Below are 57251 nucleotides of genomic sequence, written 5' to 3'. Positions count from 1 at the left end.
TACCATCATCTATTACACGCACCATCTTAGAAAATAATAAAGAAACCCAAGAAACATCTTCATCGCACTTTTGTTTAGAGCATCCATCTGGACAAGTACCGTTAGATTCGGCATTCTACATTAAGCGTTCTCCAATCGAAGAACGATGTTACGAACAAATTCATAAACCTGGTGCTTTAATCAGAATTAAAGCCCCCAGACAAATGGGTAAAACTTCTCTTTTGGCAAGAATTATCGAGCAAGCAAATTATCAAGGTGATTCTACCACCGTATTAGATTTCCAACTTGCAGCACAGGATATTTTCAGGAATTTAGATAAGTTCTTACGCTGGTTTTGTGCAAGTGTTAGTTTATCTTTAAATATCCCGAATAAACTTAATGATTATTGGGATTTAGCAGAAATTGTGGGCAGCAGCATGGCGTGTAAAGCCTATTTTGAGGAATATTTACTACCAACAATTAATAAGCCTCTAACCCTTGGTTTAGACGAAGTTGATAAAGTTTTTGAATATCCAGAAATTTATCGAGATTTTTTTGGACTGTTACGCGCTTTACACGAAGAAGGTAAACGTCGGGAGATTTGGAAAAAACTGAGATTGGTAATCGTACATTCTACAGAAATTTACGTGCCTCTTGATATTAATCAATCGCCGTTTAATGTAGGTTTATCTGTAGAATTGACCGAATTTAATAGTAAACAAACTTTAGATTTAGCCCAAAGGCATCAACTCGATTGGTCTAAAACCGACGTTGAAAAATTAATGGCATTAGTAGGCGGACATCCATTTTTAGTGCGTCTTACTCTTTATCATATAGCTAATATGGACGTTACTTTAACCCAGATTCTACAAAATGCTACGAGTTCATCGAGTATCTACGCAGACCATTTACGCCATCAAAGTATAATTCTTAAGCAACAACCGGAATTATTAGAGGCGATGAGAAATGTAGTTCACAATAATTTTGCCAAATTATCGACAGTAGATAAATTTAAGTTACACAGTATTGGTTTAGTAAAATTGTATGGAGATGATATAGAGGCAAGATGTAATCTATATCATGAGTATCTGCAAATTTATTTGTGAAAAAATCAATATTTTGCTGTTGGTAGCGATCGCACAACTGCATTTAAAGCTGGTTCAGATGTGCCGTACTGAGGGTGAGTTGCGATCGCGCTAATACGTTCTCCTGGTTTTAAATTACTTAAAGTAACTCCAAATCTACCTTTAGCGTCAGCAGTGACAGTTGCGAGCGATCGCTTTAAATCGCCGTAATCTTGGTTATTACCATCAGTAAGATAAATATCTATTTGCGAACCTGGATCGGCTACACCATCAATATTGACTTTGCTGTTAAGAATATAAAACTCTCTAGCTAGAAACTGCGGCGCGTTAATCGCTGCGTTACCTGTTTCCTTGCGTCGATTACGGGAATTGCGCGGTGGGTTGACTCCATCACCTTGTTGATAATCTTGAACGCTGACATTTTGTTGCGTGACAAGATCGATACTTAATCCTGTAAGGGCGTTAAAGCGATTGGCTTGGATAATGTTGCCCTTGCTTTCTGGGTAAGCTGCAACTACTACTCCTGCTCCGTTTTGGTTGCCAATTTGATTGCCAGTAACTTGATGATTGTCACCCATTAAGTAGATTGCGGCGCGATTAAATCTTTCACCGTTAAATTTGATATCGTTATTACGAATTTGCAAAGAGCCTTTAGGTTTGAAAAGAAATACAGCGCTACCAGCATTACCCTCAATCAAATTAGAAATTATTTCTGTATTTTGAATATTACCTTCCATGCGAATAGCATCAGGCATTCCTGCTAACCCATTGCGTTCGATGACATTGCCAGAAATGCGGAGATTAGTTGCTTGCTTGCCTGTAATAATGCCGCTACCATCATGATTGGTAATTAGATTATTGCGAATTGTCGTACCTACGGAATTAAATACAGATACGCCAAAAGCAGAACGCGGAAAGTCGTAAACAATCCCAATTACAGTAACTTTTTTAGTTGAATTGTCAACGCGGTAGGGAAAATTTCCTAACCAATTATTTTCAATAACCACACCTTGAGGCGGTTGATTTTGAGCTAAAGGTAGAGCAGGCTGTAAATATTGCTGGTGGCTAGTTTCGTTCGCTGTTAGCCAATCGGCAATGAAGATATCCGCAGGTGGAGTTGATGCAGTTGCACCAAATTTAGCACTAAAGCCATAGAGACTTATACCCCGAACCGTGATATTGTCTGCAACTACAGTTAGTCCGCGAAATATCTCTACATTTTCTGCTGGTGTAATTGCTATTACAGGTAAAGGAAGTTCTTTAACGAATGTGCGATTTAGCCTACCTGACTTGGTTGCGTAGCCTGGTTGAGTTTTGCCATCGACAATTACACCTGGACTAACTAAAGGCGGCAAAATACTATTTAAACGAATAGTAGTTTGCTTGGGCGGTAAATTGAAGTTAATCCGCGATGGGACGTTGGGATTGAGAGATTTTACCTGAGCTTTTTCTGCTGCACTTAAGCGATTTAGAGATAAAGTACCATTTACTAGCTCAATCGCTTCGCGCAGAGTTAGAAATGTGTCAGGAGTAATTGCACCATCAAGATCGCTATTTACTGTTACTTGTAAATGCAACTGTTTTGGTAATTCTTGGGCTGCAATGGGAATTGACGGTAATGAAAATAAGCCGACAAGCGCTAACAAATATAGCTGTTCTGATAAAAAGGCGATTTTCATAATATTTTGCGGTTTATTCATTGCGCTTCACCTCTTAACAGCAGGGGGAGAGATTCCGTTTTACTGACTCCGTTAAGCTTTTCGGTTAGATTTGTTAGTCGATTGGACGTAGTATCTGCTGGTACTGGCACAACAGGGGAAGAAGCAACAGAATCTAAGCTATTGCGCTTTAGTAATTGCTCAACTCTAGATGCTAATTGCTCGATGCGTAAATCTAAAAATACTTCTTCTCCAGAAAATTGCATCTCGTCAATAGATGCTACCGATTGATTTTGCCAAGGAGCGATCGCCAGAACTGCTTCACCTAACTTTTTAGCAACTGGCTTGACTTGAGATTCTTGTTGCTGAGGTGGAGTAACTTTTTGCAAGCCAAAACCATCAAATAGTTCGTTGAGCTTGACAGTCAAGCCGACATAAGGACCGCCCACTGAGCGCGAACCGCTAAAATCTTCATCATTAGCTTTGCCAAATCCATAGCCAGCCGACAAGCGCAAATTAGGAGTGAGATAATAACCTGCTTCAACGACAAAGCCTGTTTCGCTATAACCGCCTTGAGTAATAAACCGAGCTTCGCCTACTAAATCGACTTTATAACCAACGCGATAAGTAGTCCGCAATTGCGCGAGGTTGATTGTACTCGTACCAACTAAATCGTTTGCTAGGTAAGAAGTGCTATTACGAAAAGCATATTTGCCATAAAATTCCCATTGCCAATTTGGTGCATAAATCGCTTCTACAGCAAAGGTATGATCTTCAGAACCCGTACCACTGCCTAGCAAAAGAGTGTCAGGAATGGTAGCTGGATTTTTGCGATATTCGTAACGCAATAAAGCATTAAATTTATCGTTGTCGGGGTCGCGGTAAGCTAAACCTAGTTTGGCATTGATTGTATCGCCAAGTCCACTGAGGGTTTGATTTGCAGAATTAGCTTGCTGATAGCGGGCTAATGCTGTTAAAGCGGGGGAAATTTTCCCTGTAGCTGCAGCCGAGATAACTGTATTTGAGCCACCAGAAGAACTGCGATGCTCGTATCTAGCACTAGCTTGAAAATCGGGATTGTCTGTGTATTCTAGTCCAACGCTATAGCTATCGCCGGAACCAAAGCCTAGAGAAGAAGAACTTTGTCCGACTGCAAAAGGTTGAGCAAATTGAGTTCCAGCGCCAGTGCGTCCGAAGAAATCGCCAAATACGTGTTCGTAAGCAAAGGTTGCTCGCAATCCAGGAGAAATTACCCAACGATGATTTAAACCGATCGCACCTTGGGTAGTAATTTCATTTGCACCACCTAAAATTGAGTAGCGTCCGGTTAATGTGGTATTAGGTCCAAACTTGTGTTCGCCTGTAACGTCTAAGCTGGTGATAGAGTTACCGCTATACTGACCGCGCGTGTAGAATTGTTGTGCTAGCCGCACGTTAATACCAGGAGATACTTCCCAATTGAGTCCAAATAAGGTGCGATCGTTGTAGACAGCATCAACCTCAGAAGAGAGAGTTAGTTCGTTTTGGGCAAGGAAAGTTAAGTTATTAGTTATGGGTAAATTGAGGCGCGATCGCAATTGATCGGATGTGCTATTGAGGTTGCTTGTAGCAATGCGATCTTCTCTCTGGCGATGAATCCAGTCTACTGATAGATCGGCTTTGCCAATGCGTTGCTGTACTCCGGCGGTAATTGTAGTTAAAGAGTTATCAACTTTGCTACCAGGAATTGCCTCAGTACGTGGCGTAAATAGATCTTCAAAAGTAGTAATTGGTTGAGGTGCAATTCCACGATTATCTTCATGGTCGTACTGTACTCTGACATCGGTAGTAGGCGAAACTTTGCCTCTAACTTCTGCTCCATAACGAGTTTGTCCAGGAACAAAGCTAATTGTGGCATTATTAGCAAAGCCTGTTTCGGCAGAACGATAGTAAGCGCGACCTTGAATTCCTCTAGCAATTTCGCCTTCAGCTTCTATTCTGTAAGCGGAACCTGTAACAGTTCCCATCACATCAGAATCATTTTTGGAGTGGGCGTATTCAGCAATTAGTTGAGACTTAGGACTTATAGAAATTAGGGCATCAGCACCATAAAGTTCAAAGTCGCGCAGCCCTTCATCTTCTTTGATGTAAGTTGCACCAATCCAGCTTTCGCTCTGTTCTTGGCGGGAAATGTAATATTGCAAGCGTCCGCCATAAATAGAATTATTGCTGTTTTGGCTTTCGTATTGATAGTTGACAACCACGCGGCGCACCAAAACTTGCCCGAATCCATCTACATCTGTGCGTAACAGCGGCTTGCGGAATAATAAAGTACCGCGATCGTAGTCGATATCGTAATCAGTACCTCTAGATAGTTGTTGACGATTTAATACTGTACCAGGACGATTGAGTTCTTCAATTTCAATGAAGACATTCTCGCTACCTGGTACTAATAAGCGCCGAGATAGGAAATAATAACCACTCGTACCGTCAGGAGCGATCGCATCGCGCTGAAAACCTTGGACGTTGTTGCCGTAAAAACCTGTAACTTGCAAATTACCAAAGTTGTAGTTTGCTTTTAAGCCGTGCAGTTGGCGAGTAATAGCGGTAAATTGTTGCGATCTGCGGGCAAATTCATCAGTATCGTAGTCGCCCCACATCCCATAATCGATCCCAGCATTTTGTACTGGGGAGTTGCGCTCAAAGCGCAGATATAAGCTATCTTGCGAAGGTGTAGTTGCTTCAACTGTAGAGCTATCGCCGTAGACAGGATAGTTTTGTTCGCAAGACTGAGTATCGCGGAATAGACGATTAACTCCGTCGCAATCTTCGTTGAGAGCGCGATCGCTATTATAAGCACCTGTAAATAACCATTCGCCAACTCTACCTGTCGCAAAAACTGCCGATTTAAAATCTAGTTGAGCGCTGTTGTCGCCATCAGGTGGAAGAAAATCCCGAAAACTGCTGTAATAATTGGAGCCTCTACCACCGAAACGCAGATCGATGACACCTGTAACAATAGAAGGACGCAGATTTGTTTCAAACTGAACTTGGGTAAATGCTTCTAAATCCGAGCTTTTAGCCAGAATTCGCACAATTTGAGCGTTGGTAGTCGAGCGCAATTGAGCCGTAAATTGCCCTTGTCGTGCTTTTACCTGAAAGCCATCGCGATCGATATCTGCATCCGCCCCTACAAATTCTCCCGCCGTTGCTACTAATGTAATAACGGCATCTCGGTTAGAGCGGTTGCCTTTTTGGTCTACTAATTGACCTTCAATTGTAACTGTAGAACGTCCATCAGCAGGAACTCTGGTTTCTACAGTTTTGACAGTAAGTTGTGTGGGAACGCCACGTACTTGCACTTTGACTGAAGTAGCTTCTCCGACAACGCCCTTGGCTGTGACTTTGGCTGTGATGGTGTTTTCTCCTTGTCCGAGCGATACACCATACCATGTCTGCGTTACTACGTTTGTTTTAGAGTCTGTTTCGGTGCGTCCAATTAGGCTTGGATCTACTTTTACTCCTTCTACTCGCAGTTCTACTTGGCTGCCTGCGGCATATTGTAAAGTTACTGTAGTAGCAGGAGTATCTAATACAGTATTAGCTGTAGGAGTAAGAATTCTTACTTCTGTTGGCGCTAATGGTTTAACGTCTTCAGTATTTTCAGCCTCGTTAAGTGTTGTTGCTGGTGTTTCCGCAACTGGTGCAACTGGCGTAGGTGTTGCTGGTGTTTCTGCAACTGGCGCAGGTGTTGCTACTGGAGTAACTGGTGTTTGTGTAGTTGCTGCAGCTTGAGAAATCCGCAATGCTTGGCTCAATCTGGCAGTGCTTGATGCTGGCTGTAAATTGTCTGTACCAGCAGACAATGTTGGTGCTTGCACAACTTCAGCGTTGGCATTGCTAGCAAGCATGACTAAGCTGAGAGTTTCAACGGTGGTGGCTAATAGTAAAAAGGCGATCGCGGAGCGTATTTGCGTTTTCATTTTGGTTTCACCTCCCCGAAGGCGGGGGTGACAGCGAAATTCATTCGTACCAAACCACCAGGTTCTAAATGCACTAAGCGAGATTGGCTGTTGCGTTCGATAAAACGGCGATTGGGAGCAAGGGTGTAGCCAGGAAGGCTACTGAGGTCTAAAACTCCGGTACGATAACCGGAAATCACATTAGCAACGGAGAATAGTCCATTGGGATCGGTGGTGATGCGATTGCCGTCGTCCATGAAAATCACCGCATTAGGGACTCCAGGTTCGCCGGATTGTTGTTCGCCATCAAAGTTTTTATCGACAAATACTCGACCGATAATCGTGCCGCAGTCTGACAAAATGCCTGGTGTGAGGCGCAGGCGGTGAGTAGCCGGACCGTCTCTGACTATCTGGCTGTTGTCTTGGCGCTGGGCTTGGGCGATCGCGCTATTCAAACCTCTGCCTCTGACTGCATCTGGTGTAATTACGGCAGCATAAGCAATATTTAATACCGAGTTTAAATTTGTAGAGCTTCCAGGTAGAGTAACTCCATCGGCGCGGAATGTAACGGTCGAACCGTTGTGACTGGCGTTGATAGTAACTGGGTTGCCACCTAATTCGCCGCGAACCGATTTGGCAAGCAAATCAAATCCTAAAGGTAAAGTATCAACTGCTACTACATTGTTGATAGCACTGCTGGCTAAGTTTCTAATTGCCAAGCGGTAGATTACAGTGTCGCCAGGTTCGGCAGCAGCGCGATCGCCTGTTTTGACAATTTGCAGTTCTTGAGCCTGACAAATGGCTGTATCTAAGTCCAAAGCAGCTAGAACTAGCCCTACCCTCTCAGCATCGTCAACAGCGATCGTGCCGTTAACAGAAGTGCGGTTGTCGGTAGTATTAATTGGTCTGCTATCTAAAGAAGTAGCTGTATAAGCAATAAGATTGCCGTTGCGCTGACCGATAACGAGACGGACGCGGCGCTGATTATAAGTAGAATTTGCTGGGGGATTAATTAATAAAATGTAAGCTCTACCTGCATCCAACTGACCCTTTTCGGGGTCGAAGAGAAAACTATAAGTTCCTTGGTTGCCGCTGGTAAGAAAATAAGGATTGCTATTTTGAGTGTTGGGTGTAATTCCGGCAGGAATACTGTTATCTAGGTTGTTAGGTAGCTCAGTGACCGTAAGTTCTAGCGGTCGTCTAACTTCAGTTCCTGTAGGATCGCTAGGATCGATTTCGTAGATACCAACACTAAACCCCGTGTAGTCCGGTAAAGTCTCGCCCGCACAGCCTGTAACTTGTCCTAGCGGGTCTACTAAAGGAGAAACTTGGCTAGAGACTAATTCACTAAAGCCTTGAGTAGTTCTGCCAGTAGCGGGGTTAGTGTAGGAATAACTGACTTGGTTTACAATCGGGGCTGGAGGACGACCGCTAACTGGGTTTGCTTCTTGAGCAAGAACAGGTGTTGATTGCCAAACGCCGCCGACTAAAAGGGCTGTCGTTAGTAGCCCAAACCATTTAGTTGTATTAGTAGTGGAGGGTTTCATTGGCTTAATGCAGATAAAGATTGCAGTAAAAAATTCCTGTTTGAAGCTCGATTGCCAAGATAGCGATCGCAGTTGAGGAGGTGCTATTTAGCACCTCCTCAGACTTTTAACTAGCGCACGCGCACTTGGTAAGCTGCTGCTGCTGCTGCTTTGGGGTTAATAGCTTGGACAAATTTCCAACGAACGTGAGTATAGGCTTCGGCGGGTGCTGGTTGAGTGACAACTTTGCCGTCGGTAAGTTTGACTTTGACTGTGGGTTTGGCGACGAATGTTTTACCGTTGTCGATGCTGTAGGTAACGGTAGCGGTGTTATTAACAGTGTTAACAGAATTAAGAACGTAAACTGTCTGTTTGGGGATAGGTTGAGTAACAACTAAGTTTTTGACTGCGCGATCGCCATTGTTTTGACCTGTAACGGTATAGCGAATCACATCTCCTGGGTTGACTGTCACTTTGCCTTGCAAGGGTTGCCAGCTAACTTGTTGCTTGCCGCCCTCGGCTTGTTGCACGACTTTTTTGGCAGCAGTGAGGTTGAGTTGAACTTGGCGCTTGGCTTGAGGGTTTTGGGCAATTGCTGTTTGCGGCAGTAAGTTGGCAATAGCGGGCAATTGAGTTGAGACGGGACCAGATGCGAGCAGGGCTACTGCTCCTAAACCGATAAGGAAGGAACGTTTCATATTAAAAACCTCTTAAAAGTGGAAAAGCTTTAATGGATGAATGCGATCGCTTTGGAGGAAGGGGGACATCCCCTAGTAAAGATGTCCCAGGGAAAGCGTTTTAGTTGACTGTGCGACGGAAGGTAAAGGTGCGTGCTGCAACACCAGGTTCAATTGGTACAGATACCGTATTGACGTAGCGAGTAACGTCGGTTGCAGGTGTAGTACCTGTTTGATCGGTAGCGCTAACAGTGCCAGCAGTACCACTGAAGTAGGTAATAGTAGCGCCAGTACCGGAATCTACAGCAGAACCAACAACGTTGCTAGTATCGATACCCGTAGGTGTCGAGTAATCTTGACCCCAGTTGTTACCGTTGGGTGCGGCGGGTAAGACTGCTGTGTTGGTTACACCACTTTCTGTAATCGTGACGTTGCTGGCACGTAAGGTAACGTTGCTGCTACCAGATACCGCAGTTGAGATATTGCTATAGCTGATGCGGTACTCAATAATGTTGCCAGGTGCAGGTGTCTTAGCTGTCTGATCGAAGGTACCTTGATTACCAATCACAGCAGGTCCAGTTCCTTGCAGAATGCGCGATTCTTTGACCAGTCTCAAGAAGCCTGTATAAACGCGAGCGATTGTCGTGTTGGAAGATTCACCAGTATCGAGAACGCCGTTACCGTTGAGGTCTGTGAAGGCAAGAATTGGTGCTTGATAGCCATTGAGGTATCCAGCAGGGAGGTCTGTAGACAGCGCTGTACCACCAGGCAAATCAACTGTTGTGGTGTAATTTACCGATGTACCAACACTAATACTAGGAATTTGGATTGCTGTTCCTGATGTAAATACAAAGGAATCGGCAATATTATCAGCATTTGTGTCTCGATAGGTGTATACTGCCGAGCTACCGTTATAGGTGATAGTAACAGTACTGTTAAGGGGTAAAGTACCTGTTGCCGTACCATCATCGGGACGTAGCAAGACATTAGTTAGTGTTGTTGTGGGGGCGCTGAGAGTGTTGGTAAAGACTTCAGGGGCTGGATCTATCAATGCACCAGGAACCGTACCTGCGGGAATGTCTGTAGACTGGTTAGTGAAGTCGTCGTTGTTGTTGGTAGGACCAACTGCTGCTGGCGCTCCATTGGGACCGTTAAGCACTGTGCCTGTAGGCGCGAGGATTAAGATGTTGTCTTCACCACCTACGCCTGTACCTGTGTTAGTACCAGTGGGGTCGTTTTCATCAGTGGTTGGGTTAGCAACACCAGAACCGATAATAGGTTCGGGAATACCATCAGGAGATTGGGGATTATCTACACCTGTGTTTGGTCCGCGCGTACCGTTGTCGTTAAAGTTGCTAGGAGATTGGTCGCCTGATTCGTCATAGACAATCGTTGTACCACCGCCGACAGTTTCACCAAATAATTGTGCAAGGTTGGCAATTGTACCGCCGTTAGCAGCATTCAATCCATTGGTGGTAACTTGGAACGAGAAGCCTGTAACGGTTGTGCCTCTTGTGACTGGACCATTTGAGACAAAACCAACGCGAGTAATACCAGATGCAGGTCTAGTTGCTGTCCAAGCAGCAGCATTAGCATTAGTGGTGAGAGGAGTTACAGTATAGACTACTGTCCAGGCACCACCAGTAGGTGCTACAGGAGCAACGTTAGTAGATAATAAAGCTGTACCTGCGGGAATTGCATCGGAAACTAAGATGCGGTTGGCACTTATACCATCAACACTTACTGGCGTGCCTTCTAAGTCTGCTGGCACTAAACCAGCACTTGCACCTGTGGGAGCAGCACTTTCTACCCGCAAGCTCAAGTTATAAGTTTGCAGGTCGTCGTTGAATACGCCCGCAGTACCAGCATCGGAATAAGCACCTTGGGTTTTGAGAACGGTAGCGAAGGCTTGGGGTTGAGCGCCCACAAGGATTTGTTGGGTAGCACTAGCTTCGCGTTCGCCGTTGGTGGGAGCAGCGGTGTTAGGAGCAGCTTCACCTGCGATATCAGATGTACGAACGTCTCCATTTGTTACAGTGCTAGCAGTATATGGTTGGTTTTGGGTAGCAGCACTGTTGTCATTAGGTGCGGTGTCGCCTAAGCGGACTACGATGGGCGCACCAGAAGTAGCTGTAGCATCTACTACTACGGGTATGTGGACTCGAATCGAACCGCCAGGAGCGATCGCAGTGGTGGTGGCGGTAGTTAGATTTGCAGCAGGAGTTTCGTAAGTGCCGTTACCGTCAGCATCAATGTCATAGGTAATTGCGCCTGTTTGTGTAGCAGGTCCTGTAACTACAGGAGCCGGAATAAGTATATTTGTAGGATCGTTACCAACGTTGGTAATCGTATAGTCATAGGTCAGCCTATCGCCTGGGAGAACGGAACTGCCAGGTGTGGAATCGGTAACGCCTGATGCTACAGCCGTAATACCTGCAACTTCTGCTACGGTAATTTGAACGGTGTTGGAAGTGGCATCAATTACTTCTGTAGGATTATTGGGATCGTTATATGTTGCTGTGGCGGTGTTGCTAATACCTGTTCCGGCGGAGGTTCCAGCAGCAATTATTGGGGCTGCTAGTTGAAATGTTCCACCAACTAATAGGGCTGCTGCTATAAGTTTGTGGTAAACGGGATTTGTTAGAGTCTTTTTCATCGATCGCACCAGCTTGAGATGGTCTAAAGTAAAGGGTTTAGGGTAATTTGCAATGCAACTCTAGAAATTTTGCACAAGGCAATCTAGGACAACTGGAGAGTTATCTTGCCAGTGTCAAGGATTACTTTGCATATGAGTTGGTGGGAGAGAAAGCTAACAGCCCAACTATTGCAACAGATTGAATTTAAATAGCTACATTCGCTACAAAATCATCTTGCCCTGTTTGCTAAGAAAATGTGTCGAGGAAAATACCTGACTTTTCTACGTAGGCTAGGTTTAGGATCGGGGAAACTACTGATGTTTTTCTGTCTAAAGGTAGAGTGCAAGCAAAATTTTTATTACTAACTGTACTTGCAGATAATCTCAGTCGCTAGTTGCTGTCAGTATATTAATGGATGTAAAGCTAATCAATATATACTTTTATGTCAGTTGCTCCTTGGCGATCGCATATTGAACGCGCTTTAGAAAATCACCGTGAAATTACTTACGCCCGTTACTTTCAACTAGCAACAATTACACGAGAAAATCGTCCGGCTAATCGGACTGTAGTGTTTCGAGGCTTTGATGCAGAACGCGATCGCCTCAAAGTAGTAACCGATCTGCGTAGTGAGAAGGTGTGTCAGATTGCTCGTCAACCTTGGGCAGAGGCTTGTTGGTACTTTCCCCGAACTTGGGAACAATTTCGCATCACTGGGTTGTTGAGTTTGATACAAGCTGATAATGCAGACATGGGTTTGCAGCAAGCTCGTCAAGCTAGTTGGCAAGAACTTAGCGATGCTGCACGCAAGCAATTTGCCTGGTCGCCCGAACCTGGTAAACCTAAAACTGAGGAGGCGATCGCGCCACCGCAGCCAAGTCCAACTGAGCCATTACCTAATTTCTGCTTGTTGTTGTTGGAGCCTGTGCAAGTAGACTATTTACTGTTGCGTGGCGAACCGCAGCAGCGCTGGTTGTATTGTCGCGGGGATAATAATGATTGGTCTGTGCAAGAGATTAATCCTTGAGGTGCGCTAAAAATTGGGCAAATGGAATTCGCGCCAGCGCACACAAGACTTGCAATTAGGAAGTTAATAAGCGATCGCTTATTATTGAGCAGAATAACAATGTAGGCGGTCTTTGGTTGTATTTAGTTGCTATGTGCAGAGAAATCTAGAATGTGTTGGGCTGTTGCTTGAGGTTGTTCTAGATGGGGAACGTGACCGCTGTTTTCGATCCAGATGAGTTTGCTGCGAGCGATCGCCCGCTCGAATTTCTCTGCGTCAGCTATGCCTAAAATCTTGTCTGAATCTCCCCATAAGATCAGTGTTGGCTGCTGAATTTGAGCAAGTTTGGTTTGAAAGGAACTGTAGCCGCCACTTTTGGTAAAGGCGATTAACGATTGGCTCCAACCTGGCATATTTAAATGTAGGGCTGCACATAGCCCAGCGTCTTGTGAAGCGAGACTTTTGTCTTTGTATGCAGTTCGGCTAATGCTGGCGCGGACTTTGGGATTACGCAAAAATTGCGTAGCTAGGTAGTCTAAGGGAGGAAACATAAATTTGCCCATTGCTGAACCTGCACTAAAGCCAGCACTATCAATTAATACGAGCTTTTGAACGGCTTGGGGATGAGTAAGAGCAAAATCTATTGCTGCTGCACCTCCCATTGATGCACCTACTAAAATTACAGGTTGAGCAATGAGGATTTTCCAGAAGTAATATAGGTGTGTTGCGATCGCACTGGGGCTAAGTTTGATTTCGGCAATTCTATCGGTGAAGCCAAAACCTAGCAAATCTACCGCCCATGTTTGGGTTTGATTTGCAAGTATGGGTAGCAAGCGGCGAAATTCTAGCACTGAACTATCAAAACCGTGTAGTAATAATATTGGTGGAGTTCCCGATCCTTGTTGCACGTATGCAGTTGCGATCGCACTATTACTAAGCGGTGTAGCGATTTCCTGCCGTTGAATGCTTTGAGCTAAAGATATAGATTGAGATTCAGTTAATTGGGCAATTAGTTGGGGTAAAAAGCTTAATTCCACAGTTTAAATAACAGTACAACTCAAGACATCAAAATCAACCACAAAGGTAGTTGGTAGTTCAAATGGCTACGCATTCTTGTACCTCAATAGTAAGCATAACTATTATGCACAGTAAAGCTAGGAGGCATTCATCTTAAAGCTGTCGTTTAAGTAACATCACAACAAAGCCAGTGTCTCTATGACTCAAACACTCACTTTTGCCCAGCACTTCAAGACCAGTACCTTTAACAAAGTTCTGTAATGTTTGTTGAGTAAACTTCCGAGAGCGATAAAGGCGAATCTTCTCTTGCAAACTTAATGTCGCTCTATCTCCATAGGCAAACGTAATTTGGAGTTCTTCGCCACTGTTATTCTCAAAGAAACAATCAATCTGAAGAATTTGCCCATATATCCAAGGCTGCAAGTCTACGTTGACTACATAGCATTTATCATCGCGCACGTTGGGGTTAACAGACAGGTCGGAATTTTGCAATAAAGCGCTAAATGCAAACTGCTGAAAAGCAAAATTTTTATACTCCTCTTTAACATACTGCTTTGTCATCTGAAGCTGATGCTCCTCTAATACGGAAGCAGTGACTACTTGAGCCTCGAAAAGTAACAGATCGTCTGGTGTCATTACCTGGACAATATTGTTGAGGACTTTTTCTGGTTCCTCGACGTTAGCTATGGTATTACCAATAAATCCATACACTATTGGTCGCCCTTGTCCGAGGTTTTTGGCAATGCGAGCGATTTCTTCGATCCCATCGTCGGTTTCAATATCTCGTTGGATAGCAATGCGGCGGTGAAGCGGTAAGCCGCGAATTCTGCCAATAGCCACCCTCAACATATCGAGGCTCATATCTACAGGTATATACAAAAAATCCTCATGAGGGCGATCGCCGCTTCTGGTGAAAAAATCTGCAATAATACTGCTATCCTTGCTCCCCTCACCCACTCCCAGGCTAATAAAGTTGTACCGTTCTTTATCAACAAGGTGAGCAAGCTCTTTAGCCTTGGAGGGAAAACTGCGGATATTTTCGAGCATATGATACGCAGGATCGTTGCATACTTGAGTCCACATCCGAGTTGGACTTACACCCCAGTATGAGTATCTAGACTGTACTCGCCTGTGTCCTTCATTTTTTAGGTCGTTAACTAATGTACTCAAATTACGCAATTGATCTTCACCTACATAGGTCAACAACCAGTTATCTTTATTGATTCCAGATATATTTTGCAGTAGTTTTTCTAATTCACCAAAGTCATGCCGTTCCTCTAAAGTTATCTGTGACACTGAGCTTTTATCTGCTTCTAGCAACTCTGAGATTTTCTGTACGAGACTTGGGATACCTGTTTGCTCTTTCCACTCGTACTGCACAATGTCTTGAAGATAGCTATGCAGGTTGTGGTTAAGTGGTAACTCCATTACAGAATCTATGTGAACAAGCAAAATTGCTAACTTACTATCGGAGCGAGAATTCCTTAACTTTTGAGCATACTTTATTTCCTCTAAAATTATTTCACTGACAGATGCAGACTGGTGAGACAACAGCATCACCAAGCAGTCACACTGCCTTAATTCTGCGCCAAAAAGCTCTAGATAAGTTGCCTGTGTGCGCTTAGACTCCTCAATTACAGACACTTCCCGTACAGCAACATTCAAAGCTGCGATTATCTGCTCAACAGTATTGAAATTCTCTTTTTGGCTGCGATCGCTAATCAATACTTTAGCGTTAATTATTTGCAAAGACTGTTGATTCTTGGGCTGCTGTTGCATCTCTGCATAGCGCTCCACTATTGTCCGGTAATTTTGCTTAGTAACTTTTTCATCAGCGATCGCTTCAAAGAGTGCTTCTTGAAGAATACTCCATAATTGAGCAGCCATATTGCTGATGTGTCCAATATCGTATTTTGTCTCTTCTGCTATCTGCTCGTACTTTGTTCTATTAACTTCCCAACAATAATTAAATATATTCCACTGCAAAGTATCTATTCTACTACGCGTCTTTGCTTTTTCCAGCGCTTGTTCTACAATTCGACGACCTTCACTCGCTTCCATTGTTGAATAGTTGCATCTATATGTATTGCTTACTTTAAAGCAACGCCTAACTCCTGTCAAATTATTTTGCTTGTTAATAATTAAATCTAATTTTTCTACATAACAATCTGCTAATTTATGAATGTTTTACTCACACCTATCTAACTTTAGACACAAAAATATGTGAGTAAATATGAGAATTTCTGAATTTTTATTATTTAATATATTTCAAACTAAACATTCCAATTTTCAATCTCTCAAACAAGCGTGAGTTTATCTGATACCAATTTTTAAATAGTAGTGTCATGCTTTTATTAAAAGTTCAAAAGTAAATCTAGTTTTGTAGCGAAAAGTAAGATATTGAATTTCTAGAAAGGGTAGATAAAACAAGCAAGTGAAGCATGGGCAGAGGGTTTAGAACTAAACTTTGAAACTTTCGGTTTGGAGTTGTAGCTCTACTAAGTTCGCAACGAATAAATGTATCTATTTGCCATCAGATAAAATTCAGTAGAGGGAATCTCTTATGATACAGACAATATCATCGTCAATTGGAAAGAAATCAACAAACTCCTGCTTGAATTGGCACGTAGCTAAATGGCTGGGATGCGGAGTATTCGCTGTAGCTGTTGCTAGCGCTCCTAATATAGCGTTAGCCATAAATATAGAAGATTTACCTAATCCCAAACAAGTTCAAGGTAGTTGGGTTGCAGATACGGCAAATATCCTTAGTCCAGAGACAGAAGAAAAAATAGATCGCTCACTGTCGAAATTAGCAGCGACAAATGGTAGTGAAGTAGCAGTAGTTACAGTGCAAGAAACCGCTCCATCCGCAACACCCAAACAGTTTGCTACAGATCTATTTAACTATTGGGGTATTGGTAAGAAAGGTGAAGATAACGGCGTTCTCTTGCTAATTTCAACCAAAGACCACAGAGTAGAGATTGAAACAGGTTATGGCGTAGAGGATGTACTACCTGATGCTCTTGCGGGCAATATTATAAGAGAGAAAATAACTCCCCAGTTTAAACAAGGGAATTTTGACAAGGGTACATTAGCTGGAACTCAAGCTTTGGTTGCTGTTCTAGAGCAGAAAGTTAGTAGTGTTAACTCCATAAGCTCAAGCCAACCAGAACAAAGCGATCGCAAAAAAGAGCAAGAAGTCAAGAAATTTAACTACTTGAACTTGAGCCAAATAGAGCAAAGCGATCGCCAAAACTGGCAAATATTGTATTGGCTCCTAGGCATAGGTAGCATAACTGGCGTGGTAGCAATCTACTTCAAAATTAGAGCTACTCAAAAGGCTGATGAAATTATTGTTAACCCTTGTTCGACTTGCCATCAAGCAATGACAAAAGTTGATGCGACTGTACTTAAGCCAATGTTGAGTAAACCGCAGCAAATAGCACAAAAACTAGGCAGCGTTGATTTTGAAGCGTGGCATTGTACTAATTGTCAGCCACAACCAAGTAACTTGAAGGATGTCAACTTATCTAGAAAAGTCTGCTATCACAGCGATTTTAGATGCTGTCATAGTTGCGACGAACTGACTGTAGAGAGAACATCAAAAGTATTACAGCCAGCAACACTAGAATCTGAGGGTAAAAAGCTTGTAATTGATGCTTGTCATTGTTGCTCCTATCAGGAACAGACAGAGAAAACCATAAATCGGCTATCGCCCCCTCCAACGCCAGCTTCTCGTAATATTTGGAGCGATAGCGGTAGTAGCAATCGAACTAGCAGTAGTAGCAGTAGTAGCAATTGGATAAGTAGTAGCGGTGGTGGTAGTAGTAGTAGTGGCGGTAGTAGTAGTGGCAGTAGTGGTGGCGGATATAGCGGCGGTAGTGACTGGAGTAGCGGTAGTAGTGGCGGATATAGTGGTGGTGGCGATTGGGGTGGTGGTAGCAGTGGCGGCGGCGGTGCTGGAGGCAGTTGGTAAAGGAAAAAACTAATGAGCGACCTTGAACCTAAAATTCCCCAAGAACTTACAAAAGAAGTTTTTGCCCTTGCTGCTCGCTTGTACTCCCAGGCAAACCAAAAGTATTCGCTTTTAGAACTAGAACAAGCAGGATTAGAAGCTCAAATTCCGCCAGAGTTCGTTCAACAGGCAGTACGAGAGCTTCATGCAAGCAAGATTCGCTCTCAAAAACGACAGTTAAAAATTAAAGTAGTCTCGTTAGGATTAGGGATTGCATTTTGTTTATGGAGTGTTGCAACTTACAATACTCTCAACGATGCCGACCAAAAAGTGGATGCTGCATGGGCGCAAGTTGAAAACCAACTTCAACGCCGCTCCGATTTAATTCCCAAACTAATTACTCTTGCCCAGACTTATGCTCAAGACGATCGCAACCTTATCGAACAACTAACTAACTCCAAGCAAAGTTATCTGCAAGCAAATACTCAAGCTCAAAAGATTGCAGCCAACGCTCAAAGCGATCGCGCTATTGCTCAGTTTCAAGAGTATTTAGCAAAACATCCGCAGCTTCACTTGGCACAAGCAACGACTAATTTAGAGTATGAGTTAACTGGTACAGAGAACCGAATTTCTGTAGAGCGAATGCGTTATAACCAAGCAGTACAAGCATACAACCATCAAGTCAAATCTTTTCCCACTTTCTTGCTAGCACCAGTGTTTGGCTTTTATGCTCGTCCATTTTTTATGCTCAAACTTCCAAGGCTCGATGAATTCGATCTTTAACAGAAAATTGGCAGCTTGACCAAACAAACCGAATTCAACTTTAACTATACCCGCCAGCTACTAGCTAGCGGGTTTTATTAGATAACAAAAATCTCTACCGATTAGTTCTTTGGCTTCAAACTGCATTTGGTAGGGAATGACTAGAAAAAATTGCGATCGCATCGTTTTGACATAAGGTAATACCGATAACTGCACGCCTACCCCAAGATTGTTGCAATTTTATAGACTATAAAAATGCTCCTTCCTTTTTAGGAAAGAGCGCCTTTACTTAATAATTGTACTGTCTAATTGATTGCTTGCAAGACGAGTTTTATCGCTATTTAACAGCTTTTTCTAAAGCTTTTTGAGGAGCTTTAACTACGTCTTCTGCTGCTTCTTTTAGTTGCTCCCCAGCTAGTTTTGTACCTGGATCGATTGGTTCGTCAAGATTAAGTTTTTCTTTGACAGCCTCAAATATATTTTTGTCGTTTGCTTCTGCTGCTCTACTTCTTACTTGTTTGCCTTCATCAGCTAATAGTTTTGCTGATTTCTCAGCATTTTCTTTGATTCTTTCAGCTTTGATTTCTGCATTATTCTTAACGCCATTAGCATTGTATTCAGTAGCTTCTGGTGTTACTGGTTCTGCTTGTGCTTGCAGTTGATTACCATGAATGTCAACTGTGCTGAAGAAAATTGCTGCAACTACCATAAAAATAGTAAATATTTGCCGCAAGTTAATACTTTGTAACCAGTTAATTACTCGTTTCATGAAGATACTTCCTTATTTCGCTTTTGACATTATCAGTTATTAGTTTTGAGTTTTTACTGCTAGTTTGCATCAGTCTAACGATATAATTTGTTGACGATGGCTTGAGTTTGTCGTTTAATTTAGAAACAAACCACATTCACGTAGTGTAGCGCAGCGTCTAGTTCGTGAGAGAAAATAATAAGTTTAGAGGGTATTTGAGATTGCTACATAGCTATTAATGTTCAAATAAATCTTTAAATTGTAATAAATCTAATGACACTACAGTTGGTAAGCATTTAAAACATTGTTCGGCAAGTTCTAATCGTTCTTCGCGTTTGAGCATTGCTATCAATTTTTGTCTTGCAGGGATTAAGTAACGCACGTCATTGGCAGCATATTTTAGTTGTTTATCTGATAAATTAGCGGCGTTTCCCCAATCAGAACTTTGAGCGCTTTTGTCTAGTTCTACTTTTTCCAATTCTTGGATTAAATCCTTAAGCCCATGTCGATTTGTGTACGTTCTAGCTAGTTTGCTAGCAATTTTTGTGCAGAATATTGGTGTTACTTGAATGTCTAAATTTTGACGTAGAGTTGCAATATCAAATCTAGCAAAGTGAAATATTTTTACTACGTTAGTTGCTTCTAGTAACTGTTTTAGGTTGGGGGCTTCAGTTTGATTTTTGGCAATGCGAATGACGGTGACTTTACCTTGCTCGTTGCATAATTGTACCAGACACAAGCGATCGCGTATGGGCAATAATCCCATAGTTTCGGTATCTACAGCAATAGATTGGGCAGTAGCATACTCAGATAGTACGTTATCAGGTAGATCGCGATCGCATACTTGAAAGTCTGGCAGTTCCATATTTTTAAGGGCGGTTGATAAATATCTGAGTAAAGTAGTATTCGTTTTTGGCGTTTTTGGCAACACCAATACCAGTTAAGTTGTATTGACCTTCAATGTTGACGCGATGACCTTGGCTTTTTATCCACCCTTCTACAGCTTGCTTGGCTGGGTTGGAGTAACCTTGATTGTAGGCAACATTTTCCGCAGCAGCGCGATAACGTATCTGGCGGCGAATAGCCGAGATGCGCGTATCAAATCCTTGGTGGCTAAATGGAACTTTACCATTTGCCATTGCTTGAGAGTGAATTTTGGCTTGTTGGCTAATTCGCGCATCAAGTTGTAAAGGTGGTAATTTGCGCGACTGGCGATATTGATTGATTTGTTGGTGAATAGATTGCTCTAAGCTAGATGGAGGTACAGCAGCTATAGTTTCTGGGGTGGGCATGATATCTGCATTTAAAGGAATATCGCAGCTTGTTAACCCGCTAGCAGTAGCGAGTATGGCTAGCAATATTCCTACTGGTAACTTTGGCATTAGCTATTTTCGAGAAATTTAGCAACAGTTTGTACGTCTTTGTCGCCGCGTCCAGAACAGTTGATGACGATTTTGGGACTACCTGTAAGTTGCGGGCAAAGAGTTTCTAGATAGGCGATCGCATGAGATGTTTCTAGAGCAGGTATAATTCCTTCTAGTTGGGCGAGTTTTTGGAAGGCTGCTACTGCTTCGCTATCAGTTACGCTGTAATACTCCGCGCGTCCAATGTCTTTGAGGTACGAGTGTTCGGGACCAACACCAGGATAGTCTAAACCCGCACTAATTGAGTGGGCTTCAATTACTTGTCCGTCTTCGTCTTGCAATAAATAACTCATTGCCCCGTGTAATACGCCAACTCTACCTTTTGTTAAAGTTGCGGCGTGTTTTTCTGTATTTACACCTTCGCCTGCGGCTTCTACGCCGATGAGTCTTACTGACGGTTCGCTGACAAATTCGTAAAATAGTCCCATTGCATTAGAACCACCACCAACGCAAGCAAGGAGAATGTCAGGCAATCCGCCCCATTTTTCCATAGCTTGGGCGCGGGTTTCTTGTCCAATTACAGCGTGAAAGTCGCGGACGATGGTGGGATAGGGGTGAGGTCCTGCGACAGAACCAAGAATGTAGTGAGTTGTTTCTACATTTGTTACCCAGTCGCGGATTGCTTCTGAAGTGGCATCTTTGAGGGTTCCCGTACCTGCTGAGACTGGGCGTACTTCTGCGCCCATTAATCGCATCCGAAATACATTTAAGCTTTGGCGTTCCATATCTTGAACGCCCATGTAAATTACGCAGTCGAAGCCAAATCTGGCGCAGACTGTAGCTGTGGCGACTCCGTGTTGTCCTGCGCCTGTTTCGGCAATGATGCGCTGTTTGCCCATGCGCTTTGCCAGTAATACTTGGGCTAGGGCATTATTAATTTTGTGTGCGCCTGTATGATTTAGATCCTCGCGTTTGAGGTAAATTTGCGGGCTGCTATTTGCTGTCGCGTAGTGTTCGCTCAGGCGTTCGGCGAAGTATAAGGGTGTGGCGCGTCCTACATAGTCGCGCAATAGTCCTTGCAATTCTTGTTGAAAGGTGGGATCGTGGCGATATTGCTGGTATGCTGCTTCTAGCTCGCTAAGAGCAGGCATAAGAGTTTCTGGTACGTACTTACCCCCAAATTGCCCAAATCGTCCTAGTTGGTCTAGAGTTGGTGCAGAATATGAGGTTGCTGCTGGTTGGGAATCGGGGGATACAGGCGTAAATGTCACGAGACTCTGTGTAGGTAACGGGATAGCCTTAATTATAAATGTTTCGTGAGGTAGTATTTCAGCAAGGGCGATCGCAAATCTGTGGGAAAATGCGATCGCTTGCCTTAACTCCTTGGAAGCTGACTCATAAATTCTTCTAGCGTCTGGCAAGTCCAAGCTTGGCGGTTTAACTGTTGTAATATTTCCGGCGTTAGTAATGCTAATTGCTCTGTAAGATTTTCGGGTACAGAACCAAATCGGTTTTGTAAAGCATCGCTGATAGAAGTCCTCAAGCCTTGTTCTAGTCCTTGTTGTAAGCCTTCTCGCAAAATCCTTTGATATACAACTGACTCTTGCATCACGTCCTCTTTAAATAATTGTTTAATTAAGTTGTCATCAAACCTCAAACCTGCCAAAATCTCCGTACAAGCTGTAATTTGCCCTTTTTGTGCTGTTGTCTCAATATTAGCCACTTGCTCGGCAACTCTACTAAGTAGCCCATTAGGTTCTGAAGTTCGGCACAAACTGGCTAATGGTAAAAGGGCTGTATCCTGCAATAATGTTTCTGGATCTTGCTCCCACATCCTTACAACTCTATAAGAATGTCGCGTCTGCTCTACTTCAAAAAAGTTCGGCACAACTACTGATGTTTCTTTGAGTAAGATGATTACTTGGGTTACAGGTAAGTTGTAGCGCCGATATAGCCTTACCCAATAATCTAGCATTCGCAAGGGTAAGGGTGGTTGACTAGCTGCTTTTACTTGAAACTCTAGGTGTAGTATTCGTTCTTGAGTACCAAGAAGCGTTAAAGAATCTGCTTTAATTGGCTCAAGACTTAGTTCTGTTTTGAGAACTTCTATGTTTGCGGGTGTTTATCCTAGCAGCCATCTAGCAAAACGGTCTGGATATTCTTCTGATAGATATTTACAGATATTGTCAAAGCTCATTTATATTATGCTGCGATCGCTAAATAATTTCGTACATCTTAAACTACATTTAGCACCTCACAAAAGGAAGAATTTTCCGCAATATCTTTATGAATATTATCTGCAATAGGTAAGATTAAAGTCTTTGTAATAAGATTAAAGTCTTTGTAAGTTGATTGCACTATAAGAAATAGTAATTACGAGCATAGACTATGACTGATAAGTTTAAAAAAGGCGACAAAGTAGAGTGGGAAACTTCGAGAGGTACAACGGAAGGAACGATAAAAGAAAAGCTTACTTCACCTACGGATATTAAAGGTCATCACGTCGCGGCTTCTAAGGAACACCCAGAGTATTTAGTAGTAAGCGATAAAACTGGCAAGGAAGCAGCGCATAAACCAGAGTCGCTAAAGAAAGTTAAGGAATAAAAATATGACTAAAGATACTAAATCTATAGTTGATGAATTTCACCAAGCAGTCAATATGACTCTTAAAGAAATAGAATCTTGGTTGGAAACTGAAGAATCTAAAGAAGTAGGGCAAAAGGACGGCGAATCAGAATCAATTGGTCATAAGTCTGGACAAAAAATTATTGAAATATTGAAGAAAAAGGAAGATAAATATGACGATGATGATTTAGCACACATGAAAAAAGTTATTAGCTACGTGCATCGTCATAGCGCTCAAAAACCTTCTAAAGATATCGAACATTCTCGCTGGTTGTACTCGTTGAAAAATTGGGGACATGACCCCCTAAAATAGTTTTTCTCTTTATTGCTTAGTAGCAGCAAGTTTGTCTAAAAAACTATTTCTTGGCAATAACTGTTGACTCATTTGTTGGTTGATTTGTTCAGCAGCAGATATACCAGATTGCATTGCGCCTGCTACTAAATTGCCTCCACACCAATCGCCGCAGCAAACTAAAGGCTGGGGTGTGTTTGCCTTTAAACAAGTATTTATCAAAGGTGAAGTAGGAAAGGCATAACGCCATCGATGTACTTGCGTCCATTCTGGTGTTTTTAACCCAGCAAGGAGATATTCAGCAGCGCGAGTTAACAATTTTTGTCCTATAGGTTGTAAATCTGTAGATTCTAAGTAATTTTGGGCAAACTGGGCAGAACTGTGTAGGACAAAAACAGGCGATCACTTTTCTGCCCTTTTGCTACTATCTAAACCAATCCACGCTAAATTATCATCATTAACGACTGTAACAGCTTGCCAGTCAAAATTAGATTGCATAGAAGGATAACCTGCAATAACGCTGATGCAGGGGGCAAATTCTACAGAACGCAGATTAGCTAAAAATTCATGGGAGACTGCTATAGGTTCTAACAGTGTTAATGCTTGGGGTGCGGGAATAGCTACAACTACCGCTTTGGCTGTTATCTGCGTAGTGGCGTTAGTAGATTCGAGTTGCAAGCACCAATTTTCTGCAACTGTAGATATTCCTACTACGCGTTGATTTAGCTGGATTTCTAAGCCAGTAGCGAGAAAACGAGCGATCGCACTCATCCCTTTTGCGGCAGTATAAATAGGCGATCGTCTCCTAACTTTCAATTGTTGTAAGCTGGCATCAAATTCGTGAGTTGTATCAGTCCAAATTTGCAAGATATCTTGCTGCGCCAACAACTCTACAAAACGTTGCAGTAGTTCGTCTTTGGGATTTAAGTAACACGTCCCACGATCGGCACAAGTTTCATGCAATCGGCGCGTAGCTACTCTTCCACCAAGTCCGCGTGACTTTTCTACTACTAGCACTTTATAGCCTGCTTGATGTAACTGCTGGGCGCAGACTAAACCAGACATTCCAGCACCTATAATGACAATATCAACCATGATTTTTTAACTCAAATATTAATTAGCTATAACTAAACCGCCAACTAAAAGCAAAGAGTAGAATAATGAACAGCAAGCGCGATGGGGTTTGGAGGGCATAAAATTGAACGAGATGAGAGCAGCTTTAGAATTAGCTACGGAAGATGAGTTGCAGCAATTAACAGAACTATTATTCTGTCGTAGGTTCAATCCCCTCGATTACGTACACACGCCCGCACCTATAGATATTCAATGCCGAGATCGAGAAGCTTGGTTAGATGCTATAGAACAGCGATTTCGTTATTTAGCAGCCGATGGGGTGACTGTATTGCGCGGACGTACCGAACAAGTTACCTATCGCAGTGCAATTATTCAAGTGTGTCGCCATCTAAAAATTCCTTACTCGCACAAAATTAGCACAACAGATTTAGAAGCAGAAGTATTTTTAAATTTATTAGGTAAAGCTTGGAACCAATTGCCAGAGACAGATCGCAACCAAATAACAGTCAGAGTGCAGAAGTCTCTAGCTAAGTGCGATCTTTCCGAACCACTACCTTTAGCCGTACAGCGCGATCCTGTAGCTTTATTGGTCAAAGGCGGTAGCGCTTTAGCGGTGAGTTCAATTATTCAACCTATGCTACTACAGCAAATTGCGCGTCAATTTGCCTGGCATTTTGCTACTTATCAAGTTGCTAAAGAAGCAGCAATTCAAGGCGGAACAGCGGTCGCAATGCAGTTTCAAAGCCAAGTTGCCTTGCAAGCAGCAAAGCAGGGAATGGCAATGAGTGCAGCCCGTTATGGTGCTGTTAGGGGAATTTTTGCTTGTGTAGGTCCTGTGATGTGGACTTGGTTTTTTGCTGACTTAGGTTGGCGGGCAATATCTACCAACTACGGTCGGATTATTCCAACTATTTTTGCTTTAGCCCAAATTCGCCTCACTCGTACGGAGGCTTGTTGGGAGACAGCGTAATTACTAATTCGTAATTCGTAATTCGTAATTCGTAATTAAAAAGGGTACAAGCCCTTACTAAATTGAAAATTTAGCGATCTTCAATTAGTGGTGGGTTCAAGTCCCCACTGATTGTAATTATGAATGCACGCATTATGTTGAAACTACTAGCAAACACGCAAATTGCTTGGAAATATGCTCAAATTGGGCTGTTAATGCTGCCATTAATCCCTTCTTTGGGAGGAATAGCTATTTTCTTGGCATTGGCTAGTACGTGGTGGCAGCAGTATTTTGTTATTATTCATCGTTCTTTAAATCAGGCGATCGCACTTTTGGCTGTAATGCTGTCAATTACAGTAGTTTTTGCTGCTAATCGCTTAGATGCTTTCTTAGGCTTATTTAACTTTTTGCCGTTTTTGGTTGCTTTTGCGGCTTTTAGTACGCTAATCCAAACTCCAGCGCAACTTAGACGCATTAGTTGGCTTTTGCTAATTAGTTCTATTCCAGTTGTAGTTCTAGGTTTTGGACAGCTATTTTTAGGCTGGGTTAGCCCCCAACAATGGATAGAAATATTAGGTTGGGCGATCGCACCTGGTGGTAATCCGCCTGGGAGGATGGCTTCAATCTTCATGTACGCCAATACTTTAGCTGGCTACTTGGTAATTGTTTTTATCCTGGGTTTGGGTTTGTGGTTGGAGGCGTATCGCAAGGGAAAGAGGAAGTCTTTAGTCTTTTTGAGCATAGTAATATTAGGCAATTTGGCTGCTTTAATTTTGACTAATTCTCGCAATGCTTGGGCGCTCGCTTTAGTTGCTTGTTTTGCATACGCAATTTATCAACGTTGGCGTTGGGTAATCGCGCTGGTAGTTGCGATCGCCAGCAGTATATTATGGGCAGCTTTTGGTGCTAATCCGCTGCGCGATTTACTCCGTAATATAGTACCCGCTTTCTTTTGGGCAAGGCTGACAGACCAATTGTACCCAGATCGTCCGGTTGCATTGCTCAGAACTACTCAATGGCGCTTTGCTTGGCATTTGGCAACCCAGCGTCCTTGGACTGGTTGGGGATTGCGAAGTTTTAGCACCTTGTACGAAGCAAAAATGCACTTATGGCTGGGACATCCTCATAATCTATTTCTCATGCTAGCGGCTGAAGTAGGCATACCTGCAACGTTATTTTTTTGCAGTATAGTTGGCTGGATAGTTGGGAGTGCGATCGCATTATTAATAACGTGGCAGTATTCTAGCGCTGACAAGCTGATATTTTTCAGCTACTTGCTTGCCTTTTGCGCTTGTACGCTTTTCAATACGGTTGATGTAACTTTGTTCGATCTGCGGTTAAATACTTTGGGGTGGATACTTTTAGCGGCGATTTGTGGTGTAGTGTATCGCGCCACCTCTAAGCCTTCTGTTGAGTTTCTATCCAAGTAAGTAACATATTTGTCAAACTCGACCACTTAGTTTTAGGTGTAAAGTCACTATCGTAAAAGCCAATCACGGGCGAGGTTTCTTGCTGTTGTTCGCTACCAATTACCGATAGAATGCGATCGTCGAAGTAAGAAATCGGAAACCAGCGCGGATCGATATCATCGCTTGACTTGGTAAAAGCTTGATATAACCTCATTGCCTCTTGTAACGGTAAAAAGGAATAGTTGCCATCAAAGGGAAAATTGACATAATTATCAAAAGAAGTCCAATCTTTGGCAGCGTCATCTAGACCGATAGGCAAACAGCCATTACCTCTTTGATAAAGGTCGCATAGTTCTACAGGTAACTCAAATGGATAATCTTGGGTAATTGCTTTTATCTGTTCGAGATTAAGCCTAGGCGGATAGCTATTTGATAAGATTGCTTGTAAATCGGGACTAATTTTTTGGCGATAATCTCTTACTTGGGAGATTTGTATATCCTTGTAACCATTGCAAAGCAGCCATTCGTACACTTTTGTATCCAAGGTTGTTGTTGGCTGCAACCTTGCATAGTAGACTGCAATGCGATCGATTACTTGCATTATTGATGACATTTTCAATCCAACAACACTGTCCAGTTAGTTCAAAGTTAATTAAATTGCTCTAGTTAAGTTTCGTTTTGGAAACCTACTAGAGCAAACAAATGTGCCAAACTACTTAATATTCTGGAACAGAAGGATCTACTTCCCGACTCCAAGCAGTTATCCCGCCCTTGACGTTCGTGCCTTCAATGCCTGCATCTTTGAGTATGCCTAACGCTTTTGCCGAACGTCCGCCCATTTTGCAGTGAGCAATTAATTTGTGTCCGTTGGCTAACTGTTTCACCTTCTCAATACCTTGCCCGCTTTCGATATCGGGTAAAGGTACTAAAACTGAACCTGGAATTTGGGCAATTTCGTATTCGTTGGGATTGCGAACGTCAAGCAGCACAAAATCATCCACGCCGCTATCGATTAACGCTTTCAACTCTTGAACGGTCATTTCTTGTAGTTCCATCTGCCGTTTTGCCTCCTCTGCCTTAGCTTGTGGAATTCCGCAGAATTCTTCGTAGTCTATCAATTTTTCAATTACCGGACGGACTGGATTGGGTCTTAGCCTTAGTTCGCGAAACTTCATATCTAAGGCGTTGTACAGCAGCAAGCGCCCGCTTAAAGTATTACCTTGACCCAAAATAATCTTAACAACTTCTGTCGCCTGAATAGTGCCAATAATGCCGCATAAAACGCCTAATACGCCACCTTCGGCGCACGATGGAACCATCCCTGGCGGTGGTGGTTCGGGGTATAAGTCGCGGTAATTGGGACCACCTTGGTAGTTGAATACTGTTGCTTGTCCCTCAAAGCGGAAAATTGAACCGTAGACGTTGGGTTTGTTGAGTAAAACGCAAGCGTCATTGACTAAGTAGCGCGTGGGGAAATTGTCTGTCCCGTCTACAATTACGTCGTAGGATTTTACTAATTCAAGGGCATTCTCCGAACTAAGGCGCGTCTCGTGCAAATCTACTTGACAGTTAGGATTTATTTCTAAAACGCGGTTTTTGGCTGATTCAATCTTCGGCTTACCTACCCAGGAAGTAGCGTGAATGATTTGCCTGTGCAAGTTAGAACTATCGACAATATCAAAATCTACAATGCCAATGCGTCCAACGCCAGCAGCGGCTAGATATAACAGCAAGGGAGAACCCAAGCCGCCTGTACCGATGCAAAGCACGCTAGCAGCTTTTAAGCGTTTTTGCCCTTCTAGCCCGACTTCTGGCAAAATGATGTGGCGCGAGTAGCGTTCGTATTCTTCTTTGGTTAGCTGGATTTCGTCCAGATTTGGATTGAGCATAGCAATGTTTATAAAGAGGAGCGAATTAAGATCGTATCGAAAAATTTGATGTTTTGGATTTTTATGTTTTATCTTCTAGCACGATAAGTTTTTCTGGTTGAAATTGGTGCTGTTCGTCTAAACTCCAGTTATTTAAATCGTTAGCTTTGCCTTGTTGTACGGAAACAATGATATAAGAATACTGCTGCCAAGCATACAAGCGATCGCATTCTGACGGAATTGCTGGATGATTGGGGTGCGAGTGATATATGCCGATTATCTGTAAATTGCGATCGCGCGTTTCTTTTTGCACTGCTAGCATTGTCTCTGGGGCGATCGTATAATGGCTGCGTTTTGTACCTGCTTGCTCTAAGAATAACTCTGCAGCTTCAGCACTCCAAACGTTTTTGGTTGCTTTGACTTCAACTACAGTTTTGCGATTTTGACTTAATTTGCCAATCAATAAGCCGCAGCACTCTTCTGGGTAAGTGCTTTCGCCATGAGCGCGAATTGCCTGTATCTGGGCGCGAGAAAGTTCAAGCATCACACTAAATAATCAACCATCGTCCTTCAATATTAGTAATTTTTTGCGCTGCGACAAACAGCGAATATAATGAAAACGGTTCCGGCAAGTTAGGAGCGAATAGCCATCAGGTGCTACTACCACTATGTGAGAAAGTGCTTCAGGAGCGTCCCATCTGAAAGTTCGTCCTCCAGATCGACTTGACTGCGGAACCTCATAATTTTTGGCTGTTATTGATGGTTAAAGGCAATGCAACGCGAGGTAATTATCAAAGATACACACCGAGGCTTGCGTTACCAAGACGGCGTGCTTGTCAAAGTCTTAGGTGCTGGGCGTTATTTAATTCCTCAACATTTTGATTTTGGCTTTTTGCGCCGCCCCAAAGTTGAAATTGTTTTGGTAGACGTGCGCGAACGCGATTTAACAATTAAAGGGCAAGAAATTTTAACTGCTGACAAAGTTGCCATCCGCGTCAGTATTATAGTGCAGTTTCGCGTCGTCGATCCTCGTGCCGCTTTGCATGAAGTTGAGGAATATGAAAGCCGCTTATATAGTGACGTACAACTAGCTGCTAGGCGATCGCTTGCTTCTATGCCTTTAGAAGAAATTTTGACCAATCGCAATCAACTTAGCGAAGATATTCTTTGCGACGTGCAGGAAGTTGCTAGCCGTTATGGTGTAGCTATTTTACGTGCTGATGTCAAAGATTTGATTTTTCCTGGTAATCTCCAAGAAATTATGAATCGGGTGTTGGCGGCGGAACGCATGAGCCAAGCACAGCTAGTTGAAGCTCGTACCAAAGCAGAAGTCCAAAGGATCGATGCTCAAGCTAAAATAGAGTCGCAACGCTTGGATGCAGAAAACCAAGCTAGAGCAAGACAATTAGCTGCCCAAAGCGAGGCACAAGTACAGCAAATTAAAACTGAAGCTGATATTCTAGCTTTGAAAGAACGCGAACAAGCGGCTCAAGCTTATACTACTTACCCAGCCTTACTACGCCTGCAAGAGTTAGAGGCGCTTAAAGAAGTTGCCAAAACAGCTAATGCCCGCATATATGTCAGTTTAGATAACTTTGCCGCGATTGCTAAAGATGACGATTAACTTTTTTAGTGCAATGTGGTTACGCCTAGATACAATTCTCCTACTTTGGGATCGTTGAGTAGATCGTTGCCTTTGCCAGTAAAGCGATCGCGTCCTGTATCTAGTACGTAGCCTCGATGCGCCATTGCTAAGGCTTTGCGGGCATTTTGTTCTACTAATACTATTGCCGTACCGCTTTGATTGATCTGTTGAATTTGCTCGAATACGCTATTTACAAGTACAGGTGATAGGGCGGCGCTAGGTTCGTCTAACAGCAATAAACTTGGTTCTAACATCAATGCTTTGCCCATTGCTAGCATTTGACGTTCTCCGCCTGATAGTGTCCCTGCTCTTTGCTGTCTTCTTTGCGCTAATACTGGAAAGGCATCGTATATTTTACCTTTTAATCCACTTACAGAGTCTTTGCGGATAAAAGCACCCATTTCTAGGTTTTCTTCGACGCTGAGGGAAGGAAAAACATTGGCAATTTGCGGTACGTAGCACATTCCTTTTTTAACTATTTGATTTGACTTGAGCCTAGCAATGTTTTCGTTTTTAAAGGTAATTTTGCCTTTATGGGGGTTCAATAAACCAAAGATTGTTTTTGCTAGCGTCGATTTACCTGCGCCATTGGGACCGATGACTGCCACTAATTCGCCTGGAAAGATGTGAAAATTTATACCTTGAAGGATGTCTAGGTCTTTGATATAACCCGCCCAGACATCCTCTACTGCTAATAAAGGCGCAGAATTGTTAATATTGAGCATTTAACTTAGGCGATGGAAAACTGTATGTTGCTCTAATTTTCGATCGCGATCGACGATTAATCAAGTTGCTACGGAGTTTGCTGCAAATCTGGTCGTTCTTCGGGGACAATTGCTCCCTCTATCGGACATACTTGGATGCAAATACCACAGTCTATACACGTAGAATAATCGATCCAGAACCAAGTTGTCCCTTTGACGTTTTTCCCTGGTCCTTCATGAATGCAAGCTACTGGACAGGCATCTACGCAATCAGAATAACCTTCGCAAATGTTAGTAACAATTGTATGTGGCATAATGGTTCCCTTGTTAATTTTGCAACGCCAATATTAAGGTTTTACCTAAATTTTGACAGCAATAAATTCCCTTGTTTATCTCTCTACAGAATATTTTATCACGCTAGTAAAAATAAGAGGTTGACCGCTTACAGCTTATTGAGAATTATTTTAGTCAGTATAATTATACCGCATCTATACTACTATTTTTCTTCGGCTACAATTGCGCCTACAACAGGACAAATTTTTAAGCAAATACCACAATCTATACAATCAATAGAGTCGATCCAATATTGATTTTTACCATTTATATTTACTTCTGTATCTATCTTGATGCAAGCAACTGGGCAAATGTCCACGCAACCATTGCAAAGCGATAGACAGTTGTCAGTTACGATCTTGTACGCCACTTTTTTCTTCTCCTCAAACTTTTACATTATACTTATTTCTACTATTAATAGTATTAACCTAGTCAGCTAATGTTGCTATTTACACAACCTTTTTTCTTTATTAATTTACTTCTTTTGACTGCACCTAAGTAAAGCAATAAACATATTAACTTTATGTGTGTTAATGCATACTAAATACTGAGAGAAATCTGGGAAAATATTTCTATAAAATAATAAATACTATACTTCAGGTATAAAAAAATATCTGACGTTTAAAGTATTATCGGCTGTCAAGCGACTTGTTTGAGCCAATAACAAGACTTGAAAGCAAGTTAAACTAAAAAATATATTAATCGATCTTTGTATAAATAGCAACCTAGTAATGAACCACGAATACTTTATGGATGTGGCGTTGGCAGAAGCGAAAAAAGGAGATGCTCCTTATGGGGCAGTAATTGTTAAAAATAGTCAAATATTAGCAAAAGGTTGCAATACTGTAAAACGAGATTGCGATCCTTCTGCCCATGCGGAGATGAACGTAATTCGGAAGATGACAAATGAAATTAAATCGCCTTCTTTAGAGGGTTATACCTTGTATGCAACGGCGGAACCTTGCCCAATGTGCGCCACAGCTTGTATCTGGGCGGGAATAGACGAAATTATTATTGGTGCTTCAATTCAAGATTTAATCGATTGCAATCAAGCGCAAATTAACTTAGCTTGCGAGGAAATAATTGCCAAAGGGACTAAAGATATTAAGGTAACAAAGGGAGTATTGCGCCAAGAATCTTTAGCACTGTTTGCCCGATCTTAGGAGTCGTGAGACAAAAAAGAATTAGCCAAAATTGCGGCTTGAGTGCGATCGCGCAAATTCAACTGCTGTAAGATATTGGTAACATGATTTTTGACTGTACCCTCAGAAATGTATAAAGTCTGAGCAATTTCGCGGTTGCTGTCACCTTTAGCAATTAAGCGTAAAACTTCTTGTTCTCGCGGTGTCAACTCATCCCACGATGGCGGCGGTGGCGTTGGCGTAGTATTCGTAGCAGCAAGAATCTTATCTACTAAACCAGGTCCTAATTGAGTGTAACCTTTAGCAATAGCTCTAATCGCCGCAGCTAACTCATCTGAAGGCGTATCTTTGAGCAAATAACCCATTGCGCCATATTTTAAGGCAGCAGCTACGTACTCGTCATCGTTAAAAGTTGTCAGCACTAAAATTTTAGTTCTAGCAAAACGAGCATTAATTGCTTGCGTTGCAGCTACTCCATCCATAATTGGCATCCGAATATCCATCAAAACTACATCCGGTTGCAAAGTATCTACTAACTCAATTGCCGTTTGTCCATTGTCAGCTTCTCCGACTATTTGCAAATCTGGTTCTAATTCCAGCAAAACTTTCAAGCCTTGGCGGATAATACTTTGATCGTCTACCAACAACACGCGAATCATAGATGTAATATTGGTAAGGGAATTTTTACAGTAACTAGGCAACCAGATTGAGGGTAGCTATCAATATTAAATGTACCTCCTAGGGCTGTAGTGCGATCGCGCATACTATGCAAGCCAAAACCTGTAGTATTTTGGTTCAAGTTAAAGCCTCTACCATTATCTTGAATAGCTAAATATAGCTCATTTGTCTTTGCTGTTAATTCGATTTTTACTTCTGTAGCAGATCCATACTTAGAAACATTTGTCAATGACTCTTGTAAAATGCGGTAAACAGCGGTATTGATTTCATTGGGAAGAGGGCGGGATAAATTAATCGTGCAGATGGGTAAGACACCAGTAGCGCCTTGAAACTGGGTAGTCAAAGTAGCGATCGCATCTGGCAAAGATTGACCGAGCAGCGCATCAGAACGCATAGTAGATACAGATTGACGCACTTCGCGCAAAGCTTGAGAGGCAAGTTGCTTGGCTTGGATAATAAAAGATTGTGCCAAGTCTTGCTGAGATTGCCCTAGCTTGAGGGCTGTTTCTAGTTGTAAATTGAGGGCAGTTAAAGAATGTCCCAAAGAGTCATGAATTTCGCGGGCGATGCGGTTGCGTTCTTGAAGAGTGGCTTGATCTTCAATGCGTAAGGCATATTGGCGCAGTTGGAGCAAAGCTACATCGCGTTGTTCTCTACTTTGGCGTTCGGCGATCGCTGCATTCATTAATAGCAGCACAAATACCAAGCTTAAACCAAATAATAATCCATAGCCTACTAAAACAAACCGCAAACGTTCGGCAATGGCTGGAGAAGCGCTAAAGCGATTAAATCGTAAAATCAGCGACAGGAGAAATAAGCCAAAACAGAGAGTTGTAACGACTAAACGTCCAGGAAATTTAAACAGCAAGCAACTACGAATCACTAAAATCAGGTAGAGAAAGGGAAAAATCCTCATTGTCCTACTTCTAGCAAGCGCTGTGAGGAAAATGAGAAAAAATTGGAGCGCGATGTAGAGAACTTTGTATTTTTGGTTGCCAACGGGCAATTTTAAGCCCATAACCCCGAAAGCAGTAATACTAAAGATTGTTAGGAGAGGGAAACTGGGTACGCGCTGATAAGGGGCTGGTAAAGCTTCAGCGATCGCTGCTAGAAATAGAATGATCCATTCTAGATACAGTAGAAATCGAAATGGATGGCTGGAAAATTGAATGGAACTCACGCAAGTTATTTTAGCTATTTGCCATTTACTTCAAAGATATAGGCGATCGCACTGCCAGAACTGGTAATTTTGCGATCGTGACGAAAGTAACAAGCAATTTAGTGACTTTTTGCTCATGTAAAACAAATAGCAAGTTTTTAGGATAGATATAACCTACACAATCTATGAAAAAATGCAACTCAAACTAATCCCTTTATTAGCAGGCGCAATAGCTCTTAGCGCGGCTACTAGCTTACCCCTAACAGCACAAATCCAACCTAGCCAGCAGCAGCTAGCACCAGTTAGAGACTCTAAATATAAGGGAATTCAATTAACTGAGCAACAAAAAGCTCAAATGCAATCAATTCGCGAACAGACTGGCTCGCAAATTCAAGCTATTTTGACTCCTGAACAACGCCAACAGTTTCAAGCGGCTATGGGTAGTGGTCAAAAACGCCGTTCCGCTTTTGCAGACATGAATTTATCCGAACAGCAGAAAACGCAAATTCGGGAAATTATGCAATCGGCTAAGACGCAAGCTGAAGCCGTCTTAACTCCCGCACAAAGACAGCAATTGCAAACTATTAGAGAACAGAAACGGCAGCAACGCCAAAATAGATCGTAGTTTTCTTGCTTTAGTTCATCATCTGAGTAGACAAGGGAGACAAGGGAGACAAGGGAGAAAGATAACCTATCGTTGCGCTAAGTTAGTTTAACTCGAATATTTAGCCGGAGGCGATCGCCTCCGGCTTGTTTGCTTCAGGGGGTTTTAGTTTCTAGAACTGGTTGTCTGATAGGGGTCGCGGTAGACTTTGGTAGTGTCGTGTTTAGCAAGCCTTCCTGCAAGACCGAGAAGACCTAATAAACCAATCCATCCCCAGTCAAAAGTGCGTTCTGTGGCAGCAGGGCTAACTTGTTGATAAGTAGTAGTAGGAGCAGTAGTTGTAGCTGGGCTGGGAGATGTAATAGTTGTCTCAGTAGTTGTAGTCGTTTCCGAAGTAGTACCTGTAGTTGTACTAGGCGTTGTGCCTGTAGTGCCTGTAGTACCCGTACCTGTTGTGCCTGTAGTACCTGTGCCTGTCGTAGTGCTAGGCGTTGTGCCTGTAGTGCCTGTAGTACCTGTGCCTGTCGTAGTGCTAGGCGTTGTGCCTGTAGTGCCTGTAGTATCCGTACCTGTGCCTGTTGTAGTGCTAGGCGTTGTGCCTGTCGTTCCTGTAGTATCCGTACCTGTGCCTGTTGTAGTGCTAGGCGTTGTGCCTGTAGTGCCTGTAGTGCCTGTAGTACCTGTGCCTGTTGTAGTGCTAGGCGTTGTGCCTGTAGTGCCTGTAGTGCCTGTAGTACCTGTGCCTGTTGTAGTGCTAGGCGTTGTGCCTGTCGTTCCTGTAGTACCTGTGCCTGTTGTAGTGCTAGGCGTTGTGCCTGTCGCTCCTGTAGTGCCTGTAGTACCTGTGCCTGTTGTAGTGCTAGGCGTTGTGCCTGTCGTTCCTGTAGTACCCGTACCTGTGCCTGTTGTAGTGCTAGGCGTTGTGCCTGTCGTTCCTGTAGTACCCGTACCTGTCGTGCCTGAAGTCCCTGCACCTGAACTTGTACCACTTGTACCCGAACTTGTGCCACTTGTGCCTGTACCAGTTTGAGCAACAGCAGATAAACCTAACGTAAAGCTAGCAAAACAGAGCGCCACAGCAGCAGTCCAAACGGTTCTAGATAGATTAGAGGGCTTCATAAGTTAATTTTCCGTTTATGTTTAACACTCAAAAAAGATATTTTCAAGCTTGTAACTAAATAGGAATAAGGAGGATAAGCGCCTTTATTTAGTTATGGAGTTTACTATATTCCCCAACCTTTAACCTGCCCGAAGGGCTATAAGCTAGTTACACTAAGTAAATTTAAATGACATTGACAAAAGAGTTATCAGTCTTACGTCAGATATCAGAGATATAGTTTGATAATGATATAAAGATGATTAAGCGATCGCCTGATAATCATCAGCCAACAACTAAGCTCCCTTACCCCAAGCTGTACGGGCGCGATGCATTGCGCCTCTACTCAAAACTACTGATTTATCTCCCCCTCCCCCGTATTCTTAGATGAGAGTAAATCAGCTAAGATAACTAGGCACAAAGCAAACAAGGTAAATTAGGGAAACTCCGGTGCAAATCCGAGGCTGTGCCGCAACTGTAAACGAGACTGTGGGAGTAATCATACTCTATATACAGCGATCGCTAGCCAGAATGCCTAAATTGCCAGTAGCTTACCTATTTCCTGCGTCGCACAGGAAAGGAACTTAATTTTAAATGACTGCTATAAATACAACTCATCCAAACAAAGTAGAATTACGCGAGGAATTATTGCAATTGCCGCCATTACCGCTACGCCGTCCGCTGTTAACAATCGGTCATGGCACTAGAGATGAAGCCGGACGACAGGGCTTTTTAGATTTTACCGCTGCTTATCAAGCTTTAGATACATCAAGACCTGTACTGCCTTGTTTTTTGGAACTGACAGAACCAACTATTCAACAAGGAGTAGACCGCTGTGTAGATGAAGGCTACACTGAACTTTCGGTATTGCCAATTTTGTTATTTGCGGCTCGACATAATAAATTTGATGTCACCAACGAGTTAGATAAAGCTAGAGCTAGACATCCGCAAGTAAAGTTTCACTATGGGCGGCATTTTGGGATTACTTCAGGCATTGTAGACTTATGGCGATCGCGTTTAGCTGCATTAGATGCAGGGCAAAGTTGTGTCTCTGATACTGTTTTATTATTTGTCGGTCGAGGTTCTAGCGACCCTGATGCTAATGGCGATCTTTACAAATTGGCGCGGATTTTGTGGGAGGGTAGCGGTTACTCTACAGTAGAAATTTGCTTTATCGGCATTACGCATCCTCGTTTGGAAGAAGGTTTCCGCCGCGCTAGATTATATCAGCCCAAAAGAATTATTGTTTTACCCTACTTTTTATTTACTGGGGTATTAGTCAAAAAGATTTTTGACATCACAGCCGCACAACAACAGCAGTATCCAGAGATTGAAATGACCTGTTTGCCAGAAATGGGTATGCATTCTCAGTTATTTTCTGTCTTAAGAGAACGGGAACTTGAAACCCAACTCGGTCAAGTACAGATGAATTGCGAGATGTGCAAATTCCGTCTAGCTGCTGTAGGAGATGTCAGCCACACACACCATCACGACCATCACCACCATCACCATCACTCGCATCCAGCAGTAGATCCTTACGCAGATATCGACCAGTATCACCAAAAAATCTGGCAAGCCCCATAAAAAGCAGAAGATAAGGGGGACTACAGGGGGATCAAATCTCCCTTATCTTCCCAGCGCTTTAGCGTCGTCTGCGGCTGCTACCAAAACCGCTAGAACGGCGAGAACCGGATGAACGTCCGCTACCAAAACTACTCGATGACGGTTGTCTTACTCGGCTAGAATTTCTACCAGAGGAGCGCAAATTGCTAGAACCGTAACCAGAACCAGTAGACCGACTACCTGTATTTAGTCGCGGTGAAGTGCGTACTGTGGAAGATGATGGCGTTCTGATGCGTCCTGTAGCGCGGAAATTGGTTCTATTTCTTACTGCCAAAGGTGGCGCATTGTAACGGCTGCGATAACTACTTACAGCGCGATCGTAGGTATTACCATAACCGCCGTAACCTCTTAATACGCCGATTCCAGGTTGATAAACTGGCGGTACGTAATATTGGGGTCTAAATAATAAGCTACCGATCGCTTGCCCTGCTAAAGCTCCTGCAAAGGGCGACCAGAAGCCAGTTTCGCGGCGGACTACAACCGTTTCTTGTTGCCCAGTTTGTGGGTTGACTTGATTTTCAGTTACAGCGTGGTTGTATTCAATCTTGAAGTCTTCAGTTAAATACAGTGAAGGCTGTCCGTTTTCTACCTTAAGATAGCTTTTTTGACCGTTTTTGATTTCTTCATCAGTCAGCCTTGCCATCTGCAAGTTAGTAGTGCGGAAGGTGGGAGGTTGACCTGCTGGAGTGTTGAGTAAAAATAGCTCGTACTCCCCATCAACATCGTTGTAAGTAACTTGCTGTACGGGATATTGCCCGTCGCTGATGCGAGTAGGAGCCGCCGATTGTGGTTGATTGGAGGTATTGCTCACTTGGCGGGTAGCTTCGTTTCCACCGCCACAACCAACAGTTGTCCATGCCAAAGTTAGGCAGAGAAACACAGTTGTAAATTTACGCCAAAAAACTGTCATGACTATTTCTATATTTACCTTCTACTATTGAGCGTAACAATATCTGGCTCTAATTGACCTATGTAGAAAGTTTGACACTCGTTGCTGCTATTTTCAAAGCACTGCTACTTTGGTTTGGCGATCGCTGTTTTAGCTACTTGTGAGCCAACTATATAAAGCTTTTTGCTGGGAACTAATTTCGGCTAGCGAGGTGTAATAGTATTTTTCCCACCCTATTGCTGGTAAACCAGCAAACAGCATTAAGTTGAGCGGATAGCTTTCGCTATCAGTACAACGCCGGAAATCGTCTCTAAATAAGAAAATTGCTTTATTGCAGGCGATCGCTATTCCCAATTCAACCATTACTCCCTCATCAGGTGGCGTGCCATTAACAATTGCAAATATGCCATCGCAATTTTTGACATCATTTACGTCTGCTTGAGCTACCAGGTAAGCCCAGCCAGCTTGAGAAATATCGATTTGATTGTTGCGTGCAAACGGCTCCCATACTTCTGCACCTAAACTTTCTAAAACCTCGATAATCGGCAATAATAAAGTCTTTTGCTGCTGCGAAAAACCATAGGGATTAGCTAAGTAAATTTTTTTGCGATTCACAGGCAAATAGAGCGATCGTTAACTTAGCTAGGATTGTATTGTTATCTAACCTCAATGTAAAACTATTATGACAGCCCCAAATAAGGAATTTGAAATTGTCAAAACTGACGCAGAATGGCACGAAGACTTGACCCCCGATCAATTTCGCGTACTCCGCCAGCATGGTACTGAACGCGCTCATACTAGCCCGTTAGATAAGCAATATACTGATGGCGAATATGTATGTGCTGGGTGTAACTCACCGCTATTTTCCTCGACAACTAAGTTTAACAGCGGTACGGGTTGGCCCAGCTTCTATGCCCCAATTGAAGGTAGTGTTGACACTACTGTAGATAATTCTCTGTTCATGAGCAGAACTGAAGTGCATTGCAGTCGGTGCGGCGGGCATTTAGGTCATGTATTTAATGATGGTCCTAAACCTACTGGCAAGCGCTACTGTATGAATGGTGTTGCGCTTAAATTTGTCGCCCAGTAGATGCAAAAAAGCTAATTTAGGGTCACTGGCTGCTGATTAGTTAATTGTGCTGTAACGCGACCAATAATTCTTGCCTGGGGATAACCCAAAGCTTGAAGTTCGCTAATGCAAGCTGTAGCTTGGGTACTAGGAATCGCTGCTAGCAAGCCTCCAGCAGTCTGCGGATCGAAAAGGATCGGATAGCTTGCTTGATTGCTTGCTGGCTCTAAATTAGCAATATAACGAGAAAATTTGCTATTCTCTGGCTGTAAGGAACTATATATTCCTTGTTGCATTGTTTCTATAGCTCCTGCTAATACAGGTATAGCTTCAATAAATAACTCGACATTAACATCTGAAGCTTTGACCATTTCTATTAAATGTCCCAATAGTCCAAATCCAGTTATATCTGTGCAAGCTGTAGCTCCATATTGCATCAAACAACTAGCCGCAGCTTGATTGGAAAGCAGCATCGACTCAATAGCACTGTCAATCCAACAATTTTTAGCCAAAAAACGCATATCGGCAGCAAATAGCGTTCCCGTACCTAGTGGTTTGGTTAATATTAATAATTGCTCTGGTTGCATACCTGCTTTCTTGAGCAGTTGGTTGGGATTTGCTAATCCATTGCAAGATAAGCCAAAACCTAATTCTGAGCCTTCAGTTGTGTGTCCGCCGATTAGGGATATTTGCGCCTGATTTAGTACCTTAAGAGCGCCGGATAGTAGTTGATATAGGGTTTCCTCAGCTTTTGATTCTACTGCATAGGGGATAGATGCGATCGCAAGTACGCTGTGCGGAGTTGCTCCCATTGCAAAAATATCGCTCAAGCAATGATTGGCGCTAATTTGTCCAAAAGTAAATGGATCGTTGACTAACGCGCGAAAATAATCAATTGTCTGTACCATCAGTTTACCTGACGGTATTTGCACTACTGCGGCATCATCTGGTGCATCTAAGCCGATGACAATATCTGAGTTATTTTCAATTTTTTCTAAGCGTTGCAATACGCGCTCTAATACTGTACTGCCTACTTTAGAACCGCAGCCAGCGCAGCGCATTAGGGAATCAGTGACCAGTGACCAGTGACCAGTGACCAGATGAGGAGATGGGGATGTAGGCGATTGTTGCATTTGCGGGAGTTGGCTGAAGCGCTGCATGAATTGACGGTCGATTTTGTCTTTCCAGTACCAAAGTAAGGCGGATGCGCCTAAGCCTAGATTTCCCCAGGCAGCGATCGCTTTTCGATCTCCCGTACCAATTAAACTTAAGTATTGTTTTTGCGGTTTATATGGCTGCAATTTTTGCTCTAATAATGTCCGCCGCAAGTTGTTAAATAATGGTTTTCCTTGTCTGACGGCAAATACTCCAGCTTTTGGACGTGGATGGTTAACCATTGTGGCTATATCGCCAGCCGCAAAAATATCGGGATGCGAAATAGATTGTAAGTTGTCGTTTACTTGAATAAAGCCTTGGGAATCTGTAGTTATTCCGCTAGTTTGAATCCAACTTGGCGCTGAAGCTTGAGTTACCCAAAAAATGCGATCGCATTCTACTTTAAGTCCAGATGTGCAACTAATTTTGTTTGCTTGCACTTCGCTAACTGTTTCTTGTAGATGTAGTTTAATTCCTCGCTGTGTCAATATTTCTTGAAAGCGGCGGCGCACCCATTTGCCATAATGCGGCATTATTTCCGCTTCGCGGTGAAATAAATGTATTTCTAGATTGTTTACTTGCTTTTGCTGCAAATTACTCTGCATTGCTAGCGCTAACTCCACGCCGCCAGCACCGCCGCCGACAATTCCCAAACTAATAGATTTTTGGGGATTTTCGACTATTTGCTGCCACTGAGTTAGTAACTTTGCTACTGGTTTGGCTGCGATCGCATATTCTGCTGCACCTGGTACGCTAACACTAGCTGGAGTGCTGCCAATATCTATAGATAATAGGTCAAATGCTACAGGCGGACGATTGGCGCACAATACTTTTTTGTTGACCAAATCTAACCCAATAACAGAATCTACACACAATTGCGCTTGAGCAAATTGGGCAAGACTACGCAGATTTATATGGCATTCTTGGTGAGTATATAATCCAGCTATATGACCAGGCAACATCCCCGAATAAGGCGTATCTGAAGCCTCTGTAATCAGCGTTAGGCGGACTCCAGCTAGGGGCTGCATACCCCACATTCTTAGCACAATGGCATGGCTGTGACCGCCACCAATTAGCACTAAATCTTTGATAATTGGTTCGCTTGCTTGCTGCATGGAAGTTAGAAAGGTGATTTTAGGCTGCCTTCTCTAACTCTATCTTGCCGCTTAGTTGGGTGGCTTAAGAAATTGATGTTGGTAAGTGTTTCCACATCTGTCTGCGACTTGTAAATTTGGTTAGCACCTCAACAACTTCAGGCACAGGATTTGACCAAATCTCGTTATACACAAATTCGCCCAGCGCAGGATTAGGAGGAAAGGCAAGGCGTTCTGTTTGTAAATCGAACTGTGCATCGATTTCTCCTGTATTACCGCGCGGATCTACCCGTATCCACCGCTTGAGACTTAAAAGGTAGATACCATTTAACCCATGTAGAATCTTGCTGTCATCAGAAACACATACTTGGTAACAAAAGCCCGCAGGAATACCAACAGCACGTAGCATTGCTGCTAATAAATGACTTTTGGCAAAGCAGATTCCCGTTCCTACTTCTAGCACTTCACTAGCCGAACAGGTAACTGCATCTGCATCAATGTCTTTGGAGTGAGGAATATTATCTCTTACCCATTCAAATAGATATTGGGCTTTTGTTATATCATCTTGCAGATTTGCAGTCAATTCCTTGGCTTTATTTGCGACTATTGAGGTATTCCAGTCGATAATTGGAGTAACTGCAAGGTAATCATCGAGATTGTTAGAGATAGGTTTCATGTTTTCTACTTCAATAGCGACGCTCGAGCCAAATGCGTATTTGTTCTTCTGAAACTCGCTCAATCGCTTGTTTAATAACTGGATCGTAAGCACTCCACCAGATTTTGCCCTGACGATCGCATATATGCCAAACTCGTAGTTGAGATGATGCGGTAAGATGCTGGCGTAAAAAATTCCCAAATCTTTTTAACTGCGATCGCCAATTTAGGTTCCAGGAGCGATTTTTAGTTATTAGTTCTAGGCGCTGGTATTCCCGCCAATCTATTTCAGGTTTCATGTTCAATAGGAAGATGCGATCGCATTCCATAGCTTGCAATTGACTAAAATCACTTTATTTCCTCCATGTAGGAAGTAACAAACTACAGATTTAATCTCTTCCATCAGTCAATTTGATAGATGAAAACTTCTCATTTTGGCGACAATACAGGCAATGTTTGTGTAAATGCCATGAATTTCGACCGCCACAGCCAGTTAAAGCTATCTCAGTTGCAAGTATTGATTGCTGTTGCCGATTGGGGTAGTTTTAGCGAAGCAGCTTTGCAACTGCGAATGTCGCAGTCAGCCGTCAGTTATGCAATCGCTACTTTAGAGGAAGATTTAGGAGTGCTACTACTATCTAGAGGACGTTATGGCGCTCATTTGACTCCTGTAGGCGAACAAATTGTCGATCGCGCCCGCCAGATTGGGTACTTATTAGCTGATATTGCCAAACAAGCAAATTTGGCAAAAGGCTTGCATGGCGGGCAAGTGCGTATATCTGCCTTTCGTAGCGCGGCAACTCATATTTTACCAGGGGCGATCGCTCAATTTTGCTACCGTTACCCAGAAGTTGCTGTGAGTATTGCTGAATATGACGATCGCCTAGATGTAGAAAATGACTTACGTAAAGGACGCGCCGATCTGGGAATCACTTATTTGCCTACTAGCAATGAGTTTGAAACTGGGGATCTAATGCGAGATGAGTTTATCATCTTGTTTCCGCCTAGTTTTGCATCTACCAGTACCAAAATCAGTTGGCAAGATTTAACTGCCTATCCGTTAATTATGGCTCCTGATGGCGATGGCTGCGATGCTATGGTTTACGCTCATTGCTTGAAGCATGGAATCAATCTACAAGCAACTTATCACGTCCGCTCAGATGCCACAATCGTTAATATGGTTGCCCAAGGGATAGGCGCAGCTATTAGCCCGCGATTAGCCGCTGAACCCATACCTGTCGGGGTACAGGTTTTTAGCTTGCCAGTTCCCTTATTTAGAACTATTAGTACAGCGGTGATAAAAGATGCACTTCTAACTCCCGCTGTTTTTGTTTTGTTGGATTTGCTCAATAATAGTGTAACTGTAGAGTAATTTCTACCAGAAAATACTATATTGGCAAGCGATTGATATCTTTGTTGCAGCCAATAACTACCATTGCTGTACCTCTTTCTAGATATTTCCTGGGATCGGGGTTAATTTCAAACTTGCCATCGCGACTTACAGCTAATAAGTTTAATCCGTATTGGTTGCGAAGTTGCAGATCGGCGATTGTTTTGCCATGAAATTGATCGGGAACAATTAGTTCGACGATACTGTGGTCGGGATCTAGGTCGAATCGATCTAAAATATTTGGTTTAGTGAGCGATCGCGCTAAAGAACATCCTGCTTCGTATTCGGGAAATACTACATGATCTGCTCCTACTTTTTTGAGCAATTTGCCATGAATTTCTGATGAGGCTTTGGCGACTACGTGCGGTACGCCTGCTTCTTTGACGTTTAGGGTTGTAATGATACTTTCTTGAATGTAGTTACCAATAGCAATAATTACTGTGTCAAACTCAAAAATGCCTGCTTCTTTTAAGGCTGCGGGTTGAGTAGAGTCTATTTGCACTGCATGAGCTACGATTTGATCTGTTAATACCTGGGAAACAGCTTTTTCACTAACATCTGTGCCTAACACTTCATAGCCTAGATTATGCAATGTCGAGCAGACAGACCTACCAAAACGTCCTAACCCAATGACAGCAAACTGATGATTGTCTTTGCGTAGACTGCGTAAAAAACCTAAAGACGATAAATTCACGCTGTTTTTAACCTTTGTTTGATTAACTATTAACTATACTACGATTGCATTTACCCAATCTACTAGAGTATTTTTTATCCTACAATCATGTTTTCTTCAGGATAGCGAATTGCACTTGGCTTTGGATCTCCGAGTAAAGCTCCCATCAGTAGTAAAATCCCTACCCTACCTATATACATGGTTATAATTAAAATTACTTTTGCTGTTGCTGATACGGTAGCTGTAATTCCTGTAGATAGACCAACTGTGGCAAATGCTGAAACAACCTCAAATAAAATTTGAATAAAGTTTACTTCTGAGTCTGTTATAGAAATTAAAATTGTCGATAAAAGCACTGTAGCAATAGAACCTACTAATACCCCAACTGCTTTTAATATCAGTGATATAGGTACTGTTCTTTCATAAAGTAATACTTCTTCTTTTCCTTGTAAAATTGCTTTGGTACAACTGGTTAACACTCTAAATGTAGTTGTTTTTAGTCCGCCTCCCGTACCACCTGGACTTGCTCCAATAAACATCAAAGCGATTGTCAAAAACAATCCAGCCGTAGTCATTTTCCCAATATCAATAGTATTAAATCCAGCAGTTCTAGGAGTTACAGATTGAAACCAAGCTGACATTATTTTATTCCCTAAACTTAATGTTCCAAAAGTTTCTGGATTTTTCACTTCTATAAAAAAGAAGGCAACAGTGCCAAAAATTAATAATACCAAAGTAGTAGTAGTAGCAACCTTAAAATTAAGAGAAAATACCATCTTTTCTGGTTTTTTCTGCAAGCGATCGCGCAACCACACGTACATTTCTAAAATCACTCCATAGCCGATACCTCCAAATATAATCAACCCAGTGACCGATAGATTTAATAAAACCGATGTTTGATAGCCAATAAAGTTGTCTCTAAACAAGCTAAACCCAGCATTGTTCCAAGAATTAATACTGTGAAAAATTGCTAACCATAATGCTTTGTCTAAATTATAATCGCTAGTAAATACAGGTAAAAGCAAGAAAACACCGCTAATTTCAAAAATCAAAGTAACAGCAATAATTGAACGAATTAATTGAGCGCTATCGTGCATTCCTGTTCGGTCTAAAGCTTGTTGAATTGCAACTTTATCGCGCAAGCCAAATCTAGCACCCAAAAGTAGTAAAAGAAACGTAGTTGCTGTCATATATCCTAGTCCGCCAATTTGCACTAGAGTAGCGACAAAAAACTGTCCCCAAAAAGAGAAATAAGTACCAGGATCGACAACTGACAAACCAGTAACGCAAACGGCGGAAGTTGAAGTAAATAGCGCCACAATTAGATTACTCCAAGTTCCCTCAGCGGAGGAAAAAGGCATCATTAATAAAATGGTTCCGACGGCGATTACCGCCAAAAATCCGAGGCAAATTGTCCGAGGAACAGTCATAAAAAGTCAAAAGTTAAGAAAATTTTGGTAGATTTAGGGGTTATGTCATTGTTGGGCGATCGCGTTAAGTAATCGCTCTCGTCAAGTAATAGCATCTTCTGATACGCTAAATTCGTCTGCATCAATGCTTTATCCATGACTTCGACACTGCAAGAGCAAATCAAACAATTCTACGATGCTTCCTCTAGTTTGTGGGAACAAATTTGGGGCGAACATATGCATCACGGTTATTACGGCGTAGATGGGAAGGAAAAAAAAGAGCGCAGACAGGCGCAAATCGACTTGATTGAGGAGTTGCTTAAATGGTCGAACGTGCAGCAAGCTAAAAATATTTTAGATGTCGGCTGTGGGATTGGTGGTAGTTCTTTGTATTTGGCGCAAAAGTTTAATGCTAGGGTGACAGGTATTACTCTTAGCCCCGTACAAGCGTCTAGAGCAACCGCTAGGGCAGCGGAAGCTAATTTGAGTGCAAAAGCTAATTTTCAGGTCGCTGATGCCCAAAATATGCCCTTTGCTGATGATTCTTTTGACTTGGTGTGGTCGCTCGAAAGTGGCGAACATATGCCTGATAAAACTAAGTTTATGCAAGAGTGCTATCGGGTGCTAAAGCCTGGTGGTACTTTAATTATGGTTACTTGGTGTCATCGCCCTACTGATAATCAGCCTTTGACGGCGGCGGAAAGGAAGCATTTAGAGGATATTTATCGGGTTTATTGTTTGCCTTATGTAATTTCTTTACCTGAGTATGTGGCGATCGCGCACAGCTTATCATTGAAAAATATTCGTAGTGCTGATTGGTCTTGTGCTGTTGCGCCTTTTTGGAATGTGGTAATTGATTCAGCGTTTAATTGGGATGCTATTTTGGGTTTAATTCGTTCTGGTTGGGGAACGATTCAAGCGGCGCTGTCTTTGGGTTTGATGCGTCGCGGTTATGAGTCTGGGTTAATTCGTTTTGGGTTGTTGTGTGGAAGTAAATAAGGAAACAAACCGCCTGCGCGATAGTGCAAGACAGCCTTTAGACGCAGAGGGCGACAAGCAAGAGGTACGAGGTAGTTGGCTTTATGCTTTCTGGAAGTTTTCTCGCCCTCATACGATTATTGGTACGAGTTTGAGTGTTTTGGGGATTTTTGCGATCGCTTTGTCTCAAAATGAAGTTTCTATTGGTGGTGGGTTATTAGCTGCTTTGGGAGCTTGGTTTGCTTGTATTTGTGGCAATGTCTATATTGTGGGCTTGAATCAGTTGGAGGATGTGGCTATTGATGAAATTAACAAGCCTCATTTGCCTTTAGCTAGTGGGGAGTTTTCTGTTGCTACTGGTAGGCTGATTGTAGCGGTTACGGGTGTATTAGCGCTGGTGTCGGCTGGACTGCAATCGCCTTATTTATTGGCGATGGTGGCTATTAGTCTAGCTATTGGTACGGCTTATTCTTTGCCGCCTATACGGTTGAAGAGGTTTCCTTTTTGGGCGGCTTTGTGTATTTTTACTGTGCGCGGAGCGGTTGTCAATTTAGGGCTATTTGCACATTTTAGCGGTGGTTTAAATATTCCGGCTGCTGTGTGGGCTTTGACTGCGTTTATTATTGTGTTTACGATCGCGATCGCTATTTTTAAGGATATTCCCGATTTGGAGGGCGATCGTCAATTCCAAATTACTACTTTTACAATTGCTTTAGGTCAAGAGCGGGTTTTTAATCTGGCTCGTTGGATATTAACTATATGCTATTTGGGTATGGCTATTAGTATTGTTTGGCTACCTGCTGTTAATCCAATATTTTTAGTTAGCACTCATTTGGGATTGCTGGCTCTAATGTGGTGGCGCAGTTTTGGGGTAGATTTGCAGGATAAAAGTGCGATCGCATCTTTCTACCAATTTATCTGGAAGCTATTTTTCCTAGAATATCTACTTTTTCCTGCTGCTTGTCTTTTGGGTTGATACAAGTAAAACATTTTAGGAACCAATACTAGCTGTCACATCTACAAGCGGCTGGTATTCTGGTTTAGAGAAGGGGCGCAGTTCGTCGCTCCATTGGGCTGTTATATTGCATAGTAGGCGAAATTGTAGCGGTGCTGGCGAATGATTAACTTTCTCTACACGCACGTCTACAGCATCGGAGTTTACAGATATAAGTTCAAGAACTTCGTTATTCAAATAGCGCGGACAGTATCCTACTATATGATGGTCATTTGTATTAAGAGTTAAGGCTTGAAAGTCATATAGATTTTGAAATTCATGAGCTAGCCATAACTTATCTTCTGGCTTTAAGCTATTAATTTTCTCAATAGAACATTTTGGTAGGTATCGCAAGCCGTGAGAGAAAAAGTGAATATAATATCTTCCCTCTTCATCTGGTTCTGGTAAAGGAAAAACAGTAAATGTATCTGTCACGCGCTGTCCGCCACTACGAGCTAAAATGGCAAGTGGATCGTCTTGGTGCTGAGGAATATTTAGCCATTGCAAGAAATCTGGGTAATCAGGGCGAGAACGAGGCATTAACCTGTTAGCAAATATTGGAAATAAATGGGTTGATGTATATACTCGATCTAAGTAGGGAAAAGATAATAAAGGCTGAAAGCTATTTTTCGCTCCCGCTTGCAACATTCCTTGCGTATAGACGAATTTATACATTTCTCCATCAAAATTTAAACGCCCAATCGGATACCAGTAGCGACTTTTGCCATCTTGCCAAGCTAAGAATAGTGTCTTCAAGATAGTTTTTTCCTCAACTTGAGTAGCCGACATTAGGAAGGAGTGCGGTGCAAAAACTGGTTCATGCCCTGACAAATCATATCAAGTTAAATGAATTCTTTCTGGGGAACGATAAATGTTAGAAACGTCTGGGCAAACTTCTTTGATTGCGGCGGCTGTAGTTTTAGTCGGGTTGATAACGCTGGGCTTTTTTGTGCGCGAAGGGATAGTTACATCTTCTCTATACAACCAAGCTGTAAAGCTTTATCAGGAGAAAGACTATCAAAGCGCTGAAGCAACTTTGCAAAATGTGCTTTCTCGGCATCCTAGTAATGATATCGCTCGTTTGCTGTTGGGTGAATCGTTGATGCAGCTTGGTAAACTAGATGATGCGACTTCTCAATTCAATCACCTTATTAGTCGTTCCCCTAAAAATGCTGATGCTCATCTGCGTTTGGGTACGGCTTTGATGAAACAAGAAAAGTTAGAAGGTGCGATCGCAGCTTTTACCACAGCTAAAGACTTATTCTTAAAGCAGAAGAACCCGCAAAAAGCCGAGCAAATTGAGCAACTACTACAGCAATTAAACAACAATCGAGTTTAGCTATGGGTAAAGTCTACCTCGTAGGTGCAGGACCGGGATATGTTAATTATCTAACTGTTAAGGCGCATCAGTTGCTAAATCAAGCTGAAGTCTTGATTTACGATGCTTTGGTAGATTCTAGTTTGTTGCAATTAGTCAAGTCGGAATGTCTCAAACTCGATGTTGGTAAACGCGGTGGTAAAGTTAGCACGCCTCAAACAGAAATTAATCGCTTATTAGTAGAACATTGTCAGCAAGATAAGCTAGTAGTTAGGCTAAAAAGTGGCGATCCGTTTATTTTTGGTCGTTGTACGGCGGAAATAGAGGCATTACGCTCGGCTGGTTGTGCCTTTGAAGTCGTACCAGGAATTTCATCTGCTTTGGCTGCTCCTCTACTCGCAGGTATTCCACTAACAGATCCAGTTTTAAGTCGCTGTTTTGCCGTCTTTACAGCACACGAACCAGATGAATTAGATTGGGAAGCTTTAGCGCAAATTGAGACGCTGGTAGTCTTGATGGGAGGGCAACATTTAGCGGAAATTGTGCATCAATTGGCAAGACACGGAAAGTCGCTACATACGCCTATTGCGATTATCCGCTGGGCAAGTTCTCCACAGCAACAAGTATGGGTAGCAGATTTAGAAAATATTGTTGCCAAAACAAGGGAAATTTCCTTGTCTCCTGTAGTAATTGTTGTTGGCGAAGTAGTAAGGTTACGTAACTATTTACAACCTCCCTCTATGCCACTTACAGGTAAAACTATTTTAGTCACGCGATCGCTTGGACAATCTAGCCAATTTAGCAATTTATTACAGCAACAGGGCGCAACTGTGATTGAAATGCCAGCTTTAGAAATTGTCCCTCCTTCTAGCTGGGATGAGTTAGATCGGGCGATCGCTCATCTATTAGAATTTGATTGGCTCATTCTCACTTCTACTAATGGTGTAGACTACTTTTTTGAGCGCTTGGCAGCCCAAAATAGAGATGCTCGTGCTTTAGCTGGAGTCAAAATTGCTGTAGTCGGCGAAAAAACTGCTCAATGTCTAAATAAATACGGTTTGCAGCCAGACTTTATTCCCCCAGATTTTGTTGCTGATGCCTTAGTAGAACACTTGCAAGCACAGCTAAAAGGTAAAAAAGTTTTGTTTCCAAGAGTTGAAAGTGGCGGCAGAGAAGTTTTAGTCAAAGAATTAACTGCTATTGGTGCAGAAGTAGTAGAAGTAGCAGCATATCAATCTCAATGTCCTAGTGCGATCGCCCCAGCCGCTTTAGAGGCGCTCCAAAGCGGCATTATAGACATTATTACCTTTGCTAGCTCAAAAACTGTCAAATGCTTCTATCAACTGTTAAAAACGCATGGAGAAGCCGATTTAGCAAGAGTTTGTATTGCTTCTATTGGTCCGCAGACTTCAAAAACTTGCCTAGAACTGTTAGGACGAGTAGATGTAGAAGCAACAGAATATACGTTAGAAGGATTAACGCAAGCAATTGTGCAATGGGCAAATGACAACTAAGCGGCGCATCATTGGCTTAACTGGGGGTATTAGTACAGGCAAAACTACTGTAGCTAATTACCTAGCATCTGCTTACAAATTACCTATTTTGGATGCAGACATTTACGCTAGAGAAGCGGTTGCAGTCGGCACAAAAGCAATAAACGCGATCGCTAGTCGTTACGGCAAACAAATATTACTTGCAGATGGGAGCTTAAATCGCCAGCAGTTAGGAGCAATTGTATTTAATAATGACACCGAAAGACAGTGGTTAGAAGAGCAAATACATCCTCAAGTGCGCCATCGCTTCATCCAAGAAATGAAGCAGTTATCAACCAGTCCAATAGTATTAGTCATACCCTTGCTATTTGAAGCACAGATGACTGACTTAGTAACAGAAATTTGGGTAGTATATTGCTCAAAACAGCAGCAACTAGCAAGATTAATGGAACGCGACGGCTTAACTACGGAAGCAGCCGAAGCAAGAATTAATAGTCAAATGTCCATAGAGGAAAAATGCGATCGCTCAGACATAATTTTAGACAACTCTTCTACCTTAAAAGCCTTACTCCAACAAGTAGACGCAGCTATTAAAACTCAAAACTCTCAATTGTTTTAGAGTCTGTATCCAAAGAAGAGTAAAGAAATTCAAAATACAAAACTCATGCCTTCGGGTAGCGGCTAGCATTTGTCACGCTGCTATACACTCAAAACGGAGTTCACACAGGCAAGGAAGTACATTCTGGTTATATGCTTACTGTTCATCATCTCAAAGTCTCTCAATCCGAGCGGATAATTTGGTTGCTAGAAGAACTCGAATTGCCGTACGAACTGCGCGTGTATCAACGCGATCCAGTTACACAGTTCGCACCGATTGAATTACGCTCTATTCATCCTATCGGTAGTGCGCCAGTATTGGGCGATGGCAAAATCGTGCTAGCTGAGTCTGGGGCAATAGTTGAGTACATAATAGCTCGTTATGGAAACGGGCGGCTCGCTGCTTCCGTCACCTCATCGCAGTATCCCGACTATTTGTACTGGTTGCACTACGCCAATAGCAGTTTAATGATGCAGATCGGCGTTTACTGGATTGCCCAGATGGCTGTAGGAGCAGGTAATACACCACTACTTTCTAGCTTGCGCGAACGACTCGATCGCCACTTGCAGATGGTCGAAGATCGTTTATCACAAGTAAACTACTTCGCTGGCGGTGAGTTTACTGCTGCCGATATCATGATGCATTTTCCCTTCGGGACGATGAAGGCATTTTATAATGTCGGTCTTGACAACCGTCCAAATATCAGGGCGTGGCTGGCAAGAATTAGCGATCGCCCAGGCTATCAGCGGGCAATCAAGGCAGCAGGACACGATAGAGATCCAGCCCTAGACTGGGGTGTAACGCGCAGCGTATTTTAGCCTAGCAAACCCTGGCATAGTTGTTGTGGTAATTGTGCGAGCGTCCTTTGAAATGGTGCAAAATCGTTCAAGCCGTGAGATAGAATTAGGCTGCCTTGAATGGCGATAATTGCATCTTCTCCTCTTTGTTTTGCTAGTGTTTCATTTAATCCTGCGGCGATTAGCACCTCGGCGATCGCCTCAATCCACGAATGCAGTAGCGATCGCAGTGTCGGCTGAAAGACATCGCGTGTCGAACCCATTAATAAGATCGCCAATAAACAAGGTTGTTGCCCCCCTGCATACAGTTCGCTAATGCTATCACTCATGCTCTGAAACCTTGCTAATGCATCTCCTTGGTAGCGCAGAGGTTGGAGAATATGTTGCTCTAACCACTGTGCCAGGTAATCTAAAACTGTTGTTACCATCTCCTCTTTACCACCAGGAAAGTAATGGTAGAGGCTAGCTTTGCCTAGCCCTGTGGCTTGCGAAATTTTAGCTAAGGTTGCGCCATCGTAGCCGTACTGCCGAAACAGTTGCAGCAAGCAGGGGATATAAGTGTCTTTAGGCACAAATGGTAATTTTTAAATTGTTGATTGACATTGTACCGTTCGTTCGGTACAGTAACAAATATTGAGGAAACCTAATTTTAGCGACACGATGGGCTATTAGAGAAGCGATCGCGCTCTAGGAGGGCGTATGCCAAGCAGATTTGGAGAAATCGCCTTTACACCAGAAGTAAAAGCAGTCCAGGAAAAACGAGGATCGCGGCAGACTTACGAGCGCTATGTCAATAATAGTGCTGCCAACGATACCATCACGCCAAAAATAGCAGAATTTATAGCTCGCCTAGAAGGGTTTTATTTGGGAACAATTAGTTCCAATGGCTACCCGTATATTCAGTTTCGCGGCGGAGCGCCTGGTTTTCTAAAGATATTAGATGAAAAGACGCTTGGCTTTGCAGACTTTTCGGGGAATTTGCAATATATTACCGTTGGCAACCTGTCCGCTAACAACAAAGCATTTTTGTTTCTCATGGATTATCGTCATCGCCAACGTATCAAAATTTGGGGTAAAGCTGAATGTATTGAAGGGGATAGGGAATTAATCGCCCGACTCCAAGTTCCTGATTATCCTGCCCAAATTGAACGGGCAATTCTCTTCCATGTAGAAGCAACCAGCGAGAACTGTCCCCAACATATTCCCATTCGTTACTCGCAAAGGGAAGTTGAAGCAGCGATCGCTCCCCTCAAAGCTCGGATTGCAGAGTTGGAAAGCCAATTGAGCGATCGCTAACAACCTAATTAATGAATAGTAAACCTCCCTTACCTCCATTCACGCTAGAAACAGCTAAAGCAAAAGTTCAAGCTGCCGAAGATGCTTGGAACAGTCGCGAGCCAGAAAAAGTTGCTTTGGCATATACCGAAGATTCTCAGTGGCGCAATCGGGCTGAATTTATCAGCGGACGAGAACAGATTGTAGCTTTCTTGAAACGAAAGTGGGCAAAAGAACTCGACTACCGTTTGCGAAAAGAATTGTGGAGTTTTACCGAAAATCGAATTTCTGTGCGCTTCGAGTATGAATGGCACGATGATTCTGGCTACTGGTATCGTGCTTATGGCAACGAACAGTGGGAATTTGCAGAAAATGGGTTGATGCAAAGACGCGAAGCTAGCATCAACGATGTGCCAATTCAAGAGTCGGAAAGGAAGTTCCGTTGGCAGCGCCCAAGGGCAAACAATAGCTCGTTGGTTTGATAATTCTATTGCTGGTATAAACGTGCCAAACTTGGTAATGCTTCCCCGTAAGTCGGATGAATGTGAACAGACTGCTCTAATAACTGCCATGTTGCCTCGGCTGCAATTAAATCTAGAAAAACATGGACTATTTCGCCTGCTTCATAGCCGACTAAAGTTGCACCCAAGATTTTATTGGTATCGTTATCTATTACCATGCGATAAAAGCCTAAATCGTGTCCCCACTCGATCGCTCTGGCAATTTGCGACATTTGTAAAGTGACACTGCGGGCATTAATTCCTTTTTGCTGTGCTTGTTCTAGCGTCATACCTACTCGTCCGACTTGAGGCTCTGTGTAGACAGCGTAACCGAGGACGCGATCGCTGCGAGTTCTATTTTCCCCTGCCAAAATTGCTTTTAAGCGGCGGTAGTCTTCCCAAGAAACATGAGTAAAAGCAGGTTGCCTAGCTGCATCGCCAATTGCGTAGATACCATCGCCAGTAGTCGCAAAGCGATCGCTAATTTTGATATAACCGCGATCGTCTAGCTCAACTCCTGTCGCTGCGGCATTTAAAGCTTGAGTATTAGGCTTGCGTCCTGTAGCTACAAGCAAGGCTTCTGCTTGCAGTTCTTCTCCACTATTGAGCGTAGCTGTAAATATGCCATTTTGATAAGCAACTTGCTTTGCTTCTGCATGAAAATGCAGTTTGATGCCGTCTTGTTCTAAAGCTTGTGCTAAAGTGGCGCTAACTTCTGGTTCTTCAGCATCGAGCAGGCGATCGCCTCTAACAATTATCTGAGTTTGACTGCCCAAACGAGCAAGTCCCTGTCCTAACTCCAAGCTAATATAACCACCACCAATTACTACTAGACGCGGTGGTAATTCCTTGAGGTCGAAGAAATTGCGGTTGGTTAGATATGGAGTCCCCGCCAAACCAGGTATATCGGGAACTAAGGCAGATGTACCTGTATTGATAACGATTATTGGTGCTTGAACGACAAAATTCCCACCAGCTACAGTTTTTTCGCCAACAAAAGATGCCTCAGCAAATACTATTTTGACTCCAGCATCCTCTAAACGTTTGTGAATGCCTTGATTAAAGCTGCCTTTGATGCCGCGCACTCGTTGCATCACAGCCGGAAAATCGACGTTTACTTGGGCGTGGATACCTAGCTTATCTGCGTGTCTTGCCCTACCTGCGGCGTGAGCAGCCGCTAGGAAAGCCTTAGAAGGCGTACAGCCATAATTGATACAACTACCTCCCAAAACGTCGCGCTCAAAAATCACAGCACGGCGACCTTCCTGAGCAAAATCGCTTGCTAATGGAATACCACCCTGTCCGCTGCCAATGACAATCAAATCTGCGGTTTCCATAGCTTATACTCCTAAGCTTATTGAGCCAACTAGATTTAGGCATAGCAGAAGAAAGTTTGAGGAAAATTCTCATCCTCAAACTTTCCTTGATAAATAGTATAGGCACAGAATCAGTAAATCGGATGTGCGGACAATCCCGAATTTGGTAGCTAGAACTACTTGCTCTCGGCGGGTTCTTATTGCTCGTCCTACCAATTCCTCATTGGTGTGCGGTCCATACATATCAGCAGTATCGAGAAAATTTATGCCCAGATCGATTGCCTGATGAATAGTAGCGATCGCTTCATTTTCATCATTGCGAGTACCATAAAAATCTGACATTCCCATGCAGCCTAAGCCCATTGCAGAGACGATAAGCCCGCTTTTACCTAATTGCCGAGTCTTCATAATGAAACCTCAATTTGATAGTTTAGGGAGCCGATGATGCATTGGCAACTAAGTCTGTTGTCTGCTTTGGAGCAGTAGTAGTCATTAAAAAGTCTCCTTATCTATTTCAGGTTAAATACCGCCAAGGCTGGAACTCAACTATACGTATTTCACAAAAAATAAATCCCTAGTAGTCTTTCGTTGTAGCTACTTTTGCAGTTTGCTTTCATCTTCCCTATGGTTAATGTGGAAGTTCGACGCTGTGATTGAGAATACTTCGCTGTCTGTATAGCTTGTGTTACCAAAAGTCTATGAACAAAGAAAATCAGTTATACAGCTACTTAATAATTTTGGTTGTGACGCAAAAATCAGCGAATCTTAGCAAGATTTTGCGACCGCTATCTCAGGCAAAAAGCAAAACGCCGCTCGATTACTCAAAAGAGCATCGACGCTGCAAAGCTTGCTTGAGCAAGACTTGATACTCCTCATCTTCAATGCAATAAGCGCCAAATCTTTCCAAATGGGGGTTCATCATTTGGGCATCAAAAAAGATAAAAGAACGCGATCGCAATCTTTCTACTAACTTCACCATTGCTACTTTTGAGCCTTCAGGAATTCGGTAGAACATCGATTCGCCAATAAACATTCCCCCAATGGCAATTCCCAAAATTCCCCCAGCTAATTCGTCGCCCAACCATGTCTCAAAACTGTACGCCCAGCCCGCTTGGTATAGCGCTAGGTATATTTCTTGTAACTCCTCTGATAGCCAAGTTTTCTCGCGATTTGCACAGCCAGCAACCACAGCTTTAAAGTTGCGGTTGATAGCAACAGTAAAACGCCCAGCGTTGAGCGCTCGGCGCAATGACTTGGGGTAGCGAAAGCGATCGTCTAGAGGAATTAACGTGCGATCGCGGCTAGCATACCAACCCAATCCATTTACTTCATCAGCCATCAGAAAGTAACCCTGAGCATACCCCTGAATGATGGCAAAAACATCATATTCCATCAATTAGCTAGCGTTTATTTTCCGACTGATTTATAGACTACCGCAAAGTAACAATAATTACCGCAAACTCAATTGTTTCCTTACCAGACGGTTATGTATGAGGAGTTAACCGTAGCTACAGACTTTAAATCAAAACTACCAAACAAATCCCCTAAAAAAGCTATCCGCTCTTACAAAGGCTAGATAACCTAACGTAAGAGCGGTGTAGTGGGTCTTCAGATTGAAACCAGACTGCCGGAAGGAACTCCAAGCAAGCCTAAGCTTTTTAGAGAACAGCCCCGGCGCACAGCCGGCTCATTCCAACCTGATGACCCATGCATTTACTACTTTCTATCATGGGCATCACCTCCTTGTTGCCTAGACGGTCTTATTCTCAAGAGGACAGAGTGTTTAGCTCTGGGTGTTTTTCACCTTCATTTAAGATAACACAGGATTTTGGAATTTTGGGTGCAAATAGAAAAACCTCTACCAAAGAGGTAGAGGAAATTTTTTAAACTCGGTTGAGCAAAACTTAGTTGTTATTCGCCTGCTAAGAAGATCGGATTACAAAGCGTTACCGCGAGGTAATACTTCTTCAGGGAATTTAAATTGTTCGTGAGGCTGGTCTTGAGGAGCCATCCAAGCGCGGATCCCCTCATTGAGCAACACGTTTTTGGTGTAGAAAGTTTCAAACTCTGGGTCTTCAGCCGCTCTTAACTCTTGGC

General features: G+C 42.8%; 56 protein-coding genes and 3 pseudogenes (1 of these 59 running past the window's edge). 22 read left to right on the top strand and 37 right to left on the bottom strand.

Features of this window, described 5'->3' with window-relative positions; genetic code table 11:
* A protein-coding gene (locus tag UH38_RS20020) for an AAA-like domain-containing protein (RefSeq protein ID WP_045056459.1) crosses the window boundary here: on the top strand, window positions 1-1085 show its 3' portion. Its footprint begins 241 nt before the window's first position; 1085 of the gene's 1326 nt are visible here — the last part of the coding sequence; its start codon lies off the left edge, out of view; the stop codon is at window positions 1083-1085.
* Between the two features lie 5 nt (window positions 1086-1090).
* Here the strand turns inward: UH38_RS20020 and UH38_RS20015 are convergent, their stop codons facing one another.
* From UH38_RS20015 to UH38_RS19995, 5 genes are all read right to left on the bottom strand, one after another.
* On the bottom strand, window positions 1091-2764 hold the full coding sequence (locus UH38_RS20015) for a right-handed parallel beta-helix repeat-containing protein (RefSeq protein ID WP_052672477.1): 1674 nt from the start codon (window positions 2762-2764) through the stop codon (window positions 1091-1093).
* The gene (locus tag UH38_RS20010; RefSeq protein ID WP_200892530.1) at window positions 2761-6684 is read right to left on the bottom strand and encodes a TonB-dependent receptor; all 3924 of its coding nucleotides are present in this window, start codon (window positions 6682-6684) and stop codon (window positions 2761-2763) included. Before UH38_RS20010 ends, UH38_RS20015 begins: the two co-directional genes overlap by 4 nt.
* Complete coding sequence (locus UH38_RS20005; RefSeq protein ID WP_045056458.1) at window positions 6681-8210, bottom strand: DUF11 domain-containing protein; 1530 nt, start codon at window positions 8208-8210, stop codon at window positions 6681-6683. The genes UH38_RS20010 and UH38_RS20005 overlap by 4 nt, the downstream gene beginning before the upstream one ends.
* Window positions 8211-8320: 110 nt before the next feature.
* A complete protein-coding gene (locus UH38_RS20000) occupies window positions 8321-8887 on the bottom strand; it encodes a DUF11 domain-containing protein (RefSeq protein WP_045056457.1) in 567 nt (188 codons plus the stop codon).
* 100 nt (window positions 8888-8987) lie between these two features.
* Window positions 8988-11522: a beta strand repeat-containing protein gene (locus tag UH38_RS19995; RefSeq protein WP_045056456.1), complete on the bottom strand. Its 2535-nt coding sequence runs from the start codon at window positions 11520-11522 to the stop codon at window positions 8988-8990.
* A 422-nt stretch (window positions 11523-11944) separates the two neighbouring features.
* Between UH38_RS19995 and UH38_RS19990 the strand changes: the two genes are divergently transcribed.
* The gene (locus UH38_RS19990) at window positions 11945-12526 is read left to right on the top strand and encodes an Npun_F5749 family FMN-dependent PPOX-type flavoprotein (RefSeq protein ID WP_045056455.1); all 582 of its coding nucleotides are present in this window, start codon (window positions 11945-11947) and stop codon (window positions 12524-12526) included.
* A gap of 122 nt (window positions 12527-12648) precedes the next feature.
* On the opposite strand, the gene UH38_RS19985 is transcribed toward UH38_RS19990, so the two are convergent.
* Window positions 12649-13542: an alpha/beta fold hydrolase gene (locus UH38_RS19985; RefSeq protein WP_045056454.1), complete on the bottom strand. Its 894-nt coding sequence runs from the start codon at window positions 13540-13542 to the stop codon at window positions 12649-12651.
* Between the two features lie 133 nt (window positions 13543-13675).
* The gene (locus UH38_RS19980) at window positions 13676-15583 is read right to left on the bottom strand and encodes an L-histidine N(alpha)-methyltransferase (protein ID WP_052672476.1); all 1908 of its coding nucleotides are present in this window, start codon (window positions 15581-15583) and stop codon (window positions 13676-13678) included.
* A 502-nt stretch (window positions 15584-16085) separates the two neighbouring features.
* Between UH38_RS19980 and UH38_RS25580 the strand changes: the two genes are divergently transcribed.
* Window positions 16086-17498 carry a TPM domain-containing protein gene (locus tag UH38_RS25580; RefSeq protein WP_082065453.1) on the top strand — a complete coding sequence of 471 codons (1413 nt, stop codon included), beginning with the start codon at window positions 16086-16088 and terminating at the stop codon, window positions 17496-17498.
* A 12-nt stretch (window positions 17499-17510) separates the two neighbouring features.
* Complete coding sequence (locus UH38_RS19970; RefSeq protein ID WP_045056453.1) at window positions 17511-18260, top strand: LemA family protein; 750 nt, start codon at window positions 17511-17513, stop codon at window positions 18258-18260.
* Window positions 18261-18320: 60 nt separating this feature from the next.
* Here the strand turns inward: UH38_RS19970 and UH38_RS27955 are convergent, their stop codons facing one another.
* From UH38_RS27955 to UH38_RS19945, 6 genes are all read right to left on the bottom strand, one after another.
* Entirely contained in the window at window positions 18321-18455 is a 135-nt protein-coding gene (locus UH38_RS27955; protein WP_268748906.1) for a hypothetical protein, read from the bottom strand.
* 121 nt (window positions 18456-18576) lie between these two features.
* Window positions 18577-19008, bottom strand: a complete 432-nt coding sequence (locus UH38_RS19965; RefSeq protein WP_045056452.1) for a hypothetical protein — start codon at window positions 19006-19008, stop codon at window positions 18577-18579.
* Between the two features lie 214 nt (window positions 19009-19222).
* Entirely contained in the window at window positions 19223-19852 is a 630-nt protein-coding gene (locus UH38_RS19960) for a ribonuclease H-like domain-containing protein (protein WP_045056451.1), read from the bottom strand.
* Between the two features lie 4 nt (window positions 19853-19856).
* Complete coding sequence (locus tag UH38_RS19955; protein WP_045056450.1) at window positions 19857-20369, bottom strand: CAP domain-containing protein; 513 nt, start codon at window positions 20367-20369, stop codon at window positions 19857-19859.
* Window positions 20369-21622, bottom strand: coding sequence for a tryptophan synthase subunit beta (gene trpB / locus UH38_RS19950; protein WP_045056449.1), 1254 nt, complete (start codon window positions 21620-21622; stop codon window positions 20369-20371). The genes UH38_RS19955 and trpB overlap by 1 nt, the downstream gene beginning before the upstream one ends.
* A gap of 104 nt (window positions 21623-21726) precedes the next feature.
* Window positions 21727-22326: an Rpn family recombination-promoting nuclease/putative transposase gene (locus UH38_RS19945; protein ID WP_200892529.1), complete on the bottom strand. Its 600-nt coding sequence runs from the start codon at window positions 22324-22326 to the stop codon at window positions 21727-21729.
* A gap of 413 nt (window positions 22327-22739) precedes the next feature.
* Here UH38_RS19945 and UH38_RS19940 point away from each other — a divergent pair, with 413 nt between their 5' ends.
* Together UH38_RS19940 and UH38_RS19935 are read left to right on the top strand one after the other, a co-directional pair.
* Complete coding sequence (locus UH38_RS19940) at window positions 22740-22955, top strand: hypervirulence associated TUDOR domain-containing protein (RefSeq protein ID WP_045056448.1); 216 nt, start codon at window positions 22740-22742, stop codon at window positions 22953-22955.
* A 4-nt stretch (window positions 22956-22959) separates the two neighbouring features.
* Window positions 22960-23289, top strand: coding sequence for a DUF3140 domain-containing protein (locus UH38_RS19935; protein ID WP_045056447.1), 330 nt, complete (start codon window positions 22960-22962; stop codon window positions 23287-23289).
* Between the two features lie 9 nt (window positions 23290-23298).
* On the opposite strand, the gene UH38_RS27410 is transcribed toward UH38_RS19935, so the two are convergent.
* Window positions 23299-23586 (bottom strand): NAD(P)/FAD-dependent oxidoreductase, encoded by a 288-nt coding sequence (locus UH38_RS27410; protein WP_200892528.1) that lies wholly within the window; start codon window positions 23584-23586, stop codon window positions 23299-23301.
* A gap of 84 nt (window positions 23587-23670) precedes the next feature.
* Window positions 23671-24363, bottom strand: coding sequence for an NAD(P)/FAD-dependent oxidoreductase (locus tag UH38_RS19930; RefSeq protein WP_200892527.1), 693 nt, complete (start codon window positions 24361-24363; stop codon window positions 23671-23673).
* Between the two features lie 103 nt (window positions 24364-24466).
* On the opposite strand from UH38_RS19930, the gene UH38_RS19925 reads away from it, so the two are divergent.
* Both UH38_RS19925 and UH38_RS19920 read left to right on the top strand, forming a co-directional pair.
* The gene (locus tag UH38_RS19925) at window positions 24467-25312 is read left to right on the top strand and encodes a YaaW family protein (RefSeq protein ID WP_045056467.1); all 846 of its coding nucleotides are present in this window, start codon (window positions 24467-24469) and stop codon (window positions 25310-25312) included.
* Between the two features lie 119 nt (window positions 25313-25431).
* Window positions 25432-26721, top strand: coding sequence for an O-antigen ligase family protein (locus UH38_RS19920; RefSeq protein ID WP_045056446.1), 1290 nt, complete (start codon window positions 25432-25434; stop codon window positions 26719-26721).
* On the opposite strand, the gene UH38_RS19915 is transcribed toward UH38_RS19920, so the two are convergent.
* The 3 genes from UH38_RS19915 to UH38_RS19905 all read right to left on the bottom strand — a co-directional run bounded on the left by UH38_RS19915 (window position 26690) and on the right by UH38_RS19905 (window position 29112).
* A complete protein-coding gene (locus UH38_RS19915) occupies window positions 26690-27313 on the bottom strand; it encodes an SMI1/KNR4 family protein (protein WP_144405721.1) in 624 nt (207 codons plus the stop codon). The two genes, UH38_RS19920 and UH38_RS19915, sit on opposite strands and share 32 nt — an antisense overlap.
* A gap of 103 nt (window positions 27314-27416) precedes the next feature.
* Window positions 27417-28589, bottom strand: coding sequence for a molybdopterin-synthase adenylyltransferase MoeB (moeB, locus tag UH38_RS19910; protein ID WP_045056444.1), 1173 nt, complete (start codon window positions 28587-28589; stop codon window positions 27417-27419).
* Window positions 28590-28650: 61 nt separating this feature from the next.
* Complete coding sequence (locus UH38_RS19905) at window positions 28651-29112, bottom strand: Mov34/MPN/PAD-1 family protein (RefSeq protein WP_045056443.1); 462 nt, start codon at window positions 29110-29112, stop codon at window positions 28651-28653.
* A 228-nt stretch (window positions 29113-29340) separates the two neighbouring features.
* Between UH38_RS19905 and UH38_RS19900 the strand changes: the two genes are divergently transcribed.
* Window positions 29341-30192 carry a slipin family protein gene (locus UH38_RS19900; protein ID WP_045056442.1) on the top strand — a complete coding sequence of 284 codons (852 nt, stop codon included), beginning with the start codon at window positions 29341-29343 and terminating at the stop codon, window positions 30190-30192.
* A gap of 5 nt (window positions 30193-30197) precedes the next feature.
* Here UH38_RS19900 and UH38_RS19895 read toward each other — a convergent pair whose 3' ends face one another.
* The 3 genes from UH38_RS19895 to UH38_RS19885 form a co-directional block, all read right to left on the bottom strand.
* Window positions 30198-30938 (bottom strand): ABC transporter ATP-binding protein, encoded by a 741-nt coding sequence (locus UH38_RS19895; RefSeq protein ID WP_045056441.1) that lies wholly within the window; start codon window positions 30936-30938, stop codon window positions 30198-30200.
* A 68-nt stretch (window positions 30939-31006) separates the two neighbouring features.
* Window positions 31007-31231 carry an indolepyruvate ferredoxin oxidoreductase subunit alpha gene (locus UH38_RS19890; RefSeq protein ID WP_045056440.1) on the bottom strand — a complete coding sequence of 75 codons (225 nt, stop codon included), beginning with the start codon at window positions 31229-31231 and terminating at the stop codon, window positions 31007-31009.
* 182 nt (window positions 31232-31413) lie between these two features.
* Window positions 31414-31620 (bottom strand): 4Fe-4S dicluster domain-containing protein, encoded by a 207-nt coding sequence (locus UH38_RS19885; RefSeq protein WP_045056439.1) that lies wholly within the window; start codon window positions 31618-31620, stop codon window positions 31414-31416.
* 361 nt (window positions 31621-31981) lie between these two features.
* Here UH38_RS19885 and UH38_RS19880 point away from each other — a divergent pair, with 361 nt between their 5' ends.
* Complete coding sequence (locus tag UH38_RS19880) at window positions 31982-32413, top strand: nucleoside deaminase (protein ID WP_045056438.1); 432 nt, start codon at window positions 31982-31984, stop codon at window positions 32411-32413.
* On the opposite strand, the gene UH38_RS19875 is transcribed toward UH38_RS19880, so the two are convergent.
* Together UH38_RS19875 and UH38_RS19870 are read right to left on the bottom strand one after the other, a co-directional pair.
* Complete coding sequence (locus UH38_RS19875) at window positions 32410-33051, bottom strand: response regulator (RefSeq protein WP_045056437.1); 642 nt, start codon at window positions 33049-33051, stop codon at window positions 32410-32412. The two genes, UH38_RS19880 and UH38_RS19875, sit on opposite strands and share 4 nt — an antisense overlap.
* A complete protein-coding gene (locus tag UH38_RS19870; protein WP_045056436.1) occupies window positions 33048-34250 on the bottom strand; it encodes a sensor histidine kinase in 1203 nt (400 codons plus the stop codon). The genes UH38_RS19875 and UH38_RS19870 overlap by 4 nt, the downstream gene beginning before the upstream one ends.
* Before the next feature lie 172 nt (window positions 34251-34422).
* On the opposite strand from UH38_RS19870, the gene UH38_RS19865 reads away from it, so the two are divergent.
* Window positions 34423-34854: a hypothetical protein gene (locus UH38_RS19865; RefSeq protein WP_045056435.1), complete on the top strand. Its 432-nt coding sequence runs from the start codon at window positions 34423-34425 to the stop codon at window positions 34852-34854.
* Between the two features lie 144 nt (window positions 34855-34998).
* On the opposite strand, the gene UH38_RS24985 is transcribed toward UH38_RS19865, so the two are convergent.
* Window positions 34999-35952, bottom strand: coding sequence for a WGxxGxxG-CTERM domain-containing protein (locus UH38_RS24985; RefSeq protein ID WP_052672475.1), 954 nt, complete (start codon window positions 35950-35952; stop codon window positions 34999-35001).
* 571 nt (window positions 35953-36523) lie between these two features.
* Between UH38_RS24985 and UH38_RS19855 the strand changes: the two genes are divergently transcribed.
* The gene (locus UH38_RS19855) at window positions 36524-37513 is read left to right on the top strand and encodes a sirohydrochlorin chelatase (RefSeq protein ID WP_045056433.1); all 990 of its coding nucleotides are present in this window, start codon (window positions 36524-36526) and stop codon (window positions 37511-37513) included.
* 58 nt (window positions 37514-37571) lie between these two features.
* Here the strand turns inward: UH38_RS19855 and UH38_RS19850 are convergent, their stop codons facing one another.
* Window positions 37572-38462, bottom strand: coding sequence for a hypothetical protein (locus UH38_RS19850; protein ID WP_045056432.1), 891 nt, complete (start codon window positions 38460-38462; stop codon window positions 37572-37574).
* A 129-nt stretch (window positions 38463-38591) separates the two neighbouring features.
* The gene (locus UH38_RS19845; RefSeq protein WP_045056431.1) at window positions 38592-39056 is read right to left on the bottom strand and encodes a nucleoside 2-deoxyribosyltransferase; all 465 of its coding nucleotides are present in this window, start codon (window positions 39054-39056) and stop codon (window positions 38592-38594) included.
* Window positions 39057-39117: 61 nt separating this feature from the next.
* Between UH38_RS19845 and msrB the strand changes: the two are divergent.
* Window positions 39118-39531: pseudogene (msrB, locus tag UH38_RS19840) on the top strand (peptide-methionine (R)-S-oxide reductase MsrB); the annotation flags it as partial.
* Between the two features lie 11 nt (window positions 39532-39542).
* Here the strand turns inward: msrB and selD are convergent.
* The 3 genes from selD to UH38_RS19825 form a co-directional block, all read right to left on the bottom strand.
* Window positions 39543-41780 (bottom strand): selenide, water dikinase SelD, encoded by a 2238-nt coding sequence (gene selD / locus UH38_RS19835; protein WP_045056429.1) that lies wholly within the window; start codon window positions 41778-41780, stop codon window positions 39543-39545.
* Between the two features lie 64 nt (window positions 41781-41844).
* Entirely contained in the window at window positions 41845-42435 is a 591-nt protein-coding gene (locus UH38_RS19830; RefSeq protein WP_045056428.1) for a transglutaminase-like domain-containing protein, read from the bottom strand.
* Between the two features lie 10 nt (window positions 42436-42445).
* Window positions 42446-42712 (bottom strand): hypothetical protein, encoded by a 267-nt coding sequence (locus UH38_RS19825; RefSeq protein WP_045056427.1) that lies wholly within the window; start codon window positions 42710-42712, stop codon window positions 42446-42448.
* Between the two features lie 170 nt (window positions 42713-42882).
* Between UH38_RS19825 and UH38_RS19820 the strand changes: the two genes are divergently transcribed.
* On the top strand, window positions 42883-43785 hold the full coding sequence (locus UH38_RS19820) for a LysR family transcriptional regulator (protein WP_045056466.1): 903 nt from the start codon (window positions 42883-42885) through the stop codon (window positions 43783-43785).
* Window positions 43786-43801: 16 nt separating this feature from the next.
* On the opposite strand, the gene UH38_RS19815 is transcribed toward UH38_RS19820, so the two are convergent.
* On the bottom strand, window positions 43802-44497 hold the full coding sequence (locus UH38_RS19815) for a potassium channel family protein (protein ID WP_045056426.1): 696 nt from the start codon (window positions 44495-44497) through the stop codon (window positions 43802-43804).
* Window positions 44498-44571: 74 nt separating this feature from the next.
* On the bottom strand, window positions 44572-45906 hold the full coding sequence (locus UH38_RS19810; protein ID WP_045056425.1) for a TrkH family potassium uptake protein: 1335 nt from the start codon (window positions 45904-45906) through the stop codon (window positions 44572-44574).
* A gap of 135 nt (window positions 45907-46041) precedes the next feature.
* On the opposite strand from UH38_RS19810, the gene UH38_RS19805 reads away from it, so the two are divergent.
* A complete protein-coding gene (locus UH38_RS19805; RefSeq protein ID WP_045056424.1) occupies window positions 46042-46884 on the top strand; it encodes a methyltransferase domain-containing protein in 843 nt (280 codons plus the stop codon).
* 13 nt (window positions 46885-46897) lie between these two features.
* Window positions 46898-47839: a homogentisate phytyltransferase gene (locus UH38_RS19800; protein WP_045056465.1), complete on the top strand. Its 942-nt coding sequence runs from the start codon at window positions 46898-46900 to the stop codon at window positions 47837-47839.
* 15 nt (window positions 47840-47854) lie between these two features.
* Here UH38_RS19800 and UH38_RS19795 read toward each other — a convergent pair whose 3' ends face one another.
* Window positions 47855-48646 carry an HIRAN domain-containing protein gene (locus UH38_RS19795; protein WP_045056423.1) on the bottom strand — a complete coding sequence of 264 codons (792 nt, stop codon included), beginning with the start codon at window positions 48644-48646 and terminating at the stop codon, window positions 47855-47857.
* An 82-nt stretch (window positions 48647-48728) separates the two neighbouring features.
* Here UH38_RS19795 and UH38_RS19790 point away from each other — a divergent pair, with 82 nt between their 5' ends.
* From UH38_RS19790 to UH38_RS19775, 4 genes are all read left to right on the top strand, one after another.
* Entirely contained in the window at window positions 48729-49196 is a 468-nt protein-coding gene (locus UH38_RS19790) for a tetratricopeptide repeat protein (protein WP_045056422.1), read from the top strand.
* Between the two features lie 2 nt (window positions 49197-49198).
* Complete coding sequence (cobA, locus tag UH38_RS19785; protein ID WP_045056421.1) at window positions 49199-50689, top strand: uroporphyrinogen-III C-methyltransferase; 1491 nt, start codon at window positions 49199-49201, stop codon at window positions 50687-50689.
* The gene (gene coaE, locus UH38_RS19780; RefSeq protein WP_045056420.1) at window positions 50679-51287 is read left to right on the top strand and encodes a dephospho-CoA kinase; all 609 of its coding nucleotides are present in this window, start codon (window positions 50679-50681) and stop codon (window positions 51285-51287) included. The genes cobA and coaE overlap by 11 nt, the downstream gene beginning before the upstream one ends.
* Before the next feature lie 131 nt (window positions 51288-51418).
* The gene (locus tag UH38_RS19775; RefSeq protein WP_045056419.1) at window positions 51419-52084 is read left to right on the top strand and encodes a glutathione S-transferase family protein; all 666 of its coding nucleotides are present in this window, start codon (window positions 51419-51421) and stop codon (window positions 52082-52084) included.
* On the opposite strand, the gene UH38_RS19770 is transcribed toward UH38_RS19775, so the two are convergent.
* The gene (locus tag UH38_RS19770) at window positions 52081-52635 is read right to left on the bottom strand and encodes a TetR/AcrR family transcriptional regulator (protein WP_045056418.1); all 555 of its coding nucleotides are present in this window, start codon (window positions 52633-52635) and stop codon (window positions 52081-52083) included. The two genes, UH38_RS19775 and UH38_RS19770, sit on opposite strands and share 4 nt — an antisense overlap.
* A 127-nt stretch (window positions 52636-52762) precedes the next feature.
* On the opposite strand from UH38_RS19770, the gene UH38_RS19765 reads away from it, so the two are divergent.
* Both UH38_RS19765 and UH38_RS19760 read left to right on the top strand, forming a co-directional pair.
* Complete coding sequence (locus UH38_RS19765; RefSeq protein ID WP_045056417.1) at window positions 52763-53359, top strand: pyridoxamine 5'-phosphate oxidase family protein; 597 nt, start codon at window positions 52763-52765, stop codon at window positions 53357-53359.
* A gap of 11 nt (window positions 53360-53370) precedes the next feature.
* Window positions 53371-53820 (top strand): nuclear transport factor 2 family protein, encoded by a 450-nt coding sequence (locus tag UH38_RS19760; protein ID WP_045056416.1) that lies wholly within the window; start codon window positions 53371-53373, stop codon window positions 53818-53820.
* 5 nt (window positions 53821-53825) lie between these two features.
* On the opposite strand, the gene UH38_RS19755 is transcribed toward UH38_RS19760, so the two are convergent.
* From UH38_RS19755 to UH38_RS25980, 4 genes and pseudogenes are all read right to left on the bottom strand, one after another.
* Window positions 53826-55175 (bottom strand): dihydrolipoyl dehydrogenase family protein, encoded by a 1350-nt coding sequence (locus UH38_RS19755; RefSeq protein ID WP_045056415.1) that lies wholly within the window; start codon window positions 55173-55175, stop codon window positions 53826-53828.
* Window positions 55176-55292: 117 nt separating this feature from the next.
* Window positions 55293-55562, bottom strand: a pseudogene (locus tag UH38_RS19750) (aldo/keto reductase); the annotation flags it as partial.
* A 409-nt stretch (window positions 55563-55971) separates the two neighbouring features.
* Window positions 55972-56547 (bottom strand): leucyl/phenylalanyl-tRNA--protein transferase, encoded by a 576-nt coding sequence (aat, locus tag UH38_RS19745; protein ID WP_045056413.1) that lies wholly within the window; start codon window positions 56545-56547, stop codon window positions 55972-55974.
* A gap of 543 nt (window positions 56548-57090) precedes the next feature.
* Window positions 57091-57251: pseudogene (locus UH38_RS25980) on the bottom strand (photosystem II D2 protein (photosystem q(a) protein)); the annotation flags it as partial.

This window comes from Aliterella atlantica CENA595 (genome assembly GCF_000952155.1).
In the GTDB taxonomy this organism is placed as follows: Bacteria; Cyanobacteriota; Cyanobacteriia; order Cyanobacteriales; family Chroococcidiopsidaceae; genus Aliterella; species Aliterella atlantica.
Note: the sequence above shows the minus strand (reverse complement) of the source record. Positions and strands in the feature narration are given on the sequence as shown.

What these genes read in the sequence shown, in the direction of transcription:
- UH38_RS20015 (WP_052672477.1), bottom strand. Translation starts at nt 2,764, where the DNA reads ATGAATAAACCGCAAAATATTATGAAAATCGCCTTTTTATCAGAACAG.
- UH38_RS20010 (WP_200892530.1), bottom strand. Translation starts at nt 6,684, where the DNA reads ATGAAAACGCAAATACGCTCCGCGATCGCCTTTTTACTATTAGCCACC.
- UH38_RS20005 (WP_045056458.1), bottom strand. Translation starts at nt 8,210, where the DNA reads ATGAAACCCTCCACTACTAATACAACTAAATGGTTTGGGCTACTAACG.
- UH38_RS20000 (WP_045056457.1), bottom strand. Translation starts at nt 8,887, where the DNA reads ATGAAACGTTCCTTCCTTATCGGTTTAGGAGCAGTAGCCCTGCTCGCA.
- UH38_RS19995 (WP_045056456.1), bottom strand. Translation starts at nt 11,522, where the DNA reads ATGAAAAAGACTCTAACAAATCCCGTTTACCACAAACTTATAGCAGCA.
- UH38_RS19990 (WP_045056455.1), top strand. Translation starts at nt 11,945, where the DNA reads ATGTCAGTTGCTCCTTGGCGATCGCATATTGAACGCGCTTTAGAAAAT.
- UH38_RS19980 (WP_052672476.1), bottom strand. Translation starts at nt 15,583, where the DNA reads ATGGAAGCGAGTGAAGGTCGTCGAATTGTAGAACAAGCGCTGGAAAAA.
- UH38_RS25580 (WP_082065453.1), top strand. Translation starts at nt 16,086, where the DNA reads ATGATACAGACAATATCATCGTCAATTGGAAAGAAATCAACAAACTCC.
- UH38_RS19970 (WP_045056453.1), top strand. Translation starts at nt 17,511, where the DNA reads ATGAGCGACCTTGAACCTAAAATTCCCCAAGAACTTACAAAAGAAGTT.
- UH38_RS19965 (WP_045056452.1), bottom strand. Translation starts at nt 19,008, where the DNA reads ATGAAACGAGTAATTAACTGGTTACAAAGTATTAACTTGCGGCAAATA.
- UH38_RS19960 (WP_045056451.1), bottom strand. Translation starts at nt 19,852, where the DNA reads ATGGAACTGCCAGACTTTCAAGTATGCGATCGCGATCTACCTGATAAC.
- UH38_RS19955 (WP_045056450.1), bottom strand. Translation starts at nt 20,369, where the DNA reads ATGCCAAAGTTACCAGTAGGAATATTGCTAGCCATACTCGCTACTGCT.
- UH38_RS19945 (WP_200892529.1), bottom strand. Translation starts at nt 22,326, where the DNA reads ATGCTAGATTATTGGGTAAGGCTATATCGGCGCTACAACTTACCTGTA.
- UH38_RS19940 (WP_045056448.1), top strand. Translation starts at nt 22,740, where the DNA reads ATGACTGATAAGTTTAAAAAAGGCGACAAAGTAGAGTGGGAAACTTCG.
- UH38_RS19935 (WP_045056447.1), top strand. Translation starts at nt 22,960, where the DNA reads ATGACTAAAGATACTAAATCTATAGTTGATGAATTTCACCAAGCAGTC.
- UH38_RS19930 (WP_200892527.1), bottom strand. Translation starts at nt 24,363, where the DNA reads ATGGTTGATATTGTCATTATAGGTGCTGGAATGTCTGGTTTAGTCTGC.
- UH38_RS19920 (WP_045056446.1), top strand. Translation starts at nt 25,432, where the DNA reads ATGAATGCACGCATTATGTTGAAACTACTAGCAAACACGCAAATTGCT.
- UH38_RS19915 (WP_144405721.1), bottom strand. Translation starts at nt 27,313, where the DNA reads ATGTCATCAATAATGCAAGTAATCGATCGCATTGCAGTCTACTATGCA.
- moeB (WP_045056444.1), bottom strand. Translation starts at nt 28,589, where the DNA reads ATGCTCAATCCAAATCTGGACGAAATCCAGCTAACCAAAGAAGAATAC.
- UH38_RS19905 (WP_045056443.1), bottom strand. Translation starts at nt 29,112, where the DNA reads ATGCTTGAACTTTCTCGCGCCCAGATACAGGCAATTCGCGCTCATGGC.
- UH38_RS19900 (WP_045056442.1), top strand. Translation starts at nt 29,341, where the DNA reads ATGCAACGCGAGGTAATTATCAAAGATACACACCGAGGCTTGCGTTAC.
- UH38_RS19895 (WP_045056441.1), bottom strand. Translation starts at nt 30,938, where the DNA reads ATGCTCAATATTAACAATTCTGCGCCTTTATTAGCAGTAGAGGATGTC.
- UH38_RS19890 (WP_045056440.1), bottom strand. Translation starts at nt 31,231, where the DNA reads ATGCCACATACAATTGTTACTAACATTTGCGAAGGTTATTCTGATTGC.
- UH38_RS19880 (WP_045056438.1), top strand. Translation starts at nt 31,982, where the DNA reads ATGAACCACGAATACTTTATGGATGTGGCGTTGGCAGAAGCGAAAAAA.
- UH38_RS19875 (WP_045056437.1), bottom strand. Translation starts at nt 33,051, where the DNA reads ATGATTCGCGTGTTGTTGGTAGACGATCAAAGTATTATCCGCCAAGGC.
- UH38_RS19865 (WP_045056435.1), top strand. Translation starts at nt 34,423, where the DNA reads ATGCAACTCAAACTAATCCCTTTATTAGCAGGCGCAATAGCTCTTAGC.
- UH38_RS24985 (WP_052672475.1), bottom strand. Translation starts at nt 35,952, where the DNA reads ATGAAGCCCTCTAATCTATCTAGAACCGTTTGGACTGCTGCTGTGGCG.
- UH38_RS19855 (WP_045056433.1), top strand. Translation starts at nt 36,524, where the DNA reads ATGACTGCTATAAATACAACTCATCCAAACAAAGTAGAATTACGCGAG.
- UH38_RS19850 (WP_045056432.1), bottom strand. Translation starts at nt 38,462, where the DNA reads ATGACAGTTTTTTGGCGTAAATTTACAACTGTGTTTCTCTGCCTAACT.
- selD (WP_045056429.1), bottom strand. Translation starts at nt 41,780, where the DNA reads ATGCAGCAAGCAAGCGAACCAATTATCAAAGATTTAGTGCTAATTGGT.
- UH38_RS19830 (WP_045056428.1), bottom strand. Translation starts at nt 42,435, where the DNA reads ATGAAACCTATCTCTAACAATCTCGATGATTACCTTGCAGTTACTCCA.
- UH38_RS19825 (WP_045056427.1), bottom strand. Translation starts at nt 42,712, where the DNA reads ATGAAACCTGAAATAGATTGGCGGGAATACCAGCGCCTAGAACTAATA.
- UH38_RS19820 (WP_045056466.1), top strand. Translation starts at nt 42,883, where the DNA reads ATGAATTTCGACCGCCACAGCCAGTTAAAGCTATCTCAGTTGCAAGTA.
- UH38_RS19810 (WP_045056425.1), bottom strand. Translation starts at nt 45,906, where the DNA reads ATGACTGTTCCTCGGACAATTTGCCTCGGATTTTTGGCGGTAATCGCC.
- UH38_RS19805 (WP_045056424.1), top strand. Translation starts at nt 46,042, where the DNA reads ATGACTTCGACACTGCAAGAGCAAATCAAACAATTCTACGATGCTTCC.
- UH38_RS19795 (WP_045056423.1), bottom strand. Translation starts at nt 48,646, where the DNA reads ATGTCGGCTACTCAAGTTGAGGAAAAAACTATCTTGAAGACACTATTC.
- UH38_RS19790 (WP_045056422.1), top strand. Translation starts at nt 48,729, where the DNA reads ATGTTAGAAACGTCTGGGCAAACTTCTTTGATTGCGGCGGCTGTAGTT.
- cobA (WP_045056421.1), top strand. Translation starts at nt 49,199, where the DNA reads ATGGGTAAAGTCTACCTCGTAGGTGCAGGACCGGGATATGTTAATTAT.
- coaE (WP_045056420.1), top strand. Translation starts at nt 50,679, where the DNA reads ATGACAACTAAGCGGCGCATCATTGGCTTAACTGGGGGTATTAGTACA.
- UH38_RS19775 (WP_045056419.1), top strand. Translation starts at nt 51,419, where the DNA reads ATGCTTACTGTTCATCATCTCAAAGTCTCTCAATCCGAGCGGATAATT.
- UH38_RS19765 (WP_045056417.1), top strand. Translation starts at nt 52,763, where the DNA reads ATGCCAAGCAGATTTGGAGAAATCGCCTTTACACCAGAAGTAAAAGCA.
- UH38_RS19760 (WP_045056416.1), top strand. Translation starts at nt 53,371, where the DNA reads ATGAATAGTAAACCTCCCTTACCTCCATTCACGCTAGAAACAGCTAAA.
- UH38_RS19755 (WP_045056415.1), bottom strand. Translation starts at nt 55,175, where the DNA reads ATGGAAACCGCAGATTTGATTGTCATTGGCAGCGGACAGGGTGGTATT.
- aat (WP_045056413.1), bottom strand. Translation starts at nt 56,547, where the DNA reads ATGGAATATGATGTTTTTGCCATCATTCAGGGGTATGCTCAGGGTTAC.